This window comes from Pandoraea apista, from assembly GCF_001465595.2.
GTDB classification, from domain to species: domain Bacteria; phylum Pseudomonadota; class Gammaproteobacteria; order Burkholderiales; family Burkholderiaceae; genus Pandoraea; species Pandoraea apista.
Genome location: NZ_CP013481.2, coordinates 2,008,012 through 2,061,782 on the forward strand (window position 1 = coordinate 2,008,012; position 53,771 = coordinate 2,061,782).

Sequence of the window (53,771 nt, forward strand, 5' to 3'; positions counted from 1 at the left end):
TTCACCTGGGATTGGCGCAGCCCGGTCAGAAAAGCCGCCGGCAGGTGCTCACGGCAAACTTCTCGGGCGGCGCGGCAACGTATCGGGAGGGGCTATGACGGCGTTCCTCGCATTGCTGGTGAAAGTCGGCCCGTGGGTGCTCGGTGTGCTGGGCGTCGTGTTCGGTGCGTTCCGGCACCAGCAGGCCAAGACGGCGACGGCCGAGGCCGCGCAAAAAGTGGCCGACGCCCAGAAGGCGCAGGCGCAGAACGATGCCGCGCTCGCCGCGGCGAATCAGGCTGGCGCACAGACCGGCGCCGACAACGCAAAGGTGAGACGCGATGAAGACGCTACTGCTGCTGGTTTGCCTGCTGGTGACGCTGGCCGGGTGCTGCACAACGAATGGGACAGGGACTGAGCCGCGCGTCGAGTACAAGACGAAAATCGTCGACACCGCATGTGACTGGACGAAACCGATCTACGTGTCGAAGGCCGACGTGCTGACCGATCAGACGGCGGCCGACATCCTCGCGCACAATCGCGCCGGGGCAAAGGTCTGCGGCTGGAAGCCCCGCAGCAAATAACTTCACTTCTTCGGCGTGCCCGGCCCACCATGGCTATTGGGGCCCCGGGTGCCAACCCTTCGTATCGTCAATCTCAATCGCGCCGGCATCCTCCGGCTCATAGACGGCGCCCGGGTGGAACTGCGCGAACCAATCGCGTGCCGTCTGCTCGTCCATGCGATGACGAGTCTGCTTCCAGCGCCTCGAACCGGGCGTCCGGTATCGGTAGAAGTGGATAGTTTTCATGGCGCAATTCCTGATTGCCTACGCCAGGGTTACGCCAAAATTTCTTAATCTCTATGTGTGACGCGGGTTTGCTGGCGATTCTTGGTCCCCCCGACAGGAACTCCGATGTTCCGGAATCCGGAACCACAAAAGACAACTCCAAAAGACAAGACCAAAAGACAACTCCAAAAGAAGCCCTTTCGCGCTCGCTTCGCGAACGCTTTGAGATTTTTTGGGCTGGGTATCCGAAACGGAAATCCAAGAAGACCGCCGAGAAGGCGTTCGCAAAGCTCAACCCTGACGAGCAGCTCTTTGCCGACCTGATGGCCGGGCTTGAGCGGGCCAAGACCTCGGGGCAGTGGGCAAATCCGCAGTTCATCCCGCACGCGGCGTCCTGGCTGAATGCCGGCGGTTGGATGGACGAAATTCAATCCGCGTACACCGATGCCGAACTGGCCGTGATCCGGGGCTTTAACGAAGTCCTCGGGGAGCATGTCGGCAAGGTCGATGAGACCGTGTTCGTGGAGGAGCGGGCGGGGGCGATTCGCGCTCTGATCACCTTGGGCGCTGAGAAGCGACAGAACCCGGAGATGTGGCGTGACTACTTCCCATGGGTCAAGGCGAACGTCGAATTTCCGCCGAAAGCGTCTTTCGATTGGCTGATCAGCCCGAAAGGCTTCAGCAACGTGATCGGCGGCCAGCACAACAAGGCGGACAAGCGATGAGTAACGCGTCAGATTCCCTTCGCTGGTTTCGCGATCAGATCGGCAATCGCATTCCGATTCGTTTGCAGCATGCGCGCGAAATCGCGGGCGTCTTGCTCGGAGTGGAACAGGCCCATAACGAGATGCCTTGCATGCGCTCGTCCGGCCGCGAAGATGTCGTGGTTCGTTTCGAGCATTTCGTCACCCGTCTGCACGCTCACAGTGAAGCTGCTTGGGGACTCGTAGTGACTCACAACGACAGTCCACAGATCTTGGAATCCGAATGACATGAGAAAAGTGATCGCATTAGTACTTGGGAAGTCAGATTTTAAGCCGGAACTGGCGGATCGACACGATTTGCCAATTCAAGCGCGACTTACCGACGAAGCCTTCGATGCTTCGCTGGATTGCATGGTGATCATTGCCAATGATCGGCTCATCAAGAATCGGTACGGCGATATCCCGAAGGCGGACGGCAAATGACAGCGAACGAACCGAACCGCGCCATTGCTGCCATCGAAGCGGAGCAGGCCGTCATTGGCGCGCTGCTGTTCGAGAACGATGCGATTGACCGTATCGGCGGCCTGAGGGCAGAGCACTTTTTCCGCGCTGATCATCGGACGATCTTCGCCGAGATCGTCACCATGCTCAGCGCGAACCAGCCGGCCGATGCGTTCACCGTATTTGGGTGTATCTCGGCTAAGGGCGGCGCCGATGCCATAGGCGGAATCGGCTACCTCAACGACTTGACTGCCAACGTGCCGGGTGCTGCCAACGTTGCGCACTACGCCGAGATGGTCATTGACCGCGCGCAGAAGCGTGGCCTCGCTGCCGCGGGTTCGCGCATGCAGGAGATGGCGCAGAACCCGAACGGCGCCACTGCGGGTGAGTTGGTCGACCGAGCACAGGCCGAGGTGGAGCGACTTGCCGAGGGGCGTGCGGCTGCCGCGCCGATCTTGGCCGCTGAGGGCCTGTCGCATTTTCTGGTTGGCATGGAACGTCGCCTTGACGGCGAGATCGCCCCGGCCCGCACGGGTTACGAGGCACTCGACGACAAGATCGCCGGCGGGCTGAAGGGCGGTGACTTGGTAATCGTTGCGGCCCGCCCGTCGATGGGGAAGACGGCTTTCTCGCTAAACGTGGCATCCAACGTCGCCGAGAGCAAGCCGACGCTGTTTCTGTCAATGGAAATGCCGGCCGAGCAACTACACGCCCGGATGATGGCGCGGCATGCCGGTGTGAATTTCGGCCATCTGATCGAGCCGAAGAAGCTGACGGATCAGGAGTGGGGTCAACTGCCCGCCGGCATTGGCCGAATCGAGAAGCTGTCGTTGTACTTCGACGACCAGCCGGGACTGTCGCTTCTCGATATCCGCAGCAAGGCGCGCGGTATCAAGCGTCGTCATGGCTTGGGCCTGATCGTGGTCGATTACCTCGGCCTGATGACGGGCGGTCAAGGCGACAACCGCACTCAAGAAATCGGCAGCTACTCGCGCGGGCTGAAGGCACTTGCGAAGGAGTTGGACGTTCCGATTATCGCGCTCGCTCAGCTCAATCGCGGCGTTGAGCAGCGCGCGGATAAGCGCCCGGTGATGTCGGATCTCCGTGATTCCGGCGAGATTGAGCAGGACGCGGACATCGTGCTCTTCCTGTACCGCGACGAAGTCTATTACCCCGATAGCCCTGATCGTGGTCTGTGCGAAGTGATCATCGGTAAGCAGCGGAACGGCCCGCTGGGGCGGGTGGCGCTTGGGTTCCAGGGGGAGTTCCAGAGTTTCACACCCCTTGAGTCAGGTGTGACATATGGCCGTCGCGAAGAGGGTGAGTCGCCGAAGGGCAGGGCAACGTTTTGAAGCAGAGCGATTGCTGGCGGCGCTTCGAGGAAGCGGCAAGGGCGGCGCTCGCAGGGCACGGCAATGTGGCTCGAGCCTATCTTGCTGTAGTACGGCGGCGCTTCGGCGACGTGGTAGCGGAAAGGCAGGAAAGTGAGTTGAGGGCATACATCGAACACGTACGGAGGAAGGGCAAGTGAGCCGGAAGGGTCTGACGTTTCCCGAGAGCGCCGTGAGCAATGGCTTAGTGGGCACTGCGCGGATTCGCGAACAGGTTGGTGCCACTGCTGCTGCGCTGGCGTCGCCTGCTTCCGTGCCGCTGGCTTACCCGATCCTCGGCATGGTCGAACAGAAGCGCTCGAAGTACAGCAACAGGAAGTGTGAAGTTGACGGAATCAAGTTCGATAGCCGGGCGGAGGCCCGTCGATGGTCGCAATTGCTGGTCATGGAGGAGCAAGGAGAGATTTGTGCGCTGGAGCGGCAGGTGGTCTACGTGCTGGCCCCTGGAGTTGTGATCAATGGACGGAAAGCCCCTCCACTCCGCTACGTTGCTGACTTTGTGTACGAGCGCGGTGATGAGACCGTGATCGAAGACGTGAAGGGGGTGATCACGGCGGAATACCGAATCAAGCGTCACCTGATGGCATTGAAGGGTTTGAGCATCGTGGAGATCAAATGAAGCACGACATTCTTGAGTGCATGGATCGAGGTGTCTGGTATTGCGTAGAGACGCTGTCCTCGCTCACTGGGTACGCGCAACGCGGGACTCGCGAGACGTGCTTGCTGCTGGTCGGCGAGGGTTTGCTGGATATGGAGACGCTCAACGAGAAGCGCAGGTTCCGTCTTGCGATGACGAGGCGTGCGTCCCGGCAGCCGGACTACACCAGTGTGCCGACGAGGGCGGCGGGCCCGTATCGTCCGCGCTGGACGCCGATGCGGACGTACGACCGCGACGTGCGCTCCCATCAACGACTTTGTGAGGAAGTGAGATGAGTTGGGGACGCAAGGTGCCATTGCGGAGCGGAAGGCAGATTAAGCGTTCGGCCTTCAAGAAGTCTCGTCGTCCACGTGCCAAGAAGGCCGAGCGAGAGCATTTGGGGATTGTGGCAGGGCTGTGCTGCATCGTATGCCGCAATCTTGGATTCGGCGAGAGCCCTGCAGAGGTGCATCACGTCCGGTTTCTTGCGGGAGGTGGTCAACGCGCAGGCCACACGCAGACTATCCCGCTTTGCCCACTTCATCATCGATTGGGCGGCTATGGGGTCGCCTTCCACGCCGGACCTGGTGAGTTCCAACGGCGCTATGGGAGTGAGGAGCAACTACTCGAGCAAACGACGCGTGAGGTGGCGCACGCCATATTCGCGGCAGTATTACCGGAGATCGCCTGATGGCTGCGCTACCGTCGTACTGCTATCAGGATCCCGCGAAGGTCATCGAAATCGAGGAGAGTAAGACATGCCAGGGGTGCATACACAAACTGCGGCTTTGGGGAGTGGAATATTGCGCCAAGGAGCAAACGAAGCCGGGAGCGCGGTACATGCGCCGGTGTGTGTTCTACGATGAGGGGAGGTCCGAGGAATGAGCGTTCCCAAATGGGTAGAAAGCGAAATCAGGAACTGGGCGCGGTGGTGCCATGCAGGTTCCCTCCCACATCCGATCCCGCCGGATCATTGTCAGTCGATCGAGTGCCGCTATGTGGGGAGCGAAGCGCTTTGCGAGCCGGATGAGAAGCTTGAGCCTATTTTCGAAGAGCGGGCCCAGGTCGTACAGCGTGTATATGACGCAATGCCCTATATCGAGCGCAAGGTGATGCAGGCCGAATATCTCTCGCCGTGGAGGTATGACCGGATCCACAAGGGGGTGGCCGGGGCCGCGCGAAAGATTGGGGTCTCTATTTCCGGCTACGAGAGCGTGCTGGCGGCTGGGCAAAAAAAGGTGAGGAGGGCGTTCTCTTGAAATACTCGCGCGAAGTCATGGAGTGCATGGCACATCACCCTGGCCGTTGGTTTCCCATGAATGAGCTGGTTAATTACGTTCGAAGTCGAGCGCCTGGGCCAACGCGCTCTGCCGTTCATCGAGGCGTTTTGAGGGTGCTTCATGCTCTCCATGAGTGCGGCTCTATATCGATTCGCACACCTCGTTGTGATCGTGGGGCGGGCGCTCTGTATAAGTGGCGCGGCTAAAAGTGCGACACGCGGTCTTTGAAAAGCACGACAGGATGTGAGACATTTGTTCCGGGACAGTGCGTCTAACGAAACCCGCCAGGTGAAAGCCGGCGGGTTTTTTGTTTTCGGCGTTCTCATCAAGCCCGCAGACTGCCGGCGAGGCTGGCCAAGCGAGTCCAAGCGACGAACGGGTTGGCGGGTTTGATGAGGGTGATCGCGCAACCACAGCGTAGCCCGCCGTATGGAACCGAGGCGGCAGAAAGCAAGTATCGGTACCCCGGCGTCTAAGCGTTCCGCCATTTGCAAATAAGACGCAGCCGGAGTTGGGGCCGGCCATCCTCGATCCGTCTCCTCGCCGCTTCGAAAGAGCGGCATTGCCCGCCGCCGTTACTGGCGCGGGCTTTTTATTTTCTGAGTCCACATGGCACGCCCATCAAAGAACATCGCCGCCGACGCCTTGCCCGGCGAGATCGCATTTGTACGCTCTGCCATTTGGCATAACGGAAATCGTCGCGTCGCCGCCCTTATATCTGCTGCAACCACTGACACTGCGCTGCTGCCTGAGGGGGCGATCGCGTTGGTATCCGTCACAGCCTTCCCGCCGGGTGCGCCCTCGCGCATCCTCATCGATGTTCCGCTTTATGCACGGGCGCCCGCCGAAGGTGTGTTCCCGGCCGCTTGGCTGAAGCGTGGGTGAGACCGCAATGCTCAGTCTGAATGTGCGTGCGGATGTCAAAGGCATCACGGCCGACCTGTCACGGTATCTGGGCGAAGAGAAGAAGGCGGTCGTCCGAGCGCTGAACAAGACAGCGAATCAGGCAAGAACTGAGGCCTCGAAAGAGGTCCGAGCCGTTGGCTACAACATTAAGGCGAGCGCGATCAAGAAATCGTTTGCCATAAAGCGCGCCTCTGCCGGCAACTTGGTTGTCACACTCAAGGCGACGGGACGGCCGATTGGTTTGATCAACTACGGCGCGCGGCAAGGTGGCGGCGGCGTGAGCGTGCAGGTTAAGTCGGGTCGTAAGGTCTTGAAACACGCGTTCATTGCGAGTATGCCCAACGGGCACCGAGGCGTGTTCGAGCGGACTGGCAAGGGGCACAAGAAGGTGGTGCGCAACGGCAAGGTCATGCGATCGGGCTTGCCGATCAAAGAGCTATTTGGGCCGTCGATTCCACAGTCGCTCGCAAATGATGCCGTCGAGAAAGCCGTCATGGCGAAGATCCGGCAGAAGTTTCCGCAGATTCTCAAGCACGAACTGGCCTTCGCGGCCAGCCGCCGGCGTTGAACCGTTCAACAATTATTCCGAGCTGCAAAACTGGGCACTTTTTTCTTTACGCGATGGCGCAGATCAAGTTGACGGGGAAGTACGCGATTGGGTTGCATGCCTACGCGATAGTTGATGACGACATGCTCGACTATCTATCGCAATGGCGATGGAAGGCGAAACCCAACGGCAGCAAAAACAACGTCTATGCCGTTCGAAACGTGCGTGTTGGTGGCCGGTGCGTGACATTGCGTATGCATCGGGTTGTGGCGGGACTGGATGCGTCGAATCCGCTTGATGTGGATCATGACAATCACAACTCACTAGATAACCGTCGCGCAAATCTCATTCCGTCGACGCGGAGCCGAAACATCGCGAACGCCCGGCGAGTCGTCCAGCGTGGAGTGTGTTGTCGGTGCGGGGGCGAGTGCACGCGGACTGTTAGCGCATGCGTGAAAGGTGGCCCCATGGCCTGCTCCGCATGCCGACCGGCTGGGCACCGGACATCCCGGTCGGCGGTCAAAAATGTCGCGGGTCCTTATCCCGAAGACGTGCAGGGCGGGAGCGAAGACTCGCGAATTTCGCCCAGCGCTGAGTTTTGAAATTTGGGTAACAGGTAACAGATCCATACATGAATCAAAGCGAGTTCGCGGCACTCCACGGGGTCAGTCGAAAGACGGTCACAAAGTGGAAGGAGCGCGGCTGGCTTGTGTTTGCGGGCGATGACATCGACGTCGACCAGTCGAACGCACTTCTGAAAAGGTATCGCCGTGATGGGATTCCTGCTGTTACCCAAACTGTTACCCAAGCGCCAAAGGGTAACAAGCGAAAGACTGTTACCCAAGCCGCGTCAGAAGTAACGCTTGAAGCTGGTGAGAGCGCTGGCGAAGCCGCGAATCGGATTCTCTCGGGCAACGTAGAGCTGCTCGATTTCGATGATGCGCGCTGCTTCAAAGAAAACTATCTCGGGCTGATGGCTCAGCTTGAGTACGAACGAAAGTCTGGCTCCCTCGTCGAGCTGGATACCGCAACAGCAATCCTCTTCGAGGAGTTCCGGGCGCAGCGCGATGCGTGGCTTAACTGGCCGACCAGGGTGGGGCCGATATTGGCAGCCGATCTGGGCGTCGAGGCCGACCGAGTTGTCGAGGCCCTAACTGCGCATGTCCATAAGCAAATCGCCCAACTTGGCGAGCCTGAAGCCAATTTCTCCGAAAGGGAAGGCTGAAAGGCTACGCGCGTCTGTTCGGCGCGCGTGGACACCTCCACCTCGCATTAGTGTGCCGGCTTGGGCCGACAAGTATCGCAAGCTCGCGAAGGAAGCAGGAAGTACGTCCGGAAACTGGGAGACGGCTACCGTCGAGATCGCTCGCGGACCGATGCTTGCGGTGACTGAGCCCGGTGTCCATGTCGTCACGACGATGGTGAGTACGCAGTTACTTAAGACAGCGTTGCTCGAAAACGTGTTCGGCTACTTTGCTCATCTCGATCCTTGCCCAATTTTGCTGCTGCAACCGAAGGAGGATGCAGCCGAGCAGTTCAGCAAAGAGCGAATCAGCCCTCTGATCCGCGTGACGCCAGCGCTGCGCGAACTGGTGGGGACGAGCAAAACGCGCAATGCCGATGAGACGCTGCTGTTCAAGGCGTTCCCCGGCGGGTTTCTGGCGCTCGCGGGCGCTGGCAGCCCTGATAACCTCGCCCGTCGTCCGGTGCGCGTCATCCTCGCTGACGAGGTCGACAAGTATCCGGTGACGCGTGAAGGAGAGCCGATCGCATTGGCAGAAGAGCGGACGGCGACATTTGGCGTCAACTGGCTTTCGATCCGCGCATGCTCGCCGACGATTGAGGACGAAAGCCGGATTGAAGCGAGCTATAAGGAATCGGATCAGCGGCGTGCCTCCCTCGCGTGTCCCCACTGCGGGCACCGCATGTTTCCTGACTTCTTTAAGCACGTCGATTGGGACAAGCGCCGTGACGATAACGGCGATGTAGTGGAGCATTTCCCGAAGACGGCGAGGATCTCATGCGAGTCATGTGGCCAGATCTGGTCTGAAGGTGACCGCCTGCGTGCGCTCCAGACGGCCCGTTGGCATCAGACGAAGCCGTTCGAGTGCTGCGGTTCTCGCCATGTCCCGCTCGATGATTACGAGCGTGCGTGGCGCGGACCGGAAGACTCACGTGAGACGACGGTCGACGCAGCGATCGCCCAAGTTTGGGATTGGTGGGAGAGTGACCGCCATGCGGTGTATCGCGCCAAGTGCCCTGAGTGTGGCGAATGGAAGGTCGACAATGAGCACGCCGGATTTCAAGCGAGCAAGCTCTACAGCCCGTGGCAAAAGGACAAGCCATCCGACATTGCGGCGAAGTGGCTGAAAGCCGAAGGCGACGAAGAAAAGAAGCAGACCTGGTGGAACACGCAGGCCGGCATGCCATATCGCCCGAACTCGGGCAAGGTGTTGCGCCTTGAGGCGCTCGTCGCACGCGGCGAACGCTGGGCAGCCCAAGTCCCGGACGGCGTAGCGGTTATCACCGTGGGTATTGACGTACAGGACTATCGATTTGAAATCGAAGTTGTTGGCTGGGGCAGAAACGAGGAAAGCTGGTCGATCGACTACGAAGTCATCGAGGGTGATCTCGAAACCCCGGGGCCGTGGGAGCAACTCGATGCGTATCTCGATCAGATCTGGCATCGAGCAGACGGGCGACCTTTTGAAGCGATGGCGGCTTGCATCGACTCTGGTGGCCATCACACGCAGAAGGTCTACGAATTCTCTAAGGCCCGGCTAGGCAGAAAGATCTGGGCCATCAAGGGGGAGTCGGCCGTAAGCGGCAAGCGCAACCCGGTTTGGCCGGTTAAGAAGCCATCCCGACGCACGAAGGCATCGTTCCGGCCGGTAATCCTTGGGGTCAATACAGCAAAGGACACAGTACGCAATCGACTCCACATTGAAGAGCCTGGGCCTGGCTTCATGCACTTCCCCAACGATCGAGACATCGGCTACTTCGAGCAACTCACGTCGGAGCGATCGGTGGTGAAGGTGTCGGGGGGGCAGAAGTATCGGGTGTGGGAGTTGCCGTCTGGGCGAGCGAATGAAGCGCTCGATTGCCGCGTGTACGCCTACGGCGCGCTCTGTGGCTTGACGCACCTCGGTTTGAAGCTGAATCGCCGCGCAGACATGGTTGCGCAACCGCTTGACGATACGGCCTTACCGCCGGTGTCGGCGCCGTGGCCCGCTTCCGCGCAGTCGATTCAGGCGCCAGTCGCGTCAATCGATACTGAACCACCCCGTAGGAAGCTTACGGGGCGACTAGCTTAGGGATGAAATGGCTATCACGGACGGAATGAGCACTGCGGACATGCAGTCGAGGCTGGCCGCCCTGCAAGCGGCCTACTTTGATCTCTCATCAGGCTCGAAGATTGTGACGGCCACTTACAACCAGGGTGACGGAACGAAGTCGGTCACTTATCAGCAGGCCGACTTGACGGCGATGTACCGGAGCATCCTGATGCTGCAAAAGGCACTCGGGATCATTACTCACTATCCACACGCGCGAAGACCTTACTTCTAATGCCATCACTCATCGTCGATACATCGGGCAAGCCCTTCGGGGATTTGCCTAGTGGCAGTCGCGCGCGGGCAGATAGTGGATGGGGTGGGCCCGGAGTTACACAACCGCCGTACTCAAGCCTATTTCCTTACGAAGCGTCGAATGTACAAACGCAGGAGATGGGACAGTGGTTTCCGCAGATCCGCTCCCCGGATTCGGAGATCAACCAGCATCGAGATCGGATGGTCTCGCGTTCGCGAGATCTGGCGCGCAACGATGGCTGGGCACACGGCGGTATCAGCCGCATCCTCGACAATACTGTCGGCGCGCACCTGCGCCTGTCATCGAGCCCCGATTGGCGGCTTCTTCGCCGCTTTAATAAGGGCTTCGACGCACAGTGGGCCGACGAGTTTGGCAAAGCGGTTGAGGCTTTGTGGCGCGGGTATTCGGAGGATTTGGGCCACTACAACGATCTGACGCGCCAACTTACCGTCTCGCAACAGATGCGACTCGGATTGCGGCATAAGTTGGTCGATGGCGAGGATCTCGTCGTTGCCTATTGGAAGCCCGAGCGCGTAGGACGCGGCGGCGCTCAATACGCAACGACGTTTTTGGTTGTGGATCCGGATCGCCTCTCGAATCCGTATCAAATGGTCGATACCAAGTATATGCGTGGTGGCGTGGAGATCGATGACGACGGAGTCCCGGTCGCTTACCACATCCGAAAGGCCCATCAAAACGACTGGTACAACGCTGCCGAGTCGATGGTTTGGGAGCGGGTCGTGCGTGAGGACGAGGATGGCTGGCGTCGTGTAATTCACGACTTCGAGCGTGATCGTGCCGGACAGAATCGAGGCATCGGCGTGTTCACGCCGGTCTTGGCTCACATGAAGATGTTGGCACGGTACTACGGAGTAGAGCTTCAGGCCGCCACAGTTGCGACGATCTTCGGGACATACGTGACCAGTCCGTACGATCCGGCAATGATCGAGGCGGCGATGGATTCCGCTCGTGGTGATCAGGAAATGGGGTTCTATCAGGACCTCCGCGCCGAATGGGCAAAGGATCGCCCGGCAATGCTCAATGGAGTACGAGTCCCGACTCTCGCGCCTGGTGAAGAAATCAAACAGGTTGCGGCTGCCCATCCTCACGATGGATTTGAGGATTTCGCGCATGAGATGCTCCGATCCGTCGCGGCGGCGCTCGGAGTCTCGGCTGAGCAAATTACGCAAGACTGGAGTAAGACCAACTATTCGAGCGCTCGCGCGGCGCTTCTTGAAAGTTGGAAAACGCTTAGCCGCCGCAACGCCGAGTTCAAGATTGGGACGGCCACTCCGATGTTTGCGGCATGGCTTCGTGAGCCTATGGAGCGCGGTGATCTCGATGATGTCCTGCCGCGCAACGCGCCCGAATTCGTCGAGGCGGCAACAGCATATGCACGTTGCGACTGGCTTGGTGTGGCGCGCGGCTGGGTCGATCCGGTCAAGGAGAAGCAGGGCGCAGTTCTCGGGATGGACGCTGGTCTGTCGACTCTTAAGCGAGAGTGTGCGGAGCAGGGTTTGGACTGGGAGGAGGTGCTCGCGCAACGGGCGCTGGAAATCTCAGCGATGGAGCGACTCGGTATTCCGCTTCCGAAGTGGACCGGCGCCTCACCTGCGGAGCAAGTGGCAACACCTGAAGAGGCACCCGAACCACAATGAAGAGCTACCCATTTGCAGCGGCACGGATTTTTGATGTTCCACTCGCTATTCATCCTGCGAAGGGGCAGGTGATCGCCAAGGCGCTCGCTAGCCGGTTCGGCATTTCCGATGTTGAGTTTGCCGGAGGCGCTCCGACGGTTGTCACGCCGATGGCGTATGACGAGTGGGACGACGGCCCGAGTGGTTCGAGTGATGAGACGCCGTATGACCTCCATGAGGGCGTTGCGATTATCGACGTCTCGGGCACGCTTGTGCAGAAAAGCAGCAATCTACGGCCATATTCGGGAATGCTCGGCTACAACGCGATTCGGCACAACTTCATCGACGCGCTGAACGATAAGAAGGTGCGAGCGATTGCGCTTTCGATTGACTCTCCCGGCGGAGAGGTAGCGGGCTGCTTTGATTTGGCTGATTTGATATATGAGTCGCGCCGCGTTAAGCCGACGCTCGCTATCCTGAGCGAGTCGGCGTTCAGCGCGGCATATGCACTTGCCAGTGCATGCGAGCAGATCACCGTCCCTCGCACGGGGGGAACCGGTTCTGTCGGCGTGATTTGCATGCACATCGATCAATCCAAAGCAATCGATCGAGCGGGTCTGGCCGTCACCATCATCAAGTATGGCGATCGCAAGGCCGACGGGAATCAATTCAATCCTCTGACAAAAGAGGCGCTGGAGCGATTCCAGTCCGACGTTGACGAAATGGGTGAGTTGTTCGTCGCCACTGTAGCCCGCAACCGTAATTTGCCAGTGGAAACCGTTCGGAAAACGCAGGCAACAACATTCTTAGGCGCCGCCGGCGTCGAGATCGGCTTCGCTGATGCCGTAATGGCACCGGATGAGGCATTGCGCTCCCTGCTCGCCGAGCTGGGCTAACACTTCCCAAACCCAAGAGGTTACAGGTATGACTATTCTCTCCCTCGCGGCGCGCCGGCTTTCGTTCGCCCATCTCGCCGGCTTTGCGACTCGCGGCGCGCGCGCTGAAGACGACAAACCCGAAGACGAAGACACAAAGCAGGGCCGTCGCGCCGATGACGACAGCCCGGAAGAGCAGGACCGCGACGACGGTAATGGCTCGAAAGGCAAGAAGGGAAAGCGAGCCGAAGACCGTAACGATGACCCGGATGCCGAAGACGACGAAATGGACGATTCCAGCAAAGGGAAGAAGGGTAAGCGTGCCGACGATGACGCAGACCCTGAGGCAGAAGACGATGACGACACCGATCCCGACGCCGAAGATGACGACGGTGAAATGCGGGGCAAGAGCGCCGTTGCTCGCGCTCGCTTGCGTGAACAGGCTCGCTGTGCCGCCATCATGGGTTCGAAGGCAGCGGGCCGAAACGTCGAATTGGCCGCGAATCTCGCTTTCAAAACGCGTATGACGCGACAGGAAGCGTTGGCGGTGTTGCGCAGTTCACCTGCCGCAAGTACGGCGAATCATTCGCGCGCGGCGCGGAATCCGAATCTCGGCGCAGGCGGCGAAATGCAACGCAGTTCCGCGCATGCCACCAGTTCCGGGTGGGAGCGTGCATTTTCGAAGGTCACGGGCAAGCGCGCGTAACCAATTCATCTTCTCAAAGGGTCTCTGATCATGAGTTACGTTTCTCGCTCGCCTCTTGTCGAGGCATGGCATCCCGGCGGCTTCCTGGTCTCGCAACCGCGTGGCCACCGTCATATCGATCGCGGCACCTTTTCTGGTGCTGTCAAAGTGCTTCCCGGCACCGTCATGGGCAAACAGACAGTCGGCACCGTGGCCACCGCAGCGGCGCTGGGAACGAATACCGGCAATGGCACGTTCGGGGCAATCACGGTTGGCGCTGCCACGGCAGGCGCCTACACGGTCGAATTCGACGATGCGACCCACTTCGTGGTCTCCGATCCGACAGGAAAAGAGGTCGGCCACGGCACGGCAGGCGCGGCTTTCAACGCCGGTGGCCTCGGCTTCACCATTACAGCCGGTGGCACGGCGTTTGCGCCGGGTGACAGCTTCACGGTTACCGTGGCCGCAGGCGCTGGCAAGTGGGTTCCTTGCACGAAGACGGCTACGGACGGTTCGCAAGTTGCTGCTGGCATTTCTTTCGGCTTGGTCGATGCGACGCTCAACGACACGCCGGGGGCTCTGGTAGTGCGCGACTGTGAAGTGAACAGCTCAGAGCTGGTTTGGGATGCGTCGATGGATGCGCCTGCCCAAGCGGCGGCGCTCGCTCAGCTTCTCACGCTGAAGATCATCCCGCGCTAACCCCAAAACCTCGACACGAACAGACAGGCCGCCTCCGGGCGGCTTTTTCATTTGCGAAGGAGCCGTTCAGATGGCATCTCTTGATATTTTCAACCAGGACCCGTTCTCCACGGTCACGCTGACCGCTGCGGTCGACAAGTATCCGTATCAGCCGCAAGCGCTTGGCGAACTCGAAATCTTCGAGGACGATCCGATTCGCACGACCGCCCTCGTTGTCGAGCAACGGCAGGGCCAACTGGTCGTGATCCCGCTGAGTGAGCGCGGCGAAGAAGGCACGCAACGCACGACCGAGAAGCGTCAGGCGCGCTACTTTGACGTTCCGCGCCTGCGCCACTCGGACACGATCTACGCCAATGAGCTTCAGAACATTCGTGCCTTTGGCACGGAGTCGGAACTGATGCAGGTGCAGGACGAAGTTGCCCGCCGCCTAGCTGGCCCGACCGGTTTGCTGAAGAACATCGAGTACACCTGGGAGTACCAACGCCTTGCGGCTGTGCAAGGGTTGTTCACCGATGCCGACGGCACTGTGCGCTACAACTGGTTTCAGGAGTTTGGCATTACCCCGGCACCGGAGATTGCTTTCAATCTCGCTGCCGCAGCGCCGAATACTCTCCGCCCGCTCTGCAATCAGATTACACGGGCGATGGCACGAAAGGCGCAGGGCGCGTTCACGCCGTCGACTAAGGTGTTCGCGCTGTGCGGCGATGCGTTCTATGACCAGTTTGTGAATCACCCGGACGTGATTCGCACCTTCGTGAACTGGAGCGACGCACTGGAAATTCGCGGCGGCAGCGCCGGCGGCGCGTTCTCGGCCTTTGAGTTCGGCGGCATCAAGTGGCTGAACTACCGCGGGTCGGACGATAACGCGACCATCAAGATCCCGGACGACAAGGTCAAGTTCTTCCCCGTCGGTGCGCCGGGCGTGTTCCGCCGTGCACTGGCACCGGGTGAATCGTTCCAATGGGTCAACACCCCGGGCAAACCGGTGTACGTGGTGCCGATCATGGATCGGGACCGCAACGAGTGGTGGAAGATGGAAGTGAGTTCATACCCGCTTCACATCTGCACCCGTCCGGAAGTTCTGTTCAGCGGCCGTTCGGAGGCTTAAATGCCCGTTGACTGGGACGCCGACGTTCTCGGTCCCTTGGTTGGCGTGTTCGGCGAGCCGGTGCAATATCGGCCGCGCGCCGGCGCGCCGTTGACGATCAATGGGGTGTTCGATGACGCGTACCAGAAGGAAATGCTCTTCTCGGACGCATCCGTCGAGATGACAACCGTTCAGGCTGTTCTTGGCGTTCAGTTGTCGCAGTTTGGCGTGCCGCCAGCCCAGAACGATCAGTTGACGATTGTTCGCACCGGCGGCGCTTACGTCGTGAAAGATGTTCGAGTCGACAGTCACGGCGGCGCCAAACTGATTCTGAGCAAGATGGGGGCGCAGTGACTACTTCGGCAGACATTCGCACCAAGTTCGTCGAGGCTCTCAAGGGCGCGACCGATGCGGGGGATTCCGTTTTCTCCCCGTTCGACTGGCCGACGATGGGCGACGCATATCCATGCGTTTTGGTACGTGCCCCAAAGGAGCGGAAGGAGTCGCAAGGGCCATTTCAGCCGGGATACGACGTCTACGCGACCCTACAGGTCGTAGCACGGACCACCTCGCCCGCTCAGGTTGGAGATGAGGGTTCGGCCGTTGCTCTGGCCGCGGCTGAGCGACTCAAGGCGCAGATCGAGGTTGCGCTGATTAACAACCCGCTCATCTGGAACGACTCGCAAGGTGGTTCGCTCATCGAGCAATTCGCTTCTATTGACTCGGAGATATCCACCTCATCCGATGGCGACATGCCCATGGCTGAGCTGGTCATGCATATCGAGGTCAAGTTCTACCAGGGGCCGGAAGACTTCTTTCCGATTCCGGCGGTGGCGATCGACGAAGTTCAAATCGCCGTATCGGTCCCGGACGGCACGCCGCAACCCGGCATCATCATTCATCCACAACTCTGAGGAGCGGCGATGTTCATCAAGCCGGCACCTGGGATCAAGCTACGCGATCCCGAAACGAAGCAATTCGTCCCCGAATCCGGACAGGAAGTCGGGGAGTTTGACCTGTATTGGGTGCGCCGTATCAACGACGGCGATGCAATCAGGGTTTCAGAAGTACTACCCGATGCGCCGTCCGGAAAGCCGGGGAAGAGCGCATAAAACACCTCAATGAATTGAACAATCAACCCGCTTCGGCGGGTTTTTTGTTTTGGAGAACGCCAAGTGACTGTTCCCTTCAAAACCATTCCGCAGAATCTGCGGGTTCCTCTGTTCCATGCCGAACTCGACAACAGCCAGGCAAACAGCGGTGCATCGACGCAGCGTGCGTTGGTCATCGGGCAGATCACATCGGCCGGGACTGGGACGCCGGGCGTTCCGCAAATTTCACAGGGTGCAACCGAGGCAAAGTCGGTGGGCGGTGCCGGTTCGATGCTCGCGCTTATGACCGCGGCGTACCGTCAATCTGACCCGTTTGGCGAGGTCTGGTATCTGCCCTTGGCCGACGACGCCAGCGCCGTGGCCGCTACGGGGAGCATTGCGGTATCGGCGCCCGCTACGGCCACTGGTGTGATCTACCTGTACATCGCGGCCGTAAAAGGTGTTCCGCCAGTGACCGTCACCGTCACGTCGACTCAGACGACGGCGCAGATTGCTACCGCCATTGCGGCGGCGATTAATGCCCAGTCTGACCTTCCCGTAACTGCGGCTGCAGCAACGTCGACAGTGACGGTGACCGCAAAGAACAAAGGTCTTGCCGGCAACGACATCGACATTCGGATCAACTACCGAGGTGCCGCAAGTGGCGAGACGCTACCGGCAGGGCTTGCGTTGACGATCACACCGATGGCCGGCGGCGCCGTTAATCCGGCCCTGACGACGGCATTCGCGAACTTGCTAGACCAAGAGTTCGATTTCATCGCGTTCCCGTACACGGATGCGAACTCGCTGGATGCCATGAAGGCATTCCTGAGTTCGACGACGGGCCGATGGAGTTGGAGCAAGCAGATCTACGGCCACGCGTTCGCGGGATATCGAGGGACCCTTGGCGCTCTCACGACGTTCGGCAATACCCGAAACGACGAGCACGTATCGGTCATGGGGTTCAACGATTCTCCGACGCCGGCATGGATCCTTGCTGCCGACCTGGCCGGCACCGTGGCGACATCGGTCCGCGCGGATCCGGCTCGACCGGTACAGACGTTGGCGCTGTCGAGCTTCCTTGCCCCGCCGCTGGCGTCGCGCTTTGCGCTAGGCGATCGAAACACCTTGCTGTGGGACGGCATTTCGACGTTCACCGTCGCAAGCGATGGCACGGTTGCCATTGAGAACCTGATCACCACCTACCAACAGAATAGCTTCGGCCAGCCGGACGACAGCTATCTGGAAGTGGAAACGCTGTTCACGCTGGCCTATGTACTGCGAGCTCTGCGTTCCGTGGTGACAAGCAAGTACTCGCGCATGAAGCTTGCGGCAGATGGCACGCGATTTGCCCCCGGCTCGTCGATTGTGACGCCGGCCATCATCAAGGCCGATCTGATCGCTCAGTACCAACAGCTCGAGTATGACGGCTTCGTGCAGCAGAGTGCTGTGTTTGCGCAGGGGCTCATCGTCCAGCAGAACAGCACGAATCCGAACCGCGTGGACGTGATCTACCCGGCGGTGTTGATCGCGCAGTTGCGCGTGTTCGCATTGCTCATGCAGTTCCGCTTGAGCTAACACGATCGATTCCAGGCGCCTTCGGGGCGCCTTTTTCTTTTTCTGGAGATTCCTCATGGCAGGTAATCCGAATCGCCTCGCCGGCACAGCAAGCATCACTGTCGATGGAACGAATTACCTGCTGGTTGGGGACTTCGAATACAACCCGTCGTCGAAGACGCGGGAAACGCTTTCGGGTCAAGACGGAGTTCACGGATTTAGCGAGAAACCGCGGCCCGGCTCGATCTCTGCCAGCCTGCGCGACGCAGGCAACCTCACGGTTGCCGACCTGAATGCGATGGACAACGTAACGGTCGTTGCCCAACTCGCGAACGGCAAGACGATCATCGGCCGAAACATGTGGACGGTTGAGGATCAGACGGCCAAAGCGACGGATGCAACGATCGAAGTGAAGTGGGAAGGTCCCCAAGTTTCTGAAACCACGAGTTGAACATGAGCCAACCTGACGAAAAGACCATCAAGCTTCGCAAGCCTGTAAAGCTCGGTAGCGGCGAGAGTGAAGTCATCTACGACAAGCTCGACCTGCGCGAGCCGACTGCTGGCGAACTCGACAAAGCCACGACAACCGGCGGCTCGAACATCGGCATCGGGATCATGCTGATTCACCTTGTTTCCGGCCTTCCAAAGTCGGCCGTCGAAAAGCTCAGTCAACGTGATTTCACGGAGGCGAACGAGTATCTCGCGGGTTTTACCGACGATGGCCCGACGGAGTCGCCGACGTAATCGCCGACGTCACATATTTTTTCCGTTGGAGCCCGCTCGACGCGGAGCGCCTATCGCTTTCAAAGCTGGCTTGGTGGAGAGACCAGGCTAAACGCATTCGACAAACCATGAAGGAGGTCTGATGGCGGGCAATGCGTATCAGATCACCATCACGGCTGCCGACAGGGCGTCGGCGGTGGCGAAGAAGATTGAAGCGTCGATGCAGCGGATCACGAAGCCGATTGATCGGGTGACTGCGTCATCCAAAAAGATGAATGACGCTGCCGCGTCGCTTCGCAAGCCATTCGCCGATGTCGGCCGCTCGCTCAAGGCATTGGGCGACGAAACCGGTGTGACGAAGGTTGCGCGCGGTATCCGTCGTATCGGTTATGCCGCCGCTGATGCGGGCCGTAGCCTTCTGGGAATTGTTGCGCCGCTCGCAGGCATCGCAGGACTCGGCTCGATCGCAGGGATTGCCCTGATGACGAACGAGTGGGGCAAGATGGGCGCAGAGGTTTTGAAGACGTCTTCGGCCATCGGCGTCTCGACTGCAGACCTGCAGGCCTACCGAGGAGCGGCGAAGCTCGCTGGTTTGTCGGCAGATGAGATGACTGGTTCGCTCAAGTCGCTCGGCAAGACCATCGAAGACGCTACCTACGGCCGAAATCAGGACGCTTTCGTGATGATGCAGAAGTTCGGCATCAGCCTTCATCGTACGAAAGACGGCGCTGTGGACGCCACTCGCGCGCTCAAGGACGTCGCGAACGCGATCGTGAAGCAGAAAGGCAACGTCCAGACACAGGCGTTGATTGCTGACGTGTTCGGCGTCGGATCGTTGCTACCCATGCTCCAGAAGGGCGAGTCTGGAATCGATGCGTTCGTTAAGAAAGCGAAGGACATGGGGCTCGTCCTGAGTGACGAACAACTGAAGCGGGCGGCTGCGTACAACGAGCAGATGATCCAGCTTGAGGCCTCCGGCACGAAGCTCAAGTACTCGTTCGGCGAGGCCATGGCGCCGGCTCTGGAGCGGACTATTGCGGTCGTCCAGCGCCTGGTGGATCAGTACGGCGCTGTTGCCGCAACTAAGGTCGCGGAGTACGTCGAACGCTTTGCCAAATGGCTAGAGCAGGTCGATTGGGAAAAAACAGCCAAACAGGTATCAGACTTTGTTGATGCGATAGGCGGTGTGAAGGGTGTCGCGGTCGCGCTTGCGGCCATCACATTCGCCGCCCCGATCGCGGGCATCGTCTCGATAATCGGCAATCTCACTTCGCTTGCGACGGTCGCCGTGCCGGGGGCAGTCGCAGCGCTTGGAACTCTCGGGGCCGCCGGTGTTGCGGCATGGGGCGCCCTGAAAATTGCCAAGGCGGCGGGCCTTCCCGATACGAATTCCGCAAAAGGCGCGAGCGATGTAGCTGCCGGAAACTGGTGGGCCGCGTCTGCCAGCCTACCGGCTATGAGTTTTCTGGGGGCCGGGTGGGATCGCCTTACTGGCAAGTCGAATGCAGACATCGCCGCAGGCCTTCGAATTCAGTCGGGCGCAGGGAAATCGAGTGCTGAATCAGACGCACTCTTTTCACGGCTCGAGACACAGTACGGCCTGCCCAAGGGGCTGCTAGATAGCGTATGGGCGCAGGAGTCGGGCCGCGGCACGAACATGCTCTCGTCCGCAGGCGCGAAGGGGCACTTCCAGTTCATGGATGCGACGGCCAAGCAATACGGGCTCGATGATCCAAATGACCTGTCGAAGTCTGCCACGGCCGCAGCTCAGATGTACCGGGATCTGCTTAAGCAAAACGGCGGAGATCTCAGCAAGGCCCTTGCGGGGTACAACTGGGGCCAAGGCAACGTGCAGCGCAAGGGCTTGGAGAACGCTCCCAAGGAGACCCGCAACTACGTGGAGCAAGTGCAGGCGCGGATGGGCGGCACGGGACTGTATAGCAACTCGCCGCGCATTGCCGCCGCCAACCTGCCGGGACAGTCACCGTCGCCTGTGTCGGCCGACGGTGGGCGTGTCCACGTCGATGTTGTGATTCATCAGGATGGCCGGCCAGCCTCGGCGAAGGTGCGGTCTCAAGGTAACGTGACCGGGACGGCTAGCGTCGGCAATCGAGCAATCGGGGAGATGGCGTGAGCGTAGCTGACGTGGTGAACGTTGCGGGCAGCATTGGTGGGATTGCCTCGGCCGCTAAGGGTATTGCGTCATCGGCGCAAAGCTTGATGAGCCTGTTCGGCAGTGGGGACTATGCGGACAAGCTCCGGAAGGCAAGCTACAACGGGGTACCGTTCGCTGTTCTGTCTGAGAGCGGCGTCTTTGGCCGCAACGTCGTCGTCCACTCTTACCCGAAGAAGGAAACGAGGCCATGGATTGAAGACAACGGGCTGAAGACGAATGTCCTTCAGGTGACAGGGTTTTTAGTCGAAAACAGCCTGATCTACGGCGGTGGCGACGTCACAACCCAGAAGATCAATCTGCTGAACGTGATTCGCGGTGGATCCGTAGGCAATACGAAGCCGCCCGGCATCGGCAAACTGGTCCATCCGACTTGGGGCGAGATCAAGGCGAATTGCACCGAGGCCGAGATTGGCACGTCCTGGGATCGCGGCCGCGTTGTCGAGTTGCGACTGACGTTCATTCTCGGCGGCGATCGGTTGTATCCGAGCGCGCAGTCTGCGACGAAAGACGCTGTGAGTGGTGCGGCTTCGGGCTTGACGGCTTCGTCGCTGCTGAGCTTCGTCAGCCGAACGCTCGATGCGATCAAAGCGGGTGTCGCGGTCATTCGCACAGCCGTTGGCGTTGCCGTTGCGTTCTATCAAGCTGTGAACGGTTTGGTGCATAGCGTACGTCGATTCTTCAATTCGATTTCCACGTTGTCCGGAAACTTCGGCCGCCTCTTCGGCGGCAGCAATACGGGGTACGCTGGGGCCAACGGGAAAGCCCCCAAGACGGCCACGGTCGCGAGTCTCCTTGCGCAGGATACGCAGAACGTCGCAAACGTCGCTGTCGCCGGGGCGGCGCTATCAACCGCTGCCGTAAGCGCAGGGACGAATCCGGCAGGATTTAGCGCCGCTGCGCAGGCACTAATGTCGGCGACCGCGAACACGGCTGCCTCGCCGGCGGACGCAATCAGGTTGCTTACGCCGCTGGCGAAATACACGCCCCCGTCAGTGGCGTCGGGCTCACCAATTGCGGCTGCCCAAGCAGTAATGAGCAGTGCAGCGGGCGATTTGCTGCGCCGTTCTGCGATCGCTCAGGTTGCGACGAGTTCGACGGCGTATCAGCCGGCCTCGGCCGACGATGCCATTGGTGTCCGGGACACCGTCGTTGCGCTGATCGACGCCGAAATTCAAGTCGCGGCCGATCAGGGCGAGGACGACGTCTATGCGTCGCTGCGAACGCTTCGACAAGCAGTGGTGACCGACTTCGACAGTCGGGGGCAGGGACTGGCGGCAGTAACGACGTTCCAGTTCAGCGGGCCGATTCCCGCGTTGGCGCTGGCCAATCGTATCTATAGAGACGTCGGTCGGGAAGGTGAGTTGGTGAGCCAAGCAAATCCGGTTCATCCAGCATTTTTGCCGACGAGTTTCAAGGCGTTGGCCGAGTAGCAAACCGCAAAAGAGCGAAAGCCCCGGACTGTTAGCAGCAGCCGGGGCTTTCTGTGTTCAACCTGGATATCGTATACCGCCCAATGCGCCGGGCTATTTTTGCTTGCGGTACGAGTCGAAGTAGACCGTTGCATCGTCTGGGGCGTGTGACTTTGCCTCAAGCATGATTTGTCGCACTTCTTGCAGCGTCGCGCGCTCCGGCACGCGCACATACATCACGAACGGTGCGTTCGGGTCGGTACCCGCAGCGACGATCTTTGCGAGCGCCTCTTCGAATGACAGCTTGTACTTCTTCGCATAGTCGTCAATCTCCATCTTCGTAAAGTTGGAAATCTCTACGCGAGAAAGATCGGGGTCGTCAAGTTTTTCCCATTGGACCTGGGAAAACGATTTTTGGATGCGATCGATCAGCTCCGAGTTCAGAGAGCGGTTGTTCGCTCGCGCAGATTCCTCCACCTGCTCCCGGAGCTCGGGCGGCATGCGGAACGGGTAAGGGGGGAGTTGGGATTTCTCGCTCATGTATCAATTATCGAACTAGAGTCAGAAAGATTCAAAGAATCTAATTGACTCTGAGTCAATTAGAATCTAGGATGTGCTTGCCGGTAGTGTGCCGGTGTATACAAATTGGAGGTGCTGATGCGTGGCGCTCGCGCAATGCCGCAGGTGAATATCAGGATGCCGGAAGATTTGAAGAGAGAACTCGAACAGGATGCCGCAAAGAATTTCCGCAGCCTCACGGCAGAGATTCTGTCTCGACTCGTTGCGGGTCGATCAAAAGAAAACGCCCAACCGGCGGCAACCGGTCAGGCGTTGGTGACGCAGTGAACCCCTTGAGGAAGGAACACAGATCATGAACAAGAATAGCACTCAGGCCGTGAAACGCCAAATTTCGGTGCCGTTTCACGGAACGGACCTGTTGCTCGTCGAACACGATGGGCAGCCGTACACGCCGATGAAGCCGATTGTGGAAGGCATGGGGCTCGATTGGAAGAGCCAGCACGTCAAGATGAAGCAGCGATTCGGTTCAACTATGGTGGAAATCACCATAGTTGCTGGTGATGGGAAGCAACGTCTCATGTCTAGCCTCCCGGTCAAGAAACTTCCGGGCTGGCTTCACTCGATCAATGTCGGGAAAGTTCGCCCCGAGCTTCGTGAGCGCGTTGTTGAATACCAAGCCGAGTGCGACGACGTCCTTTGGAAATACTGGACCGAAGGTGTTGCCATCAACGAACGCATGGCGTTCGCGGTCAATCCGGATGATGTGCTGACGGGCGAACAGCAGGAGGTGCTTCGCTTGATGGTCAAGACTCACGTTGAGCGCCTGCCGAAGATGAAGCAGGGTGCGGCTGCAACGCGGGTCTGGTCGAAGCTGAAAGCCCACTTCAAGGTTGCATACCGGCAAATTCCGCAATCGGAATTCACGGAGGCTGTGAGCATCGTGACGCGAACTGCGGCCGAGTGGGAAGTGCTTGATGCTGAGCCGAAGGGCGAAGCAGACCTTATTGCGGTGATTGAGCAAATGGACGCTCTCGATGCGCTTCGCCAAATCCTGTCGGGTGATCGCTGGTTGCTCAGCTACGACGACGATCGTTGGCGCCTCAAACTCATCAGCCGAGACGCGTACATCCTCACGGAGAATCAGATCGTGGGGCTCATCCGTGAGCCTGGAATCATTTCCGAACGCCTGCTTCCGAGAATCATCGCGGTGGCAGCCGAGCGACTGACTCAGCTCAGTCCGTTCCGGATTGAAAGTCGGGCAGCGGCCTGATTCGGTTTCTCGGAACCCAGCCGCCAGCTTTTAGTTGAGCGGCTGGTAGATCTGCCGCATTTCCCCGTTCACGCATTTGATAGTCACCTTGCCTTGCTTCAGATAGAGCTTTCCATCTGGGGCGGCAAGTAGCTTGTTCGTCACAAAGGTCTGGGGGTAGTCGCATTTGGCCATGACGACTTTGCCCTTGTCGTCTAGGACAGGCTCTGCGGCCGATCGAAGCACCTTGAAATAGGATGCGCTACTCCGTTCGTTCGCAGTCGCAATTGGACGCCCGTAGATCAGGCCAAGGATCGGTTCCGTCTCTGATTTTGGTACGTACGTATCTGACCTATTGATTGCCTCAAACGCGTAACCCGCCTCAAGTCTAGTGCATGACTGTGGAAGCTGCCCATTCTGAGACGTGATTGCGGTGTGCAGGGCCTCAGCCGACTCGCATGCAATAGCGCCCTCGGACTTGATCTGATACACCGGTTCGGCGTGTGCACAGAGTGCAAATAGGCCGACGGAAAAAGCACCGATCTGTAATCTCATGATTCAGTATTCCGCATATGACGAACGACAATATTACACTTTCGATTGACGAGGCTCGGTTGTCCGGATGGACAAGGCTGCGCGTCACCAGAGGCATTGAGCGCTTTCCTGGAGACTTTGAGCTTGAGATGACTGAACTGTTTCCGGGGCAAGCGCAAGATGTAGTTGCTTCGCCTGGCGACAAATGTGTTTTGCAGATCGGCGGTGAGAGCATCATCACGGGCTACGTGGATCGCGTCGTGCCGAGTATCTCCGCCGAGTCACACGACATCCGCGTGACCGGTCGCGGTAAGTGCCAGGACCTTCTGGACTGCGCCGCCGTTTGGCCGAACGGGCAGATGAGCAACGTCAATGCGTACACGATGGCCAAGAAACTCGCCGCTGTCTACGACATTGATGTGAGTTGTGATGTGGAGGGGCTGTTGATGATCCCGCAGATCAACATCATCCCTGGCGAGTCCACGTATGAGGTCGTTGAGCGTACCTCGCGCTACAGTGCCCTGCTGGTCTACGAAGACCGAGGAGGCAACATGGTGCTTGCGCGCGCCGGCACAGAGGTGATGGCGAGTGGCGTTCAGGAGGGCATCAACATCGAGGCAGCAACCGCCGAGCGATCGATGGATCAGCGCTTCTCGCATGTAACGGCGTTGCTGACCGGCACGAACAATATGCAGGATCTGACGTCGATCACTGCCCCTCATTTCACAGCTACCGACCCTAACGTTCCTCGTCGCCGTGAGCGCGTCATCTTTGCTGAGGCTGGCGAACTTGGATGGGAAGTTGGCAAGCAGCGGGCACTGTGGGAGGTGGCTTGGAGGAGAGGCCGCGCAGAAGTAATTCATGTCACAGTCGACAATTGGCGTGATGTGGCGGGAAACCTGTGGGAGCCGAACAAGCTAATCGACGTGCTGATTCCTAGCCTGAAGGTATCTGGTGACCAAGCCGGCACCGTGCCGCAGCGCCTAATGATTGCCGAGGTGACCTATAGCCTCGACGAATCTGGAACCCATGCTCAATTGACGTTGATGCCGCCCGAGGCATTTGAGCCAAAGCCGATCTTGCTCTACCCGCAATACGGCGATCTCATTGGAACGGTACCCTTGCGATGACACGAGACCTTGATGTGGGGCCGGTACAGAGAGTAGTTCGCCGAGCGCTAACTGCATTTGCGCGCGCACTGATATCAGCGGTGAATGACTCTGGTGGGGTCCAGGTTGTACAGATTGCGCTCAGTTCGACGGAGGTGCGGGATGGATCGCCGCGCATCGCAGAGTTCGGCTTCTCTTCGAACCCGCCGGACGGTTCCGACGGCGTGGTTGCGTTCCTTGGTGGAGACCGTTCGAAGGGTATTGTCATTGGGACTTGTCACCAGGCGTCGCGCCCTCGCGACCTGAGCCCTGGCGAGTCGATCCTACACAGCCAGGACGGGAAGTCTGTCTATCTGACGGCGGACGGTGGGATCGTGGTCGAAGCTAAGGGGCAGCCTGTCGTGGTCAACAGTGCATCGGATGTCACCTGGAACTGCACCGGCAAGTTCAAGCTTGTGGCGCCGGCCGGTGTCGAGTTTGATACGCCGCTGGTGAAATCGAGTGGCGACATGCAAGACAACTTCGCGAGCAATCCCCACACGCTTGCGGATATGCGGCAGATTTCGAACGAGCATACGCACCCGGTCAAGGGCGTGCAGGGCGGTTCGTCGAGCGTAACGAGCGATCCGCCAAATCAACATCAGTGAACGCTGCCTATATTGACCCACAAGCCTCCCTCGCGGAGGCTTTTTTGTTTGGTGCGCATGGATACCTCAACCGTTTGGGACTCTGCTGCGAACCGCGGTGACTGGATTCTCGCCGGCGCAGCACTCGAGACGGGAAACGACGTCACAACGGCGCTCCTGATCAGTCTCTTTACCGATCGAATGGCGGATCTGGACGACATCATTCCCGACGGCACGACCGACCCGCGCGGCTGGTGGGGGGATGACGTCGCCGCCGGCCCGATCGGCTCTCGAATGTGGCTCATCTTCCGAGAGAAGCAGACCAAAGAAACGCTGCAGCGGGCATATGACTACATCGTAGAAGCCATCCAATGGATGATCGACGACAAGGTTGTGGCCCGTTTCGACATAAACGTCTCGTGGATCAAGCGGGGCCAGTTGGGCGCCCAGATCACGGCTTACAAGCAGGACGGCTCAATTGTGCCGAACACCTTCACATGGGCTTGGCAGGGGAATGACTGATGCCGTACCAACGACCCACACTAACTGAGCTTCAACAGCAGGTTGCATCCGACATCGCGTCCAATGTATCCGGTTCCGATCCGTTGCTTCGATTTGCAAACCTGAAGATCACTGGTCGAGTTCAAGCTGGCCTAGCGCACCTTCATTACGGATACATCGACTACATCGCCAAACAGGCGGTTCCGTGGACTTCCACAGGCGAGTATCTAGCGGGGTGGGGGGCGTTGCGCAACACGTTCCAGAAATCGCCCACCGCGGCGTCAGGAGTCGTCCCGTTCTCGGGGGTGCCGGGCACGGTGATTCCTGCGGGCTCGTCTGGCGCGCGGGGAGACGGGGTTACCTATACCTCGCAAGCGGATGCTGCCGTTCAGGCGAATGGAGTTGCCACCGTTTCTTTCGTCGCTGATCAGCTTGGTGCGGCAGGCAACTGCGATGCCGGAACTGTCGTCACGCTTGGAGTCGCCATTCCTGGGGTGCAAAGCAGCGGGGCTGCTGCTGCCGCATTCACCGGCGGGGCCGATGCCGAAGAGGAAGACGACTTCAGCGAGCGCGTGATGAGCGCCTATCAAGCGACGCCCCAAGGAGGCGCCGCCGGTGACTATTCGACGTGGGCGCTCGATGTGCCTGGCGTGACTCGCGCGTGGGTGGTTAGAAACGGCTTCGGTGCAGGCACCGTTGTTGTGTACGTGATGCTCGATGATGCCCAGGCGGCCCATGGCGGTTTCCCGCAAGGAGCCGACGGAGTGGCAACAGGGGAGCAGTCCAGGGGCGTCGTCGCGATGGGCGATCAGCTCACCGTAGCAAATGCGATCTTTCCGCTGCAGCCAGTGACTGCGCTTGTTTATGTCTGCTCGCCGATTGCCAATGCCATCAACTTCACGATCACGGGCCTGTCGGGGGCATCTGACGCGATTAAGTCCGCAATCTCGGCGGCTATCGCCGGAGTGTTCCGTGCAAACGGCGCTCCTGGCGGAACGATCGATATGTTGGATATCAATTCGGCGATCGGGTCGATCTCGGGAACAAGTGGATCCGTGATTACTAGCCCTGTTGGCAACATCACCAATACGACTGGTCAGCTTCCGACTCTCGGGACAATTACATATCCGTAAGGAAGGCGATGCTTGCTCCATCACTGTCGACAGATGATTATCTGCACGCGTTCCAAGGGCTCATGCCTCGCGGCGCAGTCTGGCCTCGGGACCCTGATGCGCTTCAAACGAAGGTAATCCGCGGACTAAGTTCGATCTATGCGCAGAACACTGCGCGGGCCAATAACCTGCTGATCGATTCGTTTCCCGGTACGGCGTTCGAGCTTCTTCCTGAGTGGGAGAAAACACTTGGGTTGCCGGACCCGTGTGCGGGAGTGGCACCGACGATAGAAGCGCGTCGCGCCCAAGCAGTGGCTCGACTTGCTGCTGTTGGTGGACAGTCCGTCGCATATTTCATCCAACTGGCCACGAATCTCGGCTACTCCGTCACTATCACGCAGTTTTCGCCGTTCGTCTTCGGACAGGCGTCATTTGGCGATGCGTTGAACGGGCCGGATTGGGCTTTTGCTTGGCAGGTGAACGCCCCGTCATATTCGATTCGCTATTTCGCATTTGACACCAGCGTTTTTGGCGAGCCGTTTGCATCTTGGAATAACAACGTTCTTCAATGTGAGATATCGGCGTACGCGCCTGCTCACACCATTCCCCTCTTCAACTACAACTGACCACATCAATATGGATCGATTGATAGCGCAATATACGGTCCCGGTAGGTAGCGGCGATACCGCGCCAGCGACGGGGACACCGGGCCAAGCCACGAGCGGAAATCCGGCAACGAATACGCCGGCAACTCGGTTGCCAGCGTACGCTTGGAATGCGATTCAGGAAGAACTGATGGGTGTGCTTGCAGCAGGCGGTATCGCTGCGGATCGCAACAATAATACGCAGGTCGTCGCGGCAATTCGCAGGCTAGTACAAACCAAAACGGTCCTTGTAGATGTCGGTACTGCCAACGCCTATGCGGCATCTAACACGCCGGCGCTGACGGCACTTCCAGCCAGTGGCTTCGTTCAAGTGGTGAGCATCGCGAATGCCAACACCGGTGCTGCGACGTACGCGCCGGACGGCCTTGCCGCCAAACCAATTCTGGGCATGGCGAACGCACAACTGCAAGGTGGTGAGTTGCCGGCGAAGGGCGTCGCTACTCTGGTCTACGTGGTCGCGTCTAACCTGAACAGCGGAAACGGCGCATGGGTTCTCATTGAATGCACGGGAGGTGCCCAGCAGCTTGGTGCCGGGTCGTATGGCTCAACGCCTCCGCAGTTCGACAACAGTGCCAAGTTCGCAACGACTGCCGGCGTAAAATCCGCTGGGTTCCGACATGCGGCGTCCGTGCCTCTTTCTGCCGCAACCACGCTTGACGCGAGCTATGCAGGGAAAATCGTAGTACTCGGCGGAGCGGGCGGATACACCATAACGCTACCAGCAAGATCTGCGCTGCCGGATGGCGAGTCGATCACGTTCATTTGCACGGCATCCGCAGCTGTGACCATTCAACGAGCAGTACCGGACCAGATTTATCCGAACAGTGCCTCTATTACGTCATTGTCAATGAGCAACGGCGCAACCGCCGTACTTGAGTCGTCGAATGCGGTTTCTGGATGGGCCTTGATTGATGGCTCATCGCAACTTGTCTATGGCGGAATGATGGGGGCGTCGATCGCTCCCAATGGGTATACGAAACTGCCCAACGGGTTAATTATTCAGTGGACTGGTTCGTCCTATAGCTTTCCTGGAAGCGGGCAGCAAACGCTGGATATCAATTTCCCCATCGCATTTCCAAACGGCGTGTTGTCCGTAATAGTTGGGAATGGGGAGAACAGCACATCTCAGAACGACGGTGTAGTGCAATGGAATCCCATTGCGACAACCACTGCAAAGTTCAGAGTTTATTGCTACAGCGCGATTGCGGCATTCACGGGCTTTACCGCAATCGCCATTGGATATTAATTTTTGGAGCGAATTTTGGGCCAAAAGTACGCAGCATATGACGCGCAAGGCGTTATCACCGCCTATTACGATAGCGTCGATAGCCCGGTGCCTGTAGGTATCGAAAATGTGATGGAGATCACCGACGCACAATGGCAAGAATGTCTCACTTCTCGTGGCCATACGGTCGTGAATGGTGTACTCGTGGCACCTGCCGCGGCGACTTCGGAAGAGCTGCTGGCGCAGGCAAAGGTGCTGCAGTGCGCTGCGATCGATGCTTCATATGTCCTCGCCTCGACGTCCAGCGTAACGTTCAAGACCTCAGCCGGGGTGTCACAGACTTATCAGGCGGACTCGGATAGTCAGTTGATTCTGATGCAGGCCGTGCAGGGATACTCGCTTGCGGGCTCAGTGCCGACAGGGTTTTTCTGGAAAGCTGAAGACAACACGTTAGTCAGCTTTTCATTACAGGATCTTGAAGGGCTCTATACAGCCATGTTAGCCAATGGTTGGGCTGCCTTTCAGAAGCGCGCAGAGTTGAAGAAAGCGATCGCCTCGGCTACATCCATCGACGCCGTACAGGCTATCAACTGGGGCTAACGCCTCCCTCTGAGGTTTCCCGATGCCACAAATCGATGCTGCCAGCGCTGGCGGCAGGAACGCGCTCGCCTTCCTGGACACGCTCGCCGTGAGCGAGCTGGGCCGGCTTGCGATGGCCAACTCCGATGATGGTTACAACATCATCGTCGGGGGCAGCCAGTCTAAGCCGACGTTGTTCACCAACTACCAAGACCATCCACGCATCAAGGTGACAATTCTCGACAAGAACGGGAAGCCGAAGATCGACGCGAGAACCGGCAAACCGCTGCAATCTACGGCGGCGGGGCGATATCAGATACTGGCGTGGATATTCGATAGTTACCGGCCGCTATTAAAACTGCCCGACTTCTCGCCGCGCAGCCAAGATTTGATTGCACTTCGTCTCATCCGCGAGTGCGGTGCTATGCCGGATATCGTTGCGGGGCGGACCTCAACGGCCATCGCAAAATGCGCGAGCCGCTGGGCGAGCCTCCCCGGCGCTGGATACGGCCAACACGAAAATTCTCTCGACTTGTTGCTTGACGCCTACCGGCGCGCAGGCGGCGTCATTGCAGCCTAAATCCGGGGGGATCGATGGGCGACGAAAAAACACTGTGGGGTTTTGCGGGGCTGGCTCTGTTGGGGGCTCTCATGGGACTCGGAAAATTGCTGGTCAGCGATGAGGTGCTGACGATCCGCCTGATGGTTGGCCGCTCGATCTTGGGCGCCGGCGCATCAATGATTGCTGGCGTGGTGCTGATCCAAATTCCGGACATTCCGCCGCTGGCGCTGTACGGGATTGGCAGTGCGCTCGGCGTGGTTGGTGCTCAATTCATTGAAGGGGCTCTCAAGCGAAAAGGGCGGCAGTTTCTTGGGGACCGAAACTGATGAACCACATCGTCGCTGGCCGCCTTCGGGCGGCCTTTTTGCTTCTTGGGGGCCTATGACTGACGTAACCAAAACCCACGATGAGCGTGAGACGCTCGTTGTCGACGTGCTGCTTCCGGGGCACGAGCCACGCACAACCACGCCTCTATTCACGCGTACGCGTCACGCGCTCATCGAGCGCGAGGGTGGCTGCTGCTTCGTCTGCGGCGGTACTGATCACGACACCGGGCATCCGCTTGAGGCGCATCACCATCCGATCGAGCGCAGCACCGCGAACATGATCGACTGGCCGCGCTTCGCTGAGGACTGCCGAGCGGGTATCTGGGGCGAGCGTGCCCGTGCATTCGATTGGGACGGGTTTTTGGCTGCCCAACCCTTCGATCCGTACCGGTTTGTCGACGACATGACCGTCAACGGGATGTTGCTCTGTAAAGAGCATCACATCGGCAAGGGGGTGGGCATTCACATGCTGCCGCTTCCGCTGCTGCTCGCACAGAAATACGCCGTCGAGGGATATCAGTTCACTCCGAGCGAGGTCATCCACCACCACGATAAGGAAACGACGAAATGAACACTCGCACCAAAGTCCTGTGCTATGCCGCGCTGCTTGCCGCTTGGGGGCTCTTTGCATATGCCGGGAAGACGCCTGTCGATGGCTTCATCACTGCAATCGGTGCTGCCTTGGCGACGCTTGGCGCCGTGCATGTTGGCGCAGGCAAGCCGCAGACCGATCAGACACCGCCCTCGGGCACGCCGCAGTGATCCGCTCGGCGTTTGCATGCGCAGCCAGCGTTGTCCTAGCCGCGTGTGTCGGCACTGCACGCTACGAGGTGCAGCCATTCTATGACGCTGCGGGACAACTGATCTGCTGCAAGGCATCCGTCTCGAGTAGCAAGGACGTCGGCGCAGTCACCGTGCGTGTGACCAACACCCCCGAAGGATTCACCCTTGACTTTGCCGAGACGGGCGTATCAGCCAGTGCGCCGATTACCGCCGGTGGCGGCATCGCTTCTAGCATCTCAGCAGCCGTCGCGAGCGCGGCGGCCACCGCCGTTCGACTCACCACCCCGTAAGGAAATCACCATGAAGCGTTTCGCCATTCTGGCCGCGTGCGCGGCCGTGCTTTCGTTCGCCGTAACGGCTTGTTCTACGACGAGCCAGTCGGTGCCAACCCCGACGCAAGTTGCCGCACGGGTGTGCCCGCCGGTTGAAGTGGCTATCACGTCGCTACAGCAAGTCAGCGGCATGAGCGATGCTGCGCTGCACGCGCTTGCCGATGCGCAGCCTGTCGTGAGCGCTGTTTGTGCGGCGGGCTCGACGGTCGACGCCGTCAACCTGCAAACGCTTGCGAGTGCAGGCCTGCCGGCAATCGTCACGGTGGTGAAGGCGTCGCCGCTGTCCGCGCAAGACCAGGATCGCATCGTGCTGGGCGTGACCACTGCGCAGATCCTGCTGGCGGCTTCAATCGCCGCTTGGCCATCGGATCAATCGACCGACGCAGCGAAATGAGCCGGTTCCTGACCCGACTGGTGATGGAAAACGCCACCGATTGCGATGACGGCCGGTGGCGGCTCGTGCGGGCGCTCGTGTATCAGTCTGACGTGGCAGATCAGACCTTCGTCGTGCCGCGCGGATTCGTCACTGATCTCGCGTCGGTGCCTCGGCTGCCCGTCGTGTACTGGCTGGCCGGCGGCACGTCGAATGAGGCCGCAGCGGTGCACGATTGGCTCTACACTGCAAAGCCTGTGTCGAGGGCGGTGGCTGACAAGGTGCTTCGTGAAGCTTCCGCCGTCACTTGCGTGCCGGTCTGGCGCCAGTGGCTCATGTACTGGGGCGTTCGGCTCGCCGGTGCGTCGCATTGGCGCTGACGCTGCCCACATCGCTGGACTTGCCTGCGAGCGCAGCTACGATGCGCTGACGAAAAATGATAATCAAAGCGATCAACCATCGGAAAAAGATCACTAGAGTTAGCGTTTTCGTGGGTAGGCGCTGTGGCTCGGCTTCTCCCACCACTCATCTGCATTCTCTCCATAGCGGAACTCGCTCAGCTTAGGTGCTCGCTTGAGCAGCGCGGGGCCGTCCATTTTCGGGTTCAGCACATGCTGCGTGACCCGTGCCCACTCGAAGGCATTTCCCATCATCGTGTGACGAGCGAGTATGTCTCGTTCTCGCGGCGCCAGGCCGGGGGCGAGCCAGAAGCGTGCTTGCTCGCCGGCCAGGGTGACCGGTACGCGCGGCGTCAGCTCAGCCAGTTTGCCTGGAGCCGAGGCTACCAGCACAGAGAATCCAGAGACGGCCGACCAGTACACCGGTGCGCCGAGAGCGAGTAGAAACACTGGCTCGCCGTTGCGCGGGCGGACATGCCAAGCCTCTCTCTCATTTCCCTTCCCAATCACGATCGTCCAGCCGCAAGCGCACACCAGATATCGATGGTGCTGCCAAGCCTCACTGAAATAGGGCTTGTCTGCGGCCGTTTCCGCTTGAGCGAAAGGCTGCCGGCCATATCGCTTTCCAAGGTCATTGTCAGGGGCGAATCCCCACTGAGCGACGTTGATGTTCAGGGCACCGCTATCGCTTCGGAACGCAAGCGGGACCAGGTCGCCGGGCATCATGTTGAACCCTTTGCTCGTGTCACCCTGGAATCGCTGATCGACGCGGTCAGTCTCGCCCAAGGCGCGAGCATAATCAGCGCGGCCGCGAGCGCGGATGATTCTGATATCCATGACGCACCGCTATTACGCCGCGGCGTACTCATCGAGTGCCGGAGTTCTCCCATGCTGGAACAGGACCTTCGGCGACTCCATCGCCCCAGTCTCCGGATCAAGCAGGACTTCGTAGGCTGCTATGCCCGCGTGCCGGTCGCGCATTGAATGGGCGACGCGCACGGCGCCGGCGCTCGTGCTGGCCGGCCTCACCTCAACAGGCAACAGGTCGCCCCCTGACCCTTTGCGGAATGGGACGACGATAAATCTGGGGGTGTGGGGGGCTTGCATGGCGACCTCTCTCGGGTGACTTCGAGGGAGGTAAACTATCATAAGATACTGTATAAAAACACAGTATTTTGGTGAGGGAATTGGGGAAAAAAAATCCCACCCCCTATGGGGTGGGATCTGCATTCAAGCCAAACCCGCATCGCGCTTGGTGTGGCATCTTCTTAGTCAAGCTTCATGGGCAAGCGCCTCCAAAGCGACGCGAGCGAGAAAGCCGCTACGGGTCTCATGGCGTTTTTCAACGTAAGCATCGATCTTGTGAAGGACGAAGCGCGGGAAGCTAACGTTGATGCGCTCCGGTTTGCTATCAAGCTTTGTTACATCGACATCTGCTAAAGCCCAAACGGCGCCAGCAAATTCCTCACGCTTAGCCAAATCCTCGATGTCTGAGCAGGAAAACGTCACATCTTCCGAATACTCAAGCGACGTTTCGATATGGCCTTTGATTGCTTCCTTTGCATTCCTGATGGCGTCGTCGATGGTTTCGCCCCAGGAGAAGCAGCCCGGAACATCCGGCACTGTCACTCCATAGACACTCCCATCATCCTTATGAATTGCGATGGGAAATTCCATTGCGATACTCCTTATTTCGTGCACTCCTTGTCCGCATCCAAGTCACCAGAAGGTTGGTGAAAAAGCCACCGGCTTTACAGGCCGGCGGCTTTCAGGATGCTTTTAACAGTCCCAACTGGCAGATCCTTCTTCGGGTGAGGCACCGTCACAAGTAGCGGCTTCGTTGGGTGTTTAAAGTGGTGGTGGCTGCCAGTGATTCGCGCTAACTTCCAACCATCATCTTCGAGCATCCGGATGATTTTCGATGAATTCATCGTCAGTCTCCGTCTGTTCTTGTGTGTAATTCTACACACATTTCTCACGGAAGCAAGAATTTTTGTGGGTGTGTGTGTATTTTTTCTTTGTGCCTTGGGATGTGGAGAACCATATGTGCACAAACTACCGGGTACCGGATCGGCAGTTGTTCAGCGAATACTACGGCGTGCCGCCGCCGATCGGCGAGTGGCGCGACGAGGTCTACAAGGACTATTTCGCCCCGATCATTCGCCGGGACGGCGAGGGGCGGCGCTCTGACTTGGCGTCGTTCGGGATGGTGCCGCGCGAGAAGATCCCGCCAGGCGTGAAGGTGTTCGACACAATGAACGCGCGCGCCGAGACGGTGGGGGAGAAGCGCAGCTTCAGCAGCGCGTGGAAGAAGCAGCAGCTTTGCCTGATCCCGACACAGGTTTTCCGCGAGCCGAATTACGAGACCGGCAAATCGGTATGGTGGGACATCGGCCTAGCCAGCGGTGAGCCGTTTGCGCTTGCCGGTCTATGGCGCGAGTGGGAGAGCGACGGCGGCCCGCGCTTCTCTTTTACGATGCTCACGCTCAACGCAGACCATCATCCGCTGATGAAGCGATTCCACAAGCCGGGGAGTGAGAAGCGGTCGGTGGTGATCATCAAGCCGGCCGACTATGACGACTGGCTCGGTGCTCGATCGATGGACGAGGCGCGGTCGTTCGTGACGCTGCCGGATGCTGACACAATGACTGCGGCGCCAACGCCGAAATCCTGACGTCAAAAGTGCACAGGGACTGCCTACCTGTGGTGGTTGATGCAGATGACCTTCATGGTGTTTTGCGGAAAACTCCATGGATTGCGGAAAACAAAAAGGGGTTGCGATTTCTCGCAACCCCTCGAATTCGTTTGGTAGGCCGTGCGGGATTCGAACCTGCGACCAACGGATTAAAAGTCCGCTGCTCTACCAGCTGAGCTAACGACCCAACGAAGAAAAAGATTATAGCGTTACAGTCGTTATAGTGTCAATACTTGTGTGACGCAGATCGGTTCGATTCGCAGGTAATTCACGCATATGCGCGCGAATTACCGTCAAACGCTGCGCTCAATGCGCCACATCTGATATTTGAATGCGCAGACGCCGCCCGCGAGAATTGCCGCGATCGCCACGAACGATCCCAGCGCCAGTGTCGATACCCCGGACAACCCCTGGCCGACTGTGCAACCCAGCGCCGTTACACCGCCGAAGCCCATGAGCATGCCACCCGCCATGTGGTTCGCCGTGTCTTCCGTGCCCTGAAAGCCTTCCCAGCGGAAATTGCGCGAAACCAACGCATAGACGAACGAACCGGCGATGACGCCGAGCACGCTCGCAATGCCCAGCGTAATGATATTGCTCGTGTCGCTCCACATCATCAGCCAATACAACGTGTAGGCGAGCGGCGACACGAACGACAGTGCTTCCATCTTGCCCGAATTCGTAGCGACGAAACTCTCCTCCAGCGTGTTCGGATTCTCGGCAACGTAGCCGACCTTGCCCGAGACGTACCACAGCGCCACGATGATCGCGCCAACGGCCAGGCCGCCCAGCAGGTTGTCGAACGTCCAGAATTCGCGTCGTGCAAGCGCCGCGATCACAAACGCGCCACCGATCACCAACCCGAGAACGAGCTGCGCGCGCTGGATGTCGCCACCGAACATGCCACCCAGTAACGTGGGCAAATCCTGCGACGTAGCGAAGGTCGTCTGCACACTGTCGATGGCCGTCACGCGCAGTACGGCGAACACGCCTTTGAGCGTCATGTACGCCGACAAACCGATCATCGTGAAAACGAGCAGCGACTTCAGATTGCCACCACCAATGCGCACCAGCGTCTTGCTGCCGCACCCGGACGCCAGCACCATACCGAAGCCGAAAAGCCATCCGCCAACGATGTACGACAGCCACGTAAAGCGCGGCGTGGTGTAAATCGCCTTGACCGGATCGATGATGCCTTGCGAGGCGAGAATGCCGGTGCCGATGGTTGCCACGCCAATGGCAAGCCACCACATGCGCATGCGATTCCAGTCACCGATGTTGACGATGTCGGAGAGGGCGCCCATTGTGCAAAAGTGCGTGCGTTGCAGTACCGCACCGAACACGAAGGCGAGGGCAAAAGTGAGCCACACGACTGTGTGGGAGAGGGCAGTGAGATCGACGTCGGTCATGAGGCGAGAAGACGATAGCGGCCGTGCCCGGCCGTTCGATACATTGTCGCGAGCCATGGGGTGCGGCTGGCATTGTTGTTATCAGACGTGCTGCGCAAGTTGTGCGCGAGCCCGTCGCGGGCGCGGTCGTCATGCGAGCCGGCCGTGATCGGCCTGCGCACATCCCCTGAGACGCTGCGCCTCGAGCGCTTGGAAAGTCCGTATTCTACTTGAGGTCGCCCCTGGCAACTCGCAAACCCCGGAAACGACAACGCCGCCCAAAGGCGGCGTCGTGCGTTTGACGAGGATCCTCACACGGAAGGCAGGTTCGCGCAACCTCCCGAGGGGCGTGTTACTTCAGCTTGGCCGCACGCTTCTTGGCCTCCGCTGCCGATTCGCTGTCCGGGTACCTGGCCATCAAATCCTGCAACGTCTTTTTCGCTGCGGCAACTTGCCCGGACTCTGCCTGGTTGCTGGCAATTGCCAGCATGGCTTCGGCAGCCTTCGGGCTCGTCGGGTACTTCGTCACGATCCCTTGCAGCGTCGCAGTCGACCCCTTCAGATCCTTGTTGGCATACTGCGCATTGCCAAGCCAGAACTGCGCTTCGGGTTGATACGGGCTGCCAGGATACTTGGCCGTGAAGGTCCGGAAATCCGTTTGCGCACCTTTGTAGTCACCATTGCGGAATTTCGTCAGCGCGGCGTCAAAGACATCTTTCTCGCCCGGTTGGACGGTGCCTGTCACGCCGCCGACGGTCATCTGCTGCGGTTCGAATTTCTTCAGACGGCCATCGAGGTCGTTGTAGAAATCCTTTTGACTCTGTTGCAGGTTTGCAAGCTGGTTCTTCAGATCTTCATTCTGACCGCGCTGGTCGGCCAGATCACGTTGCAACTGCTGGATCTGGTTGTTCAAATCCAGCACGTTGCGCGTGAGCCCCTCGATCCGTTGCTTGTCTGAATCCAGACGGCTGCGGATATCGAGGATCGCTTTGCGCGCCTCGTCGTCGTCGAACAATCCGGCATGCGCCAGCGGGCTCAGCACCGTAGTGCCGAGCATCGCCGCGCAGATCATGTTTTTAAGCAAACGAGACGTCATGACGATTCAATCAATAAGCCAGGTCGGCGCGACGGTCCTGGGCCCAACCAGCCTCGTCGGTGCCCGTAGCCTTTTCCTTGCCCAGCGAAACGGCTTCCATCTGGCTGGTGTTGGCACCCAGGGCCGACATGGCCTTCACCACGGCTTCAGCACGCTTCTGACCCAGGGCCAGGTTGTACTCGCTCGTGCCGCGCGGGTCGGTGTTGCCCTGAACCAGCACGTGACGCTGCGAGTACTTGTTCAGGAAGGCGGCGTGCGCCTGGAGCATCGGCGTGTACTGAGCGTCGACGTTGTACTGGTCGAAGCCGAAGTACACGCTGCGCTTGGCGAGCGGGCCGTTCGGGTTGTTCAGTTCGTCAGCCGATGCGTCGACGGGGGCGACAGCGCGGGCGTCGGTCGTGGTCTGACCCTTGTTGGCGTTAGCCTGGTCGTCAAGCTTGACACCCGACGAGCAAGCGGCCAGAGCGGCCAGCGAAGAGATGGCGAGGATGTTACGAAGCAGGGAACTCATATGAGCCTCCGATTGATGTTGCTGTTGATGTTATTGCATAAAAGGGCCCCAGGAGGGTTCGCGAACTTCCCCTCCTCGAACCTGAAGAATCTGCCGGGTTTGCCCGTCCACCGAGACTGCCGCGAGAACCTTGCGGCCTCCCGACTGCGTTGCATAAAGAATGTACTTGCCGTTTGCAGCAAAACTCGGTGACTCGTCGTGGCTGGTGTCGGTCAGAGCCGTAACATCGCCAGTACTCATATCCTGCACGCACAGCTTGAATCCGCCACCCTGACGCGCGATGAACGCGAGCAACTTGCCGTCGGGACTGATTCGCGGGCTGACGTTGTAACTCCCCTTGAAGGTGACGCGCTGCGCTCCGCCTTCACCCTCGCCCCCGGCCGGCATCTTGTAGATTTGCGGACCACCGCCACGATCGCTCGTGAAGTAAATCCATTTGCCATCCGGGGAATACTGCGGTTCGGTATCGATCGCGCCGCTACGTGACAGACGCTTGAGGTTACCGCCATTGGCGTTGACCTGATAAATCTGCGTATTGCCGTCGCGCGAGAGGGCCACGGCGAGCTTGCTGCCGTCCGGCGCCCACGACGGCGCGGAGTTGTTACCCTTCTCGTTGGCCAGCACGGCACGGCGCCCCGTCGGAAGATCGTGGATGTACACGACCGGCTTGCGCTTCTCGAACGAGACGTACGCGACCTTGGTGCCGTCCGGCGACCACGCCGGCGAAATGATCGGCTCGCGGCTGTTGAGCGCGACGCGTGCGTCCTGGCCGTCCGAATCCGAAATCTGCAACTGGTAGTTGCTGCCGCTGTGCAACACGTAAGACAAGCGCGTGGCGAACACGCCGCGGTCGCCCAGCAACTTCTGATAAATATAGTCGGCAATCTTGTGTGCGGTCAGCCGCAGATTCGCCGCCGAGGAGGTGAGGGCCAGGCCGCCGAGCGGTTGACCGTTCACGGCGTCGTACAGGCGGAAGCTGACCTGGAAGTTGCCGTTGCCCGCCGGCGCAATCGTGCCGGAGACAAATGCGTTCGCGCCTTTCGCGCGCCAGGTGCCGAGGTCGACCGAATCGTCCACGCCAACGGTGGCGCCGCCCGTATCGACCTGATTGAAGCGTCCACTGTTGCTCAGGTCAGCCTTGACGACGGACACGATGTCCGTTGGCGCGGTGCCCTTGAAATTCGACACGGCGATCGGGTAGCGGTTGGTACCGACGCCCGTGATGTCGACGGTCAGCGGTGTCTGCGCATGGGCGATCGTGCAAGCCGCGGTGAGCCAGGTGGCCACCAGCGCACGCCATGCATATTGACTGGAGATTCGCATGCGTTCGATTGGTCAGTTACGCGGTGCAAGGGCCATTTTTACCACATTCAAGTGAAAATGGACTCGCATCGCTCAGTTTTCGTTCCCGATTGACAACATACTCAGCCTTTTGGACTAAAGCGCAGGTTGACGCTCGGGGGCGCTTTGCCGTTCGTGTCGCGCGGCAAGGGGTCGGATTTGGTGATGGCGGCCTGTACGGCGGCGTCCCACGCGGGATTGCCGCTCGACTTGACCAACTGCATCGATAGTACGCTGCCATCCGGAGCGAGGCGTACTGCGACAACAGCCGTGGGATTGCCCTCGGTGTCGCCGCCGTAAGCGATGTTCGGTTTGACCTTGGCGCGCACGCGATCGGCATAGCCTGCCGATGCCGTGCCGCCGGCGCCCGAGCCGGTACCGCCGGCCTGCGAGCCCAGCCCGTTGCCGGTAGCGCCCGGCGTGCCGCCGGCCATGCCACGTAACGCCGCCAGACGCTCGGCGCGTGCGGCATCGGCAGCCTTCTGCGCTGCCGCTTCCTTAGCCGCCTTGGCCTTGGCGGCCTTGTCTTCCGCAGCCTTCTTCTCGGCGTCCGCCTTCTTCTGCGCGTCGGCCAGTTGTTGCTGCTTCTGTTGTTCTGCCTTCTTGGCTTCGTCTTCCTTCTGACGCTTCAACTCCTCGGCCTTCTTCTGATCCGCCAGCTTCTGCTGACGCGCCGCTTCGTCTGCGGCGGCTTTCTTGCGCGCCAGCTCGGCCGCCGCCTGCTGCTCGGCGAGTTGCTTCTGCCTGAGCGCTTCCTGACGTGCCTTTTCCTGCTGCGCTTCGAGCAGCCGCGCCTGTTCGGCGGCCTGCTGCTCTTGCTTGCGTTTCTTTTGCTGGAGCGCGATGTCGGCGTCTTCTGCCGGCGGCGTGGGGGCGGCAATGGCGGGCGGCGCCGGTGTCGGCGCAGGTGTCACGACCGGTGGCGTCGGCTCGGCGACTTCGGCGGGTGTCCACAGCTCGGCTTCGGAGCCGGCCGGCGAACTGTTCTGCCAGCGCATGCCGTAGAAGAGCAGCGCAAACAGCAGCGCGTGCATGAACAGCGCGAGGAGGAATGCCCGCCCCGTGCCCCGCTCATCCTTGCGCGGGCCAATGGGACGGTCGGAACGGGCTACAGTGCGGCTCATTTCTGCTTGACGAGCAGGCCCACGCGCTTCACGCCCTGGGCCTTGAGATCGGACATCACGTTCATGACGATTTCATAGCGCACCGACTTGTCGGCGGCAATGACGACCGGCTGATCGGGATTCGCGGCCTGACGGCCTTGCAGGAACCCGGTCAGATCGCCCCCGCTCATGCGCTGCTCGACGGTATTCTCCCCATCCTTGTAGCGCACCAGCATGCGGTTATCGGCTTCGATGTTAACGACTACCGGCGGCGTCTGCTGCTGCGGACTCGCGTTAGCGACGCTCGGCAAATTGACGATCGACGGCGCGACGAGGGGGGCTGCCACCATAAAGATGACGAGCAGCACCAGCATCACGTCGATGTACGGTACGACGTTGATGTCCGCCATGGCGCGACGGCCGCGGCGAGCGTTGCGCATAGAACCTGCCATGTCTCGGCGCTCCCGGAATGCTTAGTGAATCTGCCGTTGCAGGATGTTGGAGAACTCTTCGATAAAGCTTTCGAAGCGGATCGACAGCCGGTCGATGTCGGTGGCGAAGCGGTTATAGGCAACCACGGCAGGGATAGCGGCGAACAGACCGATGGCCGTAGCCACCAGAGCTTCCGCGATACCCGGCGCCACATTGGCGAGCGTGGCTTGTTGCACGTTCGACAGGCCGCGGAATGCGTTCATGATACCCCACACCGTACCGAACAGACCGATGTACGGACTGACCGAACCGACCGACGCAAGGAACGGCAGATTGGCTTCCAGCGAGTCCATTTCACGTTGATAGCAAGCGCGCATGGCACGGCGTGCGCCGTCCAGAATGGCATGCGGATCGTTCAGACCTTTTTCGCTCGCCTTGATGTACTCGCGCATGCCCGACTCGAAGATGCGCTCGAGCGAGCCCGTTTGATGGCGGTTGTTCAGTGCGCTTTGATAGAGCGCTTGCAGATCGCCGCCGGACCAGAAGTCGCGCTCGAAACGCTCGGTTTGGGAGCGGGCACGGCGAATCGCGAAGATTTTGCGGAAGATGTGCGTCCACGAAAGCAGCGAGAGCAGCAGCAGCAGGGCCATCACTGCCTGGGCGAGCACGCTGGCATGCATGACCAGCGAAATAATAGAAAGATCTTGATCGGGCATGGTGTGGTTATTGACTGACCGGAATTCTTGTCGTTGGCTTCAGGCGGCTGCCCCACGGGCAGATTCGCCCGACGCGGCGTTGACCGACTTGGCGGCCGATTGCATGACGAGGCGCACTTGCGCTGGGATTTTGCCCGGGCGCAGCGTGTGTGCTGCCACGCAGCCGATTTTGATACTTCCGCGCGCCAACAGTTCGCTGCGGCCGTCGGGCGCTGCCCGCCAGGCTTCCTGTTCAAAATCGACGGAGGCCCCGCCAATGCGCTCGATGCGGCTCTTGATAGTGAGGAGATCGTCCAGCCGGGCAGGGCTCAGATAGTCGACGGCCGTTGAGCGCACGATGAAAATCATCCCGGTATTGCGGGCTAGTTCGAGTTGCTCGATACCGAGCGAACGGAGCCACTCGGTGCGGGCCCGTTCAAAGAATTTTAAGTAGTTGGCGTAGAAGACGACGCCTCCGGCGTCCGTGTCCTCGTAGTAAACGCGAATTGACCAACTGGTATCAAAATCAGCCATGCCGCGCATTGTATCGGAACCGGGCAGCAACGCCAGTCACGGAAACAGAATTTTTCAAACCGACGCGCCGCCGTTCTGTTTACGGATGATTATGCGAACCGCCGTAGCGCACCAAACTGGGGCGAATTGGCGCGAATGCCCCGTGTGGCGGGGGATTGCGCTGGCGCCTGAGCGTGGCCCGTCTCTATAATGATGGCTCGCAAGCCCCCTGAATTTCAGACAGGGCCAAACGTGTGCGCACGCCAGCATCGCGCCCCATTTGCGCCTCTTCTTAGCGAATCAACCTGCGAGGCCCTCGAATTGACTTCCCCTTCATCGCAAGCATCTTCCCTTCGTGTCGCGTTCCTCGGTCTTGGCGTGATGGGTTATCCCATGGCCGGTCATCTGCAGCGTGCGGGTCATCAGGTCACGGTCTATAACCGTACGGCTGCCAAGGCGCAGCAATGGGCGAAGGAATACGGCGGCGCCACCGCCGCCACGCCGGCCGACGCCGTGCGCGGCGCCGATATCGTTGCCGCCTGTGTGGGCAACGATGACGACCTGCGCAGCATCGTACTCGGCGAGCAGGGCGCCTTCGCGGGCATGAAGGCCGATGCCGTGTTCGTCGACCACACGACGGCCTCGGCCGACGTTGCCCGCGAACTCTATGCCGCAGCCCGCGAAAAGGGCCTGCATTTTGTCGACGCCCCGGTGTCGGGCGGCGAAGCCGGCGCCAAGAACGGCGTGCTCACGATCATGTGCGGCGGCGACGCCCCGGCGTTCGACCGCGTGGCCCCGACACTTGGCGCCTATGGCCGAGCCGTCACGCGCATCGGCGAGGCCGGTGCGGGGCAACTGGCCAAGATGGTCAATCAGATCTGCATCGCCGGACTGGTGCAGGGGTTGTCCGAGGCGATCAACTTCGGTCAGCGCGCCGGTCTGGACATGCCGCTCGTGCTCGACGTCATCAACAAGGGCGCGGCGGCAAGCTGGCAAATGGACAATCGCGGCCAGACCATGATCGACGGCAAATTCGATTTCGGATTTGCCGTGGACTGGATGCGTAAGGATCTGGGGCTCTGTCTGGCCGAGGGGCAACGTAATGGTGTGTCGCTGCCGGTCACGGCGCTCGTCGATCAGTTCTACGGCGACGTGCAGGCGCTGGGCGGTTCGCGCTGGGATACGTCCAGCCTGATTCATCGGTTGCGCGTGCTGTCCGGCAAGGCCTGAACCTGCGGCGGCAGGGTAAGCATTTCGGTGGCGGCGAGTTGTCCGGCAGGGATCCAGGCGGTCGCCGTACACCGCCGCCTCATATCTGGTATTTGGAATATCTTCGGGTTTATCTCCAATCGTCAGCCGGGGGCGATTGGCACTAGAATGCGGAAAACGGGACGTCGCGGCGCGACGGTACGGCGGCGTGGCGGCTTGGGAGCGGGCTTGCGCGGTGGCGTGCCGACGTAGCGCAGAAGGGAGACCGCCGCGAGCGATAACGATCTAGAACACAACTCGAACCCGAGATCCAGGTACCGACATGAGCAATCAGTCGAACGCGGCGGCCGTCCGCGCATTTCGCATTCTCGAAATTCTCAGTGCCTCTGGCACGCCCATGACACTGGCGGAGATTGTCGCCGCCATCGGTCTGCCCAAGCAGACGGTGCATCGCATTCTCAAACAACTCGAAGCCGCCTGGCTGGTCACGCGCGAAGCGGGCAGCCGGCATTACGAGCCGTCGTCGCGGGTGCGGGCCATGGCCGTCAATGCGCTGATGCACGTAGGGCCCGCGGCGGCGCGTCACGCCGTTCTTCAGCAACTGGTCGACAAGCTGGGCGAGACCTGCAATCTCTCGATGCTCTCGGGCGACGACCTTGTCTATCTCGATCGTGTGGAGACCGAATGGTCGCGGCAACTCAAGCTTTCGCCGGGATCGCGCGTACCGCTGCACTGCACGGCGAGCGGCAAACTGCTGCTGGCTTTTCTGCCGCGGGCGCGTCGTGAGAAGTTGATCGCCCATTTGCCGCTGCGTCCGCGAGCGGAGAACACCATCACCGATCTCGAAGACCTGCGCGAGGAGTTGGCGGAAACACGCAAACGCCGCGTGGGTACCAATAACGAAGAGCATGTGCCGGGCATGATCGCCGTGGCCGTGCCGGTGATGCTCGACCGCAACCGCGCGTGTGCCGCCATTGCGGTGCAAGCGAGCGCGCAGCATTGCACGCTCGAGAAGCTCATGACGTTCTTGCCGGACCTCCAGGCTGCGGCCGAGACGATGGCGGCGACGTTCAACGAATAAGCCGGGGAATCTGGTGCGGATCGCGGGTTGCGGGGCACGGACCCACGGCGGACCCAGGCACATGGTGTTATGGCTGCGCCCCTTTACCGCTCGTTGCTACCTTTTTCACTGCGCCTGCACAGCACTCGCTGCCGCGTCTGGCATCGACGCTGCGGCAGGCACGGCCGGAGCCAGCGCCTCGAAAATCTGTTCGAGTTGCTTCGCGCCTTGCGCCGATTCCGCCCGCATGCGCGGCCCGATGAAGATCGGATCGAGAACCAGAAAGAGCAGATTCGGCGTGCGATAGATGAAGTCACGCTCGAAGCGCGTGCCCGTGCCGTCCGGCGTGAGCTTGTAGCGGACTTCGCCCGACGGTCGCCGGTTGATCTCGCCCTCGATGCGCCACGTCAGTGGTGGATTGGCGTCCACGACTTTCCAGTGAACGATACCGTGCCGTCCCGCGAGCCGGAATTCTTCTGCGACTTCCTCACCCATCTTGAGCGGATGGTCGGTTGCCCCTTGCACGGTAATCGACGCCGGATGCCACTTCGGCCAGTGATCCGGCGTGGTGGCGTAGTCGTAGACCACCTGCGGCGGCGCGCGCAGCGTGACCGTATTCACCACATGGGTCTGACGCTCGAAGGGCAAGGGCAGAAGCGAGAGCAGGGCGAGCGCGGCCACCGCCCCGAGGACGAACAGGAAGGCTCGCTTCATCGGCGTGCGCTCAGGCACCGGCAGGCGAATCGAGTTCGACATCGACCATCAGGTCGTCGGCCAGGCTTTCCAGTGTCTCGCGTAACGACTCCGTGCTGACACTCGCTGGCACATGAAGGCGCGCGGTCGCACGGAACAGTGTGCCGCCCGACATCGATCCTTCCACGCATTCGGTGGCGAGTTCATCGATGCTGATGCCGCGCGAGAAGAGCACGTGCGAGATTTCCTTGACGATCCCCGGGTGATCCTGTCCGACCAGATCGAGTTGAAGCGTACGGGCAGCCGGATCGGTGGCGGCACTCTGTGCGCGCGTGACGGTAACGCGCAAACCGTGCGTTTCCAGTGCGTGCAGGGTTTGCGTGAGCGTGTCGGCGTTTTCGTCGGGGACTTGCAGATGAATGATGCCGGCGAACTGGCCGGCAAGATTGGCGAGGCGGCTCTCCAGCCAGTTAGCGCCGGCGGCGCTCGCGCGATCGGCGATCGCATTGACCAGACCCGGACGATCCGGGCCGATCACGTTGAGAATCAGGGACGTCGTCATCAGAGGCTCCGTCGAAACTGAGGGGCAGGAGGCGGCATGGCCGTTGCGCGCAGCAGGCTCAAGTGTAGTGCAATCGCGGGGTGCGCCGCTACGGCGAGCCTGTGCGGCCGGGCAGATTCCGACGCAGGCCTACGGACGCCCGGCAGCCATGGCGAGCAGTGCGATGACGGTGGCGTCGTCTGTTTGCGCGAAATCGTTGTACGCCACGCTCACCGCGTAGAAAGGCTGCGGCATTTCCAGACAGACGACGGCGTCTGCCAGCGTCGACAGCCGCGCGACGGCGTCGCGTGCACCGACCGGCGCACAGGCGATGAGCGGCGTGGCACCGAGGCGTCGCATCGCGCGCAACGCTGCGATCATCGTTGCGCCGGTTGCAATGCCGTCGTCGACAATCACGACCGGGCGATCCTGTACATGGGGCGCGCCGCGTCCCGGCGTATACGCCTGACGTCGCTGCTGGATCAGCGCGCGCTGGCGTGCCGTTTCATGCGAGAGATACGTGCCCGTCGCGCCGAGCGATAACGCGTGATCGGCGAGAAAGATGCCGCCGAACTCGTCGACGGCTCCCACCGCCAGTTCCGAATGGTGCGGTGCGCGCAATTTGTGGGCGAGCAGCACGTCGAGGGTGCCATTCAGCTGGCGGGCGATGGGCAGTGCGACCGGTACGCCGCCGCGAGGAATGGCCAGCACTAGCGGCGGCGCACAGCGTGCGATCAGTTCATGAGAGGCGAGGACTTCGGCCAGCGCGTTGCCGGCAGCGGCACGATCGAGAAACGAAGCAACGGCGGACATGGTGCGAGGGCGGGGGCGAACCCGGTGTAGGGCATCGGTATTGCCATCGTAACGCCGGGCCCTGATGCCCGTTTGGGCCAATCGGCGGGTTCGGCCCGGGAGTGGCTCAGCGGGCAAGCAACTCGGGCACGGTACCGACGAGCAGTGTCACGCCGGAACAGGCGAGCAGCGCAAGCACCATCCGCCGGAAGGCATGGTCGGAGAGGAACTGATAGGCCCATGCCCCGGCAAGTGTTGGCAGAATCATCGACGGCACGGCAATCGCGAACACATGCAGTGTCTGCACGGTAATGACGCCATGTACTGCGTAGAGCGTGATGGTGAGCGTGTGCATGACGATGAAGAAGATCTGCATGACAGCGCGCTGCATGTCTTTGTCCCACCCGCGCAGCGTGCACCATAGCGTCGGCACCACGCCGACGAGCCCGCCGATCCCCCCCATCACCCCGCCGATGAAACCGACCACACCGTCTGCCGTGCGTCCGCCGTGCCGTATACGGGGCAGATGCGCCGCGAGCAGCAAGATCGAGCAATAGATCACGAGTACCGCGCCGATGCCCGCCCGAAACCATACCGGATCGAGATAGCGAAGAATCCACACGCCGACCGGCACACCGATCAGGCCGCATAGAACGAACGGTGCGAGACGATCGAGCGGCACAGCCCGGCGGGTGGCGCGTAACCCCAGAAGCTGGCCGACGAGAGAGCAGAATGCCGCTAGCGGGCCCGCTAGCGTGGGGGGCAGCGACCATGCCCAGAAGGACAGGGCGACCAGACTGAATGCAAAGCCGGACAAGCCTTGCACGAAGCCGGCGACGCAGGCGCCGGCAATGAGAGGAAGCAACGGATCGACAGTCATGAATCGGGCGGCTTGGCCGGGGGGCGAGGCAGTGGCGCTGCGTCTGCATCGCTGCGACATTACGGTGCGTCAGGGCACCGGATGCCACCGCACAGACACGCGGCAAACGTCCGGGCGATGCTCGCGGCTCGCCGCTGGCCAAGGAAGGCAGTCTTGGGTTTGTTGTTATCAGCGGGCATTATGCGGCGATCTCGCCGATTCACGAAATTGCCGCCTCAGGGCGTGTGCACGCGCTCACGCCCCCGGTCGGCTGCCCCAGCGTTGCCAGGCGGCCACGAACGCCGCGCCGAGCGCGATGCCAAGCGCGGCGCCCGCAAGCGCGTCGCTCGTCCAATGATAGGCGGCTGCGATCTGACCGAACCCCGTCAGCGCGACGGCAACGGCGCACGGCCAGCGCAGCACGCGATGCCGCAACGCGAGTACCGTCGCGAACGCCAGCATGACGGTGAGGTGGCCGGAGGGAAACGACGCATAAGCCGCGCCGTCACCCCCAAGGAGGCGAAACTCGAAAACGCCGTCGCGCAGATACGACGGATTTTCATGAATCCATGTGGCGGGCCATGTACGTCCGAACACAAACTTCAGCCCCTGTTTGAGCACACTCCCCACGCCCACTGCGCCCGCCGCCAGCCACACGGTGGCGGCCCATGCCGGGAGTTGACGGCGCCAGACGAACACTACGCCCGCGATCATGAACGTGGGCCACGCAAGGACGAACAGCGGCGAGGGCAACTCCGCAACACGCTCGATCCAGCGGGTGCCTTGCGTGTGCACATGCACGAAGTCCACGACCGGCCGGTCGATCCATGGGATGGCGGCCATCGCCAGCACGAGACAAGCCATCGCGCTCAGCCACGCACTACGCAGACAGGGGCGGGAGGCGAGGGAGGCGAGGGAGGCGCCCGGGGCCTGCCATGTCTCCGGCCGGGAGTTCGGAGTCGGTTCGTTCATGATTCGGGGGCAACTATTGGGCGTCGACGCGAGACGGAACTGCCATAGGGTAATCGCCATTGCCGACGGCGACACGTCGAACGCGGCGGCCGGGACATGCATGCCGCGTTGAATACCGTTTGGCACAACGACGGCCGGTGTGACGGCGCGCTTGAGACTGCACCGCTGTCATGGCGATTTGATGACGGTCAGGGCGCAGGCGTTGCGCCTGTGACATGCTCGGGCCGCAAGGAACGGAAAGTTTTTTTGCTGCGAGAGGGGGCAACGTCCTACAATCGTCCCCTACGTAAATGTCGTGCGTTGTCAGTTGCTGGATGGGGAGCGCACGCCGCACTTTGGGATGTTGCAGTTCGCTTGGCAAAACAAAATCAAAATCGCATGCGGGGGCAGTGGTGAACCGGGGATTCGAAAGCATCATCGATCGTCTGGCGCGTGAGTTCTGGCGCGCCGCACACACGCGCGAGCAGCAGCACGCCCAGATGCAGGCACGTTCGCTCGCGGAAGTGCGCGCCATGGATCAGGCGCAGCGCGCGTTGGAAGACGCGCCCGCAGCAGACGCGGCGGCGCGTGAACGCCTGCAACTGGCATACCGGCAGGCCGAGGCAGCCGCACAGGGCGCCAAGGCGAAACTGGAAGTCGCGCGGCTCGAGCGCTTGCTTGCCGATGGTCTCGCTCGCGACCTGCGCATTCCGCCGGCCGACTTGCGCGCGCGCAACACGCCACCGGTGCTCGATACGCGGCATCTCCCAAAAATTCTGGCCAAACCCGAATGGGAGACCTTTGCACCCGAAAAGCCGGGCCGGCTCGCGCTGGCCATGCCGGGGGCGTCGGGCCGCTACGAGCAGGCCGTCGCGAAGGCGCGTAGCGAATTCGTGCATGCGGAGCGCGAGTACGAGGCGTCGAAAATTCGCCGTACGCAAGGTTCGATGATTCTCCAGATCGCGCAGCAAAAGGCGACCGAGGCCGCGCGAGCCGACAGCGCACGTCAAAATGCGGCCGTGGCCGAGTTCGAAGGGGCGTTGTTGCGCGGCGAAGCCGCCGCCGTCACCGGCTATGCACGCATCGTGCTCAGCCGCAGCCCGTATCCGGAAGCGTTTGCACAGACGCTTGCGGCGCACTACGTCGAGAATCACAAGTTGCTGGCCATCGGCTACGACGTGCCGACGCTTGACGCTGCCGTACCCACCGCCCTTGAGTACCATTACAACGCCACGGAAAACCTCGTGCAGGGTATGCCGGCAGGCAACGCGATGCGGGCGCAGGTCTACGCCAACGCCTTGCGCCAGATCGTGCTTCGTTCGTTGCACGAACTGTTCTCGGCCGATCCGTTGCGTCACGTGAATGCCATTGTGTTCAACGTCTACGCGAGCGACGGCGACGCACGCGTGTGTCTGGCGAGCGCGCATGTGGCGCGTGCCGACTTTGCGACGCTGAATCTCGCAGAGGGCGATCCGGCGACGCATCTGGCGGCGCTGGGGGCTCGCGTTTCCGCGCGTCCCGAGGCATTGGAAGCGGTGACGCCGGTGGCGGGCGTCGATATGACGCAGGTTGTCACGGACGCCGATGTTGCCGTCGACCGTCGTTTCAATCTGATGACGCTCACCGACAAGGACTTCACGCAAGTGATGTTCCACCTGCTGCGCTCGCATGGGTTCGAGGGCCCGCCGTTATTGCCGGGCGAAACACCGGGCATGCTGACGTGCCGCGCGTGGGACCCGCATCCGATTTTCGGCGGCGACGTCGTGGTGCATATCTACCGCGAGATGGACGCTGGCGCGCGTCTTGGCATGGCTGCCGCCCGCACGCTGCTCGCGGAGATGCAGCAGATTGGCGCGTCGCGCGGGATGCTGATCACCACGGGAGCGTTTGACGACGGTGTCGAGGAGTTTGCGCGCGATCGCCGCATCGAGTTGCTCGCCGGGCATCATCTGGTCTTCCTGCTCAAGGAGAACGCGGGCGTGGAGGCGAGCGTGGTGGTGCCCGAGACACAAGACGCCGCCGCAGCGTTGCTTTGACGACTCGCGCCGGCGGGGCGAGTCATCGTCTCGGCACAGGCGTCCTGCTATAGTGAGCCAGCCTCACCCACGTCATTCACATCACGGAGGATCGTATGTCGCGACGCATGGAAAGCTCGGCTAATGCAGGTTGGAAGATGTCCCGAATCGGGTTGGCAGGGGGTAGCGTTGCGCTGGTGCTGGCCTTGGGCGCACCGATGCAGGCGCAAGCGCAACTCGATTTGCTCAAGAACGCCGTGGGCGGAAGTTCCGGTGGCGGCAACTCCGGTGGTCTGGCCGGCAGTCTCGGCGGGCTTGCCTCGACCGGCTCGCTGACCTCGGGCAGCGTTGGGAACGCGACCGGCGTGTTGCAGTTCTGTATCAAGAACAACTATCTCAGCGGCGCCAATCTGAGTTCGGCTACCGATGTCAAAGACAAGCTGCTCGGCAAGATCGGCACGCAATCGGGCTCGCCGGCGGCCAGCCCCGGCTACCTCGACGGGGCCAAGGGGCTGCTGTCCTCGCCGGACGGCAAGACAGTCGATCTGAACGGTGGCGGGCTCAAGGAACAATTGACGCGTCAGGTCTGCGACAAGGTTCTCGATCAGGCCAAATCCTTCCTCTGATACGGTCTTCCGGGCTCGCCGGCTGGCGGAGGATTCGCCCGCCGGCGTCCGGGGCGGGATGCCGTCCGGTATTCGGATGGCACCAAAATAATTCTGTACATTGGGTCTTTGCCAAGGGCCACGGGCGGACGTACGCTATGCGTAATCCCATCCCCGCCGATTTTGTCCGGAGCCATCGATGTATCAGCCCGCCGCTTTTGCCGAGACGCGTACCGAAGTGCTGCACGATCTCATTCGCACGTATCCGCTCGGTCTGCTCGTGAGCGCCGGCTCGCAGGGCCTGATCGCCGATTCGATTCCTTTCCTTGTGTATCCGGATGAAGGTGAGTTCGGTACGTTGCGTGCGCATTTTGCGCGCGCCAATCCGCATGGCCCTGCGCTTCGCGATGTCGATGAATGTCTGGTCGCGTTCACGGGGCCGCAGGGGTACATCACGCCGTCGTGGTATGCCGCCAAGGCCGAGCATGGCAAGGTGGTGCCGACCTGGAACTATGCGGCGGTGCACGTGTGGGGGAAGCCACGTGTGATTGACGATGCGGCATGGCTGCGCCGGCTCGTGGGCGATCTCACACAATCTCAGGAACAGGGCCGCTCTGCGCCGTGGGCGGTGGAAGACGCGCCGGCCGACTTCATCGACGGCATGCTGCGGGCAATTGTCGGTGTGGAGATTCCGATTCGACGCATCGAGGGCAAATTCAAGATGTCGCAGAATCGTGCGATGTCCGATCGCGTCGGTGTGGTCGAAGGACTGCGCGCCGACGGGCCGATGAACGAGCCGCTGGCCGCGCTCGTTGCGCAGCGCGGCGAAGTGCCGGGTGACTGAACGCCCCGGGGGATGGGGCCCTGTGTCGGCTGCCGTAACGAACCGAAACAATTCAGCGGGGCGGGGACGGGATAAACGGTGGTGTCCCCGCATACAATGCGGCAACCCTACTCGGATGCCGCAATGAAAACGCTGCTCCTCATGCTCGCGCTGGTGCTTTGCCTGCTCTTTCTCGAGCAGGCATGGCTGCCATCGGCGCAAGCGGACGAGTGCGACAACCTTGGCCCGGCCCAAACCTTGCAATGCGCCGCCTACGGTGCGGCAAACGTCGTCCCCGAATAGCCGTTCATCCGCTACAATCGCACCCCCTGACGTTTTACCCTAAGCCGTGCGATGAAGCAGTCTCGATGGACGGTCACCGCAGTGCGCGCAAACCGCTTGCGCGCGATGACCGGGAAGTTGCCGTTGGCAGTGTCCTCTGCCTCTCTGTTCTCCCTGATTTCCCTTGCTTCCGCCATTGCCGTCATGGCGCTTCCGGGCGACGCGTTTGCCGCCGCCACGGCATGTGGCGACCATTATTGGGCGGGCACCGCACCCGACATCACCAATGCGGCGATGACACGCAACGCACGCGAGGTGTGCTTCAGTGCGTTCGGTGTCATGCACTCCGGGGTGACACGCACACCGTTGTGGTCGGCGGAACGTCTCACGCGCGCCGGCTTGAGCGATGCGCGTCAGATCTCTCGCGTCAACAACTTCCACGCGGAATCGCGCCTTCCCCCGGGAGAGCGGGCTGAACTGCGCGACTATGTCCGCTCGGGGTACGACCGTGGACACATGGCGCCGTCGGCCGATATGCCGGACGCGCAGGCGCAATCGGAGAGCTTCTCGCTGTCGAACATGGTGCCGCAGAACAGCGAGAACAATCGCTATTTGTGGGCAGGCATCGAGTCGAGCGTACGCAAGCTCGCGCAGGATCGCGGCGAATTGTTCGTTCTCACCGGTCCGCTGTTCAAGGGCAAGACGATTACGCAGGTCGGCAATCGGGTGATGGTGCCCACGCAGCTCTATAAGGTGGTCTACGATCCCAGGCGCAAGCAGGCAGGCGCCTACCTTGTCGCGAACGAAGCCACCGGCGACTATTCTGTGGTGAGCGTGGCGGAACTCGAGACGCTGGCCGGCATCGACTTCTTCCCTGGCATGCCGGCGGACGTGAAGCGCACGGCCATGCGATTGCCCGCACCCAAGGCGGCGGGCGGCAAGCGCAAGCGAGATCCGGAGGTGCCGTCGTTCCGCGAGGTGCAGACGGTGCTTGATTTCTTGCGTACGATCATT

The 53,771-nt window shown here is 60.5% G+C and carries 71 protein-coding genes and 1 tRNA gene (2 of these 72 only partly in view); 52 read left to right on the forward strand and 20 right to left on the reverse strand.

The window, feature by feature from the left end; all coding sequences use genetic code 11:
* From AT395_RS09195 to AT395_RS09215, 3 genes are all read left to right on the forward strand, one after another.
* Positions 1-98, forward strand: partial view of a D-Ala-D-Ala carboxypeptidase family metallohydrolase gene (locus AT395_RS09195; protein ID WP_048629077.1) — the 3' end only. 358 nt of this gene lie to the left of the window's left edge; only the last 98 of its 456 coding nucleotides appear in the window; its start codon lies off the left edge, out of view; the stop codon is at positions 96-98.
* Positions 95-397: a hypothetical protein gene (locus AT395_RS09200; RefSeq protein ID WP_048629078.1), complete on the forward strand. Its 303-nt coding sequence runs from the start codon at positions 95-97 to the stop codon at positions 395-397. The genes AT395_RS09195 and AT395_RS09200 overlap by 4 nt, the downstream gene beginning before the upstream one ends.
* 459 nt (positions 398-856) lie before the next feature.
* The gene (locus AT395_RS09215) at positions 857-1,492 is read left to right on the forward strand and encodes a hypothetical protein (RefSeq protein ID WP_156890205.1); all 636 of its coding nucleotides are present in this window, start codon (positions 857-859) and stop codon (positions 1,490-1,492) included.
* Between the two features lie 8 nt (positions 1,493-1,500).
* On the opposite strand, the gene AT395_RS25530 is transcribed toward AT395_RS09215, so the two are convergent.
* Entirely contained in the window at positions 1,501-1,761 is a 261-nt protein-coding gene (locus AT395_RS25530) for a hypothetical protein (RefSeq protein WP_156219724.1), read from the reverse strand.
* On the opposite strand from AT395_RS25530, the gene AT395_RS09225 reads away from it, so the two are divergent.
* The 25 genes from AT395_RS09225 (at position 1,760) to AT395_RS09360 (ending at position 22,281) form a co-directional block, all read left to right on the forward strand.
* Positions 1,760-1,954: a hypothetical protein gene (locus tag AT395_RS09225; protein ID WP_048629083.1), complete on the forward strand. Its 195-nt coding sequence runs from the start codon at positions 1,760-1,762 to the stop codon at positions 1,952-1,954. The two genes, AT395_RS25530 and AT395_RS09225, sit on opposite strands and share 2 nt — an antisense overlap.
* Positions 1,951-3,324 (forward strand): replicative DNA helicase, encoded by a 1,374-nt coding sequence (gene dnaB, locus AT395_RS09230; RefSeq protein ID WP_048629084.1) that lies wholly within the window; start codon positions 1,951-1,953, stop codon positions 3,322-3,324. Before AT395_RS09225 ends, dnaB begins: the two co-directional genes overlap by 4 nt.
* Before the next feature lie 211 nt (positions 3,325-3,535).
* The gene (locus tag AT395_RS09240; protein ID WP_224787617.1) at positions 3,536-3,982 is read left to right on the forward strand and encodes a DUF1064 domain-containing protein; all 447 of its coding nucleotides are present in this window, start codon (positions 3,536-3,538) and stop codon (positions 3,980-3,982) included.
* Positions 3,979-4,296: a hypothetical protein gene (locus tag AT395_RS09245; protein WP_048629085.1), complete on the forward strand. Its 318-nt coding sequence runs from the start codon at positions 3,979-3,981 to the stop codon at positions 4,294-4,296. The genes AT395_RS09240 and AT395_RS09245 overlap by 4 nt, the downstream gene beginning before the upstream one ends.
* On the forward strand, positions 4,293-4,691 hold the full coding sequence (locus AT395_RS26360; RefSeq protein ID WP_082164792.1) for a Ref family recombination enhancement nuclease: 399 nt from the start codon (positions 4,293-4,295) through the stop codon (positions 4,689-4,691). The genes AT395_RS09245 and AT395_RS26360 overlap by 4 nt, the downstream gene beginning before the upstream one ends.
* A gap of 190 nt (positions 4,692-4,881) precedes the next feature.
* Positions 4,882-5,259: a hypothetical protein gene (locus tag AT395_RS09260; RefSeq protein WP_072632803.1), complete on the forward strand. Its 378-nt coding sequence runs from the start codon at positions 4,882-4,884 to the stop codon at positions 5,257-5,259.
* Positions 5,260-5,889: 630 nt separating this feature from the next.
* A complete protein-coding gene (locus AT395_RS09270) occupies positions 5,890-6,165 on the forward strand; it encodes a hypothetical protein (RefSeq protein ID WP_048629088.1) in 276 nt (91 codons plus the stop codon).
* A 7-nt stretch (positions 6,166-6,172) separates the two neighbouring features.
* On the forward strand, positions 6,173-6,754 hold the full coding sequence (locus AT395_RS09275) for a phage tail protein (RefSeq protein WP_048629089.1): 582 nt from the start codon (positions 6,173-6,175) through the stop codon (positions 6,752-6,754).
* 610 nt (positions 6,755-7,364) lie between these two features.
* Complete coding sequence (locus tag AT395_RS09280) at positions 7,365-7,958, forward strand: helix-turn-helix domain-containing protein (protein WP_048629090.1); 594 nt, start codon at positions 7,365-7,367, stop codon at positions 7,956-7,958.
* A 151-nt stretch (positions 7,959-8,109) separates the two neighbouring features.
* Positions 8,110-10,047 carry a phage terminase large subunit family protein gene (locus AT395_RS09285; protein ID WP_048629175.1) on the forward strand — a complete coding sequence of 646 codons (1,938 nt, stop codon included), beginning with the start codon at positions 8,110-8,112 and terminating at the stop codon, positions 10,045-10,047.
* Positions 10,048-10,054: 7 nt separating this feature from the next.
* A complete protein-coding gene (gene gpW, locus AT395_RS09290) occupies positions 10,055-10,300 on the forward strand; it encodes a gpW family head-tail joining protein (protein ID WP_048629091.1) in 246 nt (81 codons plus the stop codon).
* 158 nt (positions 10,301-10,458) lie between these two features.
* Positions 10,459-11,979 (forward strand): phage portal protein, encoded by a 1,521-nt coding sequence (locus AT395_RS09295; protein ID WP_231606129.1) that lies wholly within the window; start codon positions 10,459-10,461, stop codon positions 11,977-11,979.
* Positions 11,976-12,854: a S49 family peptidase gene (locus AT395_RS09300; protein WP_048629093.1), complete on the forward strand. Its 879-nt coding sequence runs from the start codon at positions 11,976-11,978 to the stop codon at positions 12,852-12,854. Before AT395_RS09295 ends, AT395_RS09300 begins: the two co-directional genes overlap by 4 nt.
* 28 nt (positions 12,855-12,882) lie before the next feature.
* Complete coding sequence (locus AT395_RS09305) at positions 12,883-13,539, forward strand: hypothetical protein (protein WP_048629094.1); 657 nt, start codon at positions 12,883-12,885, stop codon at positions 13,537-13,539.
* Between the two features lie 30 nt (positions 13,540-13,569).
* Complete coding sequence (locus AT395_RS09310) at positions 13,570-14,217, forward strand: head decoration protein (protein ID WP_048629095.1); 648 nt, start codon at positions 13,570-13,572, stop codon at positions 14,215-14,217.
* Positions 14,218-14,287: 70 nt separating this feature from the next.
* Positions 14,288-15,325 (forward strand): major capsid protein, encoded by a 1,038-nt coding sequence (locus AT395_RS09315; protein ID WP_048629096.1) that lies wholly within the window; start codon positions 14,288-14,290, stop codon positions 15,323-15,325.
* Complete coding sequence (locus AT395_RS09320; RefSeq protein WP_048629097.1) at positions 15,326-15,658, forward strand: head-tail joining protein; 333 nt, start codon at positions 15,326-15,328, stop codon at positions 15,656-15,658.
* Positions 15,655-16,218, forward strand: a complete 564-nt coding sequence (locus AT395_RS09325) for a hypothetical protein (protein WP_048629098.1) — start codon at positions 15,655-15,657, stop codon at positions 16,216-16,218. Before AT395_RS09320 ends, AT395_RS09325 begins: the two co-directional genes overlap by 4 nt.
* A gap of 9 nt (positions 16,219-16,227) precedes the next feature.
* Complete coding sequence (locus AT395_RS09330; RefSeq protein WP_048629099.1) at positions 16,228-16,416, forward strand: DUF2635 domain-containing protein; 189 nt, start codon at positions 16,228-16,230, stop codon at positions 16,414-16,416.
* Positions 16,417-16,479: 63 nt separating this feature from the next.
* Positions 16,480-17,973: a phage tail sheath subtilisin-like domain-containing protein gene (locus AT395_RS09335; protein ID WP_048629100.1), complete on the forward strand. Its 1,494-nt coding sequence runs from the start codon at positions 16,480-16,482 to the stop codon at positions 17,971-17,973.
* A 55-nt stretch (positions 17,974-18,028) separates the two neighbouring features.
* Complete coding sequence (locus AT395_RS09340; protein ID WP_010804675.1) at positions 18,029-18,403, forward strand: phage tail tube protein; 375 nt, start codon at positions 18,029-18,031, stop codon at positions 18,401-18,403.
* 2 nt (positions 18,404-18,405) lie between these two features.
* Entirely contained in the window at positions 18,406-18,696 is a 291-nt protein-coding gene (locus AT395_RS09345; RefSeq protein ID WP_048629101.1) for a phage tail assembly protein, read from the forward strand.
* Positions 18,696-18,818 (forward strand): GpE family phage tail protein, encoded by a 123-nt coding sequence (locus AT395_RS09350; RefSeq protein WP_082164800.1) that lies wholly within the window; start codon positions 18,696-18,698, stop codon positions 18,816-18,818. Before AT395_RS09345 ends, AT395_RS09350 begins: the two co-directional genes overlap by 1 nt.
* Positions 18,818-20,809, forward strand: coding sequence for a transglycosylase SLT domain-containing protein (locus AT395_RS09355; protein WP_048629102.1), 1,992 nt, complete (start codon positions 18,818-18,820; stop codon positions 20,807-20,809). Before AT395_RS09350 ends, AT395_RS09355 begins: the two co-directional genes overlap by 1 nt.
* Positions 20,806-22,281 (forward strand): DNA circularization protein, encoded by a 1,476-nt coding sequence (locus AT395_RS09360; RefSeq protein WP_048629103.1) that lies wholly within the window; start codon positions 20,806-20,808, stop codon positions 22,279-22,281. Before AT395_RS09355 ends, AT395_RS09360 begins: the two co-directional genes overlap by 4 nt.
* A gap of 93 nt (positions 22,282-22,374) precedes the next feature.
* On the opposite strand, the gene AT395_RS09365 is transcribed toward AT395_RS09360, so the two are convergent.
* Positions 22,375-22,800, reverse strand: coding sequence for an Arc family DNA-binding protein (locus AT395_RS09365; RefSeq protein ID WP_082164793.1), 426 nt, complete (start codon positions 22,798-22,800; stop codon positions 22,375-22,377).
* A gap of 135 nt (positions 22,801-22,935) precedes the next feature.
* Between AT395_RS09365 and AT395_RS09370 the strand changes: the two genes are divergently transcribed.
* Positions 22,936-23,106 carry an Arc family DNA-binding protein gene (locus AT395_RS09370; RefSeq protein WP_156219726.1) on the forward strand — a complete coding sequence of 57 codons (171 nt, stop codon included), beginning with the start codon at positions 22,936-22,938 and terminating at the stop codon, positions 23,104-23,106.
* A 25-nt stretch (positions 23,107-23,131) separates the two neighbouring features.
* Positions 23,132-24,049: a phage antirepressor N-terminal domain-containing protein gene (locus tag AT395_RS09375; protein ID WP_053086379.1), complete on the forward strand. Its 918-nt coding sequence runs from the start codon at positions 23,132-23,134 to the stop codon at positions 24,047-24,049.
* 30 nt (positions 24,050-24,079) lie between these two features.
* On the opposite strand, the gene AT395_RS09380 is transcribed toward AT395_RS09375, so the two are convergent.
* Positions 24,080-24,583 (reverse strand): hypothetical protein, encoded by a 504-nt coding sequence (locus tag AT395_RS09380; protein ID WP_048629106.1) that lies wholly within the window; start codon positions 24,581-24,583, stop codon positions 24,080-24,082.
* A gap of 17 nt (positions 24,584-24,600) precedes the next feature.
* Here AT395_RS09380 and AT395_RS09385 point away from each other — a divergent pair, with 17 nt between their 5' ends.
* The 14 genes from AT395_RS09385 to AT395_RS09450 all read left to right on the forward strand — a co-directional run bounded on the left by AT395_RS09385 (position 24,601) and on the right by AT395_RS09450 (position 33,135).
* Positions 24,601-25,692, forward strand: coding sequence for a phage baseplate assembly protein (locus AT395_RS09385; RefSeq protein ID WP_048629107.1), 1,092 nt, complete (start codon positions 24,601-24,603; stop codon positions 25,690-25,692).
* An 80-nt stretch (positions 25,693-25,772) separates the two neighbouring features.
* Positions 25,773-26,318: a phage baseplate assembly protein V gene (locus AT395_RS09390; protein WP_231606130.1), complete on the forward strand. Its 546-nt coding sequence runs from the start codon at positions 25,773-25,775 to the stop codon at positions 26,316-26,318.
* 57 nt (positions 26,319-26,375) lie between these two features.
* Positions 26,376-26,819, forward strand: a complete 444-nt coding sequence (locus AT395_RS09395; RefSeq protein WP_048629109.1) for a phage GP46 family protein — start codon at positions 26,376-26,378, stop codon at positions 26,817-26,819.
* Positions 26,819-27,931, forward strand: coding sequence for a baseplate J/gp47 family protein (locus AT395_RS09400; RefSeq protein ID WP_048629110.1), 1,113 nt, complete (start codon positions 26,819-26,821; stop codon positions 27,929-27,931). Before AT395_RS09395 ends, AT395_RS09400 begins: the two co-directional genes overlap by 1 nt.
* A gap of 8 nt (positions 27,932-27,939) precedes the next feature.
* Positions 27,940-28,536, forward strand: a complete 597-nt coding sequence (locus AT395_RS09405) for a YmfQ family protein (protein ID WP_048629111.1) — start codon at positions 27,940-27,942, stop codon at positions 28,534-28,536.
* Positions 28,537-28,546: 10 nt separating this feature from the next.
* Positions 28,547-29,821 carry a gp53-like domain-containing protein gene (locus AT395_RS09410; RefSeq protein WP_156219728.1) on the forward strand — a complete coding sequence of 425 codons (1,275 nt, stop codon included), beginning with the start codon at positions 28,547-28,549 and terminating at the stop codon, positions 29,819-29,821.
* A 3-nt stretch (positions 29,822-29,824) separates the two neighbouring features.
* Positions 29,825-30,400 (forward strand): DUF4376 domain-containing protein, encoded by a 576-nt coding sequence (locus tag AT395_RS09415; RefSeq protein WP_058375181.1) that lies wholly within the window; start codon positions 29,825-29,827, stop codon positions 30,398-30,400.
* Positions 30,401-30,422: 22 nt separating this feature from the next.
* Positions 30,423-30,959: a glycoside hydrolase family 24 protein gene (locus tag AT395_RS09420; protein ID WP_048629114.1), complete on the forward strand. Its 537-nt coding sequence runs from the start codon at positions 30,423-30,425 to the stop codon at positions 30,957-30,959.
* A gap of 14 nt (positions 30,960-30,973) precedes the next feature.
* A complete protein-coding gene (locus tag AT395_RS09425; protein ID WP_048629115.1) occupies positions 30,974-31,267 on the forward strand; it encodes a phage holin family protein in 294 nt (97 codons plus the stop codon).
* A gap of 55 nt (positions 31,268-31,322) precedes the next feature.
* Positions 31,323-31,838: a hypothetical protein gene (locus AT395_RS09430; protein ID WP_048629116.1), complete on the forward strand. Its 516-nt coding sequence runs from the start codon at positions 31,323-31,325 to the stop codon at positions 31,836-31,838.
* Positions 31,835-32,029, forward strand: coding sequence for a hypothetical protein (locus tag AT395_RS09435; protein ID WP_048629117.1), 195 nt, complete (start codon positions 31,835-31,837; stop codon positions 32,027-32,029). Before AT395_RS09430 ends, AT395_RS09435 begins: the two co-directional genes overlap by 4 nt.
* A 68-nt stretch (positions 32,030-32,097) precedes the next feature.
* Positions 32,098-32,340, forward strand: a complete 243-nt coding sequence (locus tag AT395_RS09440; RefSeq protein ID WP_124988637.1) for a hypothetical protein — start codon at positions 32,098-32,100, stop codon at positions 32,338-32,340.
* Positions 32,341-32,350: 10 nt separating this feature from the next.
* Positions 32,351-32,776: a hypothetical protein gene (locus AT395_RS09445; RefSeq protein WP_048629119.1), complete on the forward strand. Its 426-nt coding sequence runs from the start codon at positions 32,351-32,353 to the stop codon at positions 32,774-32,776.
* Complete coding sequence (locus AT395_RS09450; protein ID WP_048629120.1) at positions 32,773-33,135, forward strand: DUF1353 domain-containing protein; 363 nt, start codon at positions 32,773-32,775, stop codon at positions 33,133-33,135. The genes AT395_RS09445 and AT395_RS09450 overlap by 4 nt, the downstream gene beginning before the upstream one ends.
* Before the next feature lie 99 nt (positions 33,136-33,234).
* Here AT395_RS09450 and AT395_RS09455 read toward each other — a convergent pair whose 3' ends face one another.
* The 3 genes from AT395_RS09455 to AT395_RS09470 all read right to left on the reverse strand — a co-directional run bounded on the left by AT395_RS09455 (position 33,235) and on the right by AT395_RS09470 (position 35,084).
* On the reverse strand, positions 33,235-33,990 hold the full coding sequence (locus tag AT395_RS09455) for an SOS response-associated peptidase family protein (RefSeq protein ID WP_048629121.1): 756 nt from the start codon (positions 33,988-33,990) through the stop codon (positions 33,235-33,237).
* A gap of 435 nt (positions 33,991-34,425) precedes the next feature.
* Complete coding sequence (locus AT395_RS09465; protein ID WP_048629123.1) at positions 34,426-34,830, reverse strand: type II toxin-antitoxin system HicB family antitoxin; 405 nt, start codon at positions 34,828-34,830, stop codon at positions 34,426-34,428.
* A 74-nt stretch (positions 34,831-34,904) separates the two neighbouring features.
* The gene (locus tag AT395_RS09470) at positions 34,905-35,084 is read right to left on the reverse strand and encodes a type II toxin-antitoxin system HicA family toxin (RefSeq protein ID WP_048629124.1); all 180 of its coding nucleotides are present in this window, start codon (positions 35,082-35,084) and stop codon (positions 34,905-34,907) included.
* Positions 35,085-35,197: 113 nt separating this feature from the next.
* Between AT395_RS09470 and AT395_RS09475 the strand changes: the two genes are divergently transcribed.
* Positions 35,198-35,827: an SOS response-associated peptidase gene (locus tag AT395_RS09475; RefSeq protein ID WP_048629125.1), complete on the forward strand. Its 630-nt coding sequence runs from the start codon at positions 35,198-35,200 to the stop codon at positions 35,825-35,827.
* 132 nt (positions 35,828-35,959) lie between these two features.
* Here the strand turns inward: AT395_RS09475 and AT395_RS09480 are convergent.
* The 9 genes from AT395_RS09480 to ybgC all read right to left on the reverse strand — a co-directional run bounded on the left by AT395_RS09480 (position 35,960) and on the right by ybgC (position 42,948).
* A tRNA-Lys gene (locus tag AT395_RS09480) sits at positions 35,960-36,035 on the reverse strand.
* Between the two features lie 106 nt (positions 36,036-36,141).
* The gene (locus AT395_RS09485) at positions 36,142-37,257 is read right to left on the reverse strand and encodes a YeeE/YedE family protein (protein WP_042115266.1); all 1,116 of its coding nucleotides are present in this window, start codon (positions 37,255-37,257) and stop codon (positions 36,142-36,144) included.
* A gap of 331 nt (positions 37,258-37,588) precedes the next feature.
* Positions 37,589-38,332 carry a tol-pal system protein YbgF gene (ybgF, locus tag AT395_RS09490; protein ID WP_042115268.1) on the reverse strand — a complete coding sequence of 248 codons (744 nt, stop codon included), beginning with the start codon at positions 38,330-38,332 and terminating at the stop codon, positions 37,589-37,591.
* A gap of 10 nt (positions 38,333-38,342) precedes the next feature.
* On the reverse strand, positions 38,343-38,843 hold the full coding sequence (locus tag AT395_RS09495; RefSeq protein ID WP_042115270.1) for an OmpA family protein: 501 nt from the start codon (positions 38,841-38,843) through the stop codon (positions 38,343-38,345).
* A 30-nt stretch (positions 38,844-38,873) separates the two neighbouring features.
* Entirely contained in the window at positions 38,874-40,166 is a 1,293-nt protein-coding gene (gene tolB, locus AT395_RS09500; RefSeq protein ID WP_042115272.1) for a Tol-Pal system beta propeller repeat protein TolB, read from the reverse strand.
* Between the two features lie 101 nt (positions 40,167-40,267).
* Complete coding sequence (gene tolA / locus AT395_RS09505; protein WP_042115273.1) at positions 40,268-41,308, reverse strand: cell envelope integrity protein TolA; 1,041 nt, start codon at positions 41,306-41,308, stop codon at positions 40,268-40,270.
* Positions 41,305-41,739 carry a protein TolR gene (gene tolR / locus AT395_RS09510; protein WP_042115274.1) on the reverse strand — a complete coding sequence of 145 codons (435 nt, stop codon included), beginning with the start codon at positions 41,737-41,739 and terminating at the stop codon, positions 41,305-41,307. Before tolR ends, tolA begins: the two co-directional genes overlap by 4 nt.
* Positions 41,740-41,760: 21 nt before the next feature.
* Positions 41,761-42,435 carry a protein TolQ gene (gene tolQ / locus AT395_RS09515; RefSeq protein ID WP_042115275.1) on the reverse strand — a complete coding sequence of 225 codons (675 nt, stop codon included), beginning with the start codon at positions 42,433-42,435 and terminating at the stop codon, positions 41,761-41,763.
* A gap of 39 nt (positions 42,436-42,474) precedes the next feature.
* Positions 42,475-42,948, reverse strand: a complete 474-nt coding sequence (gene ybgC / locus AT395_RS09520; RefSeq protein ID WP_048629177.1) for a tol-pal system-associated acyl-CoA thioesterase — start codon at positions 42,946-42,948, stop codon at positions 42,475-42,477.
* 360 nt (positions 42,949-43,308) lie between these two features.
* Between ybgC and AT395_RS09525 the strand changes: the two genes are divergently transcribed.
* Together AT395_RS09525 and AT395_RS09530 are read left to right on the forward strand one after the other, a co-directional pair.
* Positions 43,309-44,157 (forward strand): NAD(P)-dependent oxidoreductase, encoded by an 849-nt coding sequence (locus AT395_RS09525; protein ID WP_042115277.1) that lies wholly within the window; start codon positions 43,309-43,311, stop codon positions 44,155-44,157.
* Positions 44,158-44,458: 301 nt separating this feature from the next.
* Positions 44,459-45,217 carry an IclR family transcriptional regulator gene (locus AT395_RS09530; protein ID WP_042115280.1) on the forward strand — a complete coding sequence of 253 codons (759 nt, stop codon included), beginning with the start codon at positions 44,459-44,461 and terminating at the stop codon, positions 45,215-45,217.
* 105 nt (positions 45,218-45,322) lie between these two features.
* Here AT395_RS09530 and AT395_RS09535 read toward each other — a convergent pair whose 3' ends face one another.
* The 5 genes from AT395_RS09535 to AT395_RS09555 form a co-directional block, all read right to left on the reverse strand.
* A complete protein-coding gene (locus AT395_RS09535; protein ID WP_048629126.1) occupies positions 45,323-45,952 on the reverse strand; it encodes an SRPBCC family protein in 630 nt (209 codons plus the stop codon).
* A complete protein-coding gene (locus AT395_RS09540; protein ID WP_042115282.1) occupies positions 45,921-46,451 on the reverse strand; it encodes a glycine cleavage system transcriptional repressor in 531 nt (176 codons plus the stop codon). The genes AT395_RS09535 and AT395_RS09540 overlap by 32 nt, the downstream gene beginning before the upstream one ends.
* A 129-nt stretch (positions 46,452-46,580) precedes the next feature.
* Positions 46,581-47,243 carry a phosphoribosyltransferase gene (locus AT395_RS09545; RefSeq protein WP_053086380.1) on the reverse strand — a complete coding sequence of 221 codons (663 nt, stop codon included), beginning with the start codon at positions 47,241-47,243 and terminating at the stop codon, positions 46,581-46,583.
* Positions 47,244-47,349: 106 nt separating this feature from the next.
* Positions 47,350-48,102 carry a sulfite exporter TauE/SafE family protein gene (locus AT395_RS09550; protein WP_042115284.1) on the reverse strand — a complete coding sequence of 251 codons (753 nt, stop codon included), beginning with the start codon at positions 48,100-48,102 and terminating at the stop codon, positions 47,350-47,352.
* 234 nt (positions 48,103-48,336) lie between these two features.
* A complete protein-coding gene (locus AT395_RS09555) occupies positions 48,337-49,053 on the reverse strand; it encodes a phosphatase PAP2 family protein (protein ID WP_167370724.1) in 717 nt (238 codons plus the stop codon).
* 392 nt (positions 49,054-49,445) lie between these two features.
* Between AT395_RS09555 and AT395_RS09565 the strand changes: the two genes are divergently transcribed.
* From AT395_RS09565 to AT395_RS09580, 5 genes are all read left to right on the forward strand, one after another.
* Entirely contained in the window at positions 49,446-51,068 is a 1,623-nt protein-coding gene (locus AT395_RS09565; RefSeq protein WP_167370725.1) for a restriction endonuclease, read from the forward strand.
* 137 nt (positions 51,069-51,205) lie between these two features.
* Positions 51,206-51,673, forward strand: coding sequence for a DUF2501 domain-containing protein (locus AT395_RS09570; protein WP_042115289.1), 468 nt, complete (start codon positions 51,206-51,208; stop codon positions 51,671-51,673).
* Positions 51,674-51,851: 178 nt separating this feature from the next.
* Positions 51,852-52,496, forward strand: coding sequence for an FMN-binding negative transcriptional regulator (locus AT395_RS09575; RefSeq protein WP_048629129.1), 645 nt, complete (start codon positions 51,852-51,854; stop codon positions 52,494-52,496).
* Positions 52,497-52,619: 123 nt separating this feature from the next.
* Positions 52,620-52,778 carry a hypothetical protein gene (locus tag AT395_RS25535; RefSeq protein ID WP_156181607.1) on the forward strand — a complete coding sequence of 53 codons (159 nt, stop codon included), beginning with the start codon at positions 52,620-52,622 and terminating at the stop codon, positions 52,776-52,778.
* 51 nt (positions 52,779-52,829) lie between these two features.
* Positions 52,830-53,771: the 5' portion of a DNA/RNA non-specific endonuclease gene (locus AT395_RS09580; protein ID WP_231606131.1), read on the forward strand. 6 nt of this gene lie beyond the right edge of the window; only the first 942 of its 948 coding nucleotides appear in the window; its start codon is at positions 52,830-52,832; the stop codon falls past the right edge of the window.

Bases quoted from the DNA above. Each gene is read 5' to 3' on its own strand.
- AT395_RS09200 (WP_048629078.1), top strand. From the start codon at position 95: ATGACGGCGTTCCTCGCATTGCTGGTGAAAGTCGGCCCGTGGGTGCTC.
- AT395_RS09225 (WP_048629083.1), top strand. From the start codon at position 1,760: ATGAGAAAAGTGATCGCATTAGTACTTGGGAAGTCAGATTTTAAGCCG.
- AT395_RS25530 (WP_156219724.1), bottom strand. From the start codon at position 1,761: ATGTCATTCGGATTCCAAGATCTGTGGACTGTCGTTGTGAGTCACTAC.
- dnaB (WP_048629084.1), top strand. From the start codon at position 1,951: ATGACAGCGAACGAACCGAACCGCGCCATTGCTGCCATCGAAGCGGAG.
- AT395_RS09245 (WP_048629085.1), top strand. From the start codon at position 3,979: ATGAAGCACGACATTCTTGAGTGCATGGATCGAGGTGTCTGGTATTGC.
- AT395_RS26360 (WP_082164792.1), top strand. From the start codon at position 4,293: ATGAGTTGGGGACGCAAGGTGCCATTGCGGAGCGGAAGGCAGATTAAG.
- AT395_RS09260 (WP_072632803.1), top strand. From the start codon at position 4,882: ATGAGCGTTCCCAAATGGGTAGAAAGCGAAATCAGGAACTGGGCGCGG.
- AT395_RS09270 (WP_048629088.1), top strand. From the start codon at position 5,890: ATGGCACGCCCATCAAAGAACATCGCCGCCGACGCCTTGCCCGGCGAG.
- AT395_RS09275 (WP_048629089.1), top strand. From the start codon at position 6,173: ATGCTCAGTCTGAATGTGCGTGCGGATGTCAAAGGCATCACGGCCGAC.
- AT395_RS09280 (WP_048629090.1), top strand. From the start codon at position 7,365: ATGAATCAAAGCGAGTTCGCGGCACTCCACGGGGTCAGTCGAAAGACG.
- AT395_RS09285 (WP_048629175.1), top strand. From the start codon at position 8,110: ATGCTTGCGGTGACTGAGCCCGGTGTCCATGTCGTCACGACGATGGTG.
- gpW (WP_048629091.1), top strand. From the start codon at position 10,055: ATGGCTATCACGGACGGAATGAGCACTGCGGACATGCAGTCGAGGCTG.
- AT395_RS09295 (WP_231606129.1), top strand. From the start codon at position 10,459: ATGGGACAGTGGTTTCCGCAGATCCGCTCCCCGGATTCGGAGATCAAC.
- AT395_RS09300 (WP_048629093.1), top strand. From the start codon at position 11,976: ATGAAGAGCTACCCATTTGCAGCGGCACGGATTTTTGATGTTCCACTC.
- AT395_RS09305 (WP_048629094.1), top strand. From the start codon at position 12,883: ATGACTATTCTCTCCCTCGCGGCGCGCCGGCTTTCGTTCGCCCATCTC.
- AT395_RS09310 (WP_048629095.1), top strand. From the start codon at position 13,570: ATGAGTTACGTTTCTCGCTCGCCTCTTGTCGAGGCATGGCATCCCGGC.
- AT395_RS09315 (WP_048629096.1), top strand. From the start codon at position 14,288: ATGGCATCTCTTGATATTTTCAACCAGGACCCGTTCTCCACGGTCACG.
- AT395_RS09320 (WP_048629097.1), top strand. From the start codon at position 15,326: ATGCCCGTTGACTGGGACGCCGACGTTCTCGGTCCCTTGGTTGGCGTG.
- AT395_RS09330 (WP_048629099.1), top strand. From the start codon at position 16,228: ATGTTCATCAAGCCGGCACCTGGGATCAAGCTACGCGATCCCGAAACG.
- AT395_RS09340 (WP_010804675.1), top strand. From the start codon at position 18,029: ATGGCAGGTAATCCGAATCGCCTCGCCGGCACAGCAAGCATCACTGTC.
- AT395_RS09345 (WP_048629101.1), top strand. From the start codon at position 18,406: ATGAGCCAACCTGACGAAAAGACCATCAAGCTTCGCAAGCCTGTAAAG.
- AT395_RS09355 (WP_048629102.1), top strand. From the start codon at position 18,818: ATGGCGGGCAATGCGTATCAGATCACCATCACGGCTGCCGACAGGGCG.
- AT395_RS09365 (WP_082164793.1), bottom strand. From the start codon at position 22,800: ATGAGCGAGAAATCCCAACTCCCCCCTTACCCGTTCCGCATGCCGCCC.
- AT395_RS09370 (WP_156219726.1), top strand. From the start codon at position 22,936: ATGCCGCAGGTGAATATCAGGATGCCGGAAGATTTGAAGAGAGAACTC.
- AT395_RS09375 (WP_053086379.1), top strand. From the start codon at position 23,132: ATGAACAAGAATAGCACTCAGGCCGTGAAACGCCAAATTTCGGTGCCG.
- AT395_RS09380 (WP_048629106.1), bottom strand. From the start codon at position 24,583: ATGAGATTACAGATCGGTGCTTTTTCCGTCGGCCTATTTGCACTCTGT.
- AT395_RS09385 (WP_048629107.1), top strand. From the start codon at position 24,601: ATGACGAACGACAATATTACACTTTCGATTGACGAGGCTCGGTTGTCC.
- AT395_RS09395 (WP_048629109.1), top strand. From the start codon at position 26,376: ATGGATACCTCAACCGTTTGGGACTCTGCTGCGAACCGCGGTGACTGG.
- AT395_RS09400 (WP_048629110.1), top strand. From the start codon at position 26,819: ATGCCGTACCAACGACCCACACTAACTGAGCTTCAACAGCAGGTTGCA.
- AT395_RS09405 (WP_048629111.1), top strand. From the start codon at position 27,940: ATGCTTGCTCCATCACTGTCGACAGATGATTATCTGCACGCGTTCCAA.
- AT395_RS09410 (WP_156219728.1), top strand. From the start codon at position 28,547: ATGGATCGATTGATAGCGCAATATACGGTCCCGGTAGGTAGCGGCGAT.
- AT395_RS09420 (WP_048629114.1), top strand. From the start codon at position 30,423: ATGCCACAAATCGATGCTGCCAGCGCTGGCGGCAGGAACGCGCTCGCC.
- AT395_RS09425 (WP_048629115.1), top strand. From the start codon at position 30,974: ATGGGCGACGAAAAAACACTGTGGGGTTTTGCGGGGCTGGCTCTGTTG.
- AT395_RS09430 (WP_048629116.1), top strand. From the start codon at position 31,323: ATGACTGACGTAACCAAAACCCACGATGAGCGTGAGACGCTCGTTGTC.
- AT395_RS09435 (WP_048629117.1), top strand. From the start codon at position 31,835: ATGAACACTCGCACCAAAGTCCTGTGCTATGCCGCGCTGCTTGCCGCT.
- AT395_RS09445 (WP_048629119.1), top strand. From the start codon at position 32,351: ATGAAGCGTTTCGCCATTCTGGCCGCGTGCGCGGCCGTGCTTTCGTTC.
- AT395_RS09450 (WP_048629120.1), top strand. From the start codon at position 32,773: ATGAGCCGGTTCCTGACCCGACTGGTGATGGAAAACGCCACCGATTGC.
- AT395_RS09455 (WP_048629121.1), bottom strand. From the start codon at position 33,990: ATGGATATCAGAATCATCCGCGCTCGCGGCCGCGCTGATTATGCTCGC.
- AT395_RS09465 (WP_048629123.1), bottom strand. From the start codon at position 34,830: ATGGAATTTCCCATCGCAATTCATAAGGATGATGGGAGTGTCTATGGA.
- AT395_RS09470 (WP_048629124.1), bottom strand. From the start codon at position 35,084: ATGAATTCATCGAAAATCATCCGGATGCTCGAAGATGATGGTTGGAAG.
- AT395_RS09475 (WP_048629125.1), top strand. From the start codon at position 35,198: ATGTGCACAAACTACCGGGTACCGGATCGGCAGTTGTTCAGCGAATAC.
- AT395_RS09485 (WP_042115266.1), bottom strand. From the start codon at position 37,257: ATGACCGACGTCGATCTCACTGCCCTCTCCCACACAGTCGTGTGGCTC.
- ybgF (WP_042115268.1), bottom strand. From the start codon at position 38,332: ATGACGTCTCGTTTGCTTAAAAACATGATCTGCGCGGCGATGCTCGGC.
- AT395_RS09495 (WP_042115270.1), bottom strand. From the start codon at position 38,843: ATGAGTTCCCTGCTTCGTAACATCCTCGCCATCTCTTCGCTGGCCGCT.
- tolB (WP_042115272.1), bottom strand. From the start codon at position 40,166: ATGCGAATCTCCAGTCAATATGCATGGCGTGCGCTGGTGGCCACCTGG.
- tolA (WP_042115273.1), bottom strand. From the start codon at position 41,308: ATGAGCCGCACTGTAGCCCGTTCCGACCGTCCCATTGGCCCGCGCAAG.
- tolR (WP_042115274.1), bottom strand. From the start codon at position 41,739: ATGGCAGGTTCTATGCGCAACGCTCGCCGCGGCCGTCGCGCCATGGCG.
- tolQ (WP_042115275.1), bottom strand. From the start codon at position 42,435: ATGCCCGATCAAGATCTTTCTATTATTTCGCTGGTCATGCATGCCAGC.
- ybgC (WP_048629177.1), bottom strand. From the start codon at position 42,948: ATGGCTGATTTTGATACCAGTTGGTCAATTCGCGTTTACTACGAGGAC.
- AT395_RS09525 (WP_042115277.1), top strand. From the start codon at position 43,309: ATGGGTTATCCCATGGCCGGTCATCTGCAGCGTGCGGGTCATCAGGTC.
- AT395_RS09530 (WP_042115280.1), top strand. From the start codon at position 44,459: ATGAGCAATCAGTCGAACGCGGCGGCCGTCCGCGCATTTCGCATTCTC.
- AT395_RS09535 (WP_048629126.1), bottom strand. From the start codon at position 45,952: ATGTCGAACTCGATTCGCCTGCCGGTGCCTGAGCGCACGCCGATGAAG.
- AT395_RS09540 (WP_042115282.1), bottom strand. From the start codon at position 46,451: ATGACGACGTCCCTGATTCTCAACGTGATCGGCCCGGATCGTCCGGGT.
- AT395_RS09545 (WP_053086380.1), bottom strand. From the start codon at position 47,243: ATGTCCGCCGTTGCTTCGTTTCTCGATCGTGCCGCTGCCGGCAACGCG.
- AT395_RS09550 (WP_042115284.1), bottom strand. From the start codon at position 48,102: ATGACTGTCGATCCGTTGCTTCCTCTCATTGCCGGCGCCTGCGTCGCC.
- AT395_RS09555 (WP_167370724.1), bottom strand. From the start codon at position 49,053: ATGAACGAACCGACTCCGAACTCCCGGCCGGAGACATGGCAGGCCCCG.
- AT395_RS09570 (WP_042115289.1), top strand. From the start codon at position 51,206: ATGTCCCGAATCGGGTTGGCAGGGGGTAGCGTTGCGCTGGTGCTGGCC.
- AT395_RS09575 (WP_048629129.1), top strand. From the start codon at position 51,852: ATGTATCAGCCCGCCGCTTTTGCCGAGACGCGTACCGAAGTGCTGCAC.
- AT395_RS25535 (WP_156181607.1), top strand. From the start codon at position 52,620: ATGAAAACGCTGCTCCTCATGCTCGCGCTGGTGCTTTGCCTGCTCTTT.